46 protein-coding genes and 2 pseudogenes (1 of these 48 running past the window's edge) are annotated in these 57,671 nt (G+C 44.3%); 27 read left to right on the top strand and 21 right to left on the bottom strand.

Annotated features, from left to right (window positions below):
- The 4 genes from K5R16_RS07165 to K5R16_RS07150 all read right to left on the bottom strand — a co-directional run.
- A protein-coding gene (locus K5R16_RS07165) for a Crp/Fnr family transcriptional regulator (RefSeq protein WP_220736846.1) crosses the window boundary here: on the bottom strand, window positions 1–562 show its 5' portion. Its footprint begins 110 nt before the window's first position; only the first 562 of its 672 coding nucleotides appear in the window; its start codon is at window positions 560–562; its stop codon lies off the left edge, out of view.
- 88 nt (window positions 563–650) lie between these two features.
- Window positions 651–1,706 (bottom strand): MJ1255/VC2487 family glycosyltransferase, encoded by a 1,056-nt coding sequence (locus K5R16_RS07160; RefSeq protein WP_220736845.1) that lies wholly within the window; start codon window positions 1,704–1,706, stop codon window positions 651–653.
- 9 nt (window positions 1,707–1,715) lie between these two features.
- Complete coding sequence (locus K5R16_RS07155; protein ID WP_220736844.1) at window positions 1,716–2,228, bottom strand: phosphatase PAP2 family protein; 513 nt, start codon at window positions 2,226–2,228, stop codon at window positions 1,716–1,718.
- 592 nt (window positions 2,229–2,820) lie between these two features.
- On the bottom strand, window positions 2,821–3,072 hold the full coding sequence (locus K5R16_RS07150; protein WP_020910667.1) for a YgjV family protein: 252 nt from the start codon (window positions 3,070–3,072) through the stop codon (window positions 2,821–2,823).
- Window positions 3,073–3,407: 335 nt separating this feature from the next.
- Here K5R16_RS07150 and rraA point away from each other — a divergent pair, with 335 nt between their 5' ends.
- The 13 genes from rraA (at window position 3,408) to K5R16_RS07085 (ending at window position 15,492) form a co-directional block, all read left to right on the top strand.
- On the top strand, window positions 3,408–3,893 hold the full coding sequence (rraA, locus tag K5R16_RS07145) for a ribonuclease E activity regulator RraA (protein WP_220736842.1): 486 nt from the start codon (window positions 3,408–3,410) through the stop codon (window positions 3,891–3,893).
- 199 nt (window positions 3,894–4,092) lie between these two features.
- Complete coding sequence (locus tag K5R16_RS07140) at window positions 4,093–5,124, top strand: formimidoylglutamase (RefSeq protein WP_220736841.1); 1,032 nt, start codon at window positions 4,093–4,095, stop codon at window positions 5,122–5,124.
- A 248-nt stretch (window positions 5,125–5,372) separates the two neighbouring features.
- The gene (gene ubiE / locus K5R16_RS07135) at window positions 5,373–6,128 is read left to right on the top strand and encodes a bifunctional demethylmenaquinone methyltransferase/2-methoxy-6-polyprenyl-1,4-benzoquinol methylase UbiE (RefSeq protein WP_220736840.1); all 756 of its coding nucleotides are present in this window, start codon (window positions 5,373–5,375) and stop codon (window positions 6,126–6,128) included.
- An 11-nt stretch (window positions 6,129–6,139) separates the two neighbouring features.
- Window positions 6,140–6,763, top strand: coding sequence for an SCP2 domain-containing protein (locus K5R16_RS07130; protein WP_220736839.1), 624 nt, complete (start codon window positions 6,140–6,142; stop codon window positions 6,761–6,763).
- Window positions 6,760–8,409 carry a ubiquinone biosynthesis regulatory protein kinase UbiB gene (ubiB, locus tag K5R16_RS07125; protein WP_220736838.1) on the top strand — a complete coding sequence of 550 codons (1,650 nt, stop codon included), beginning with the start codon at window positions 6,760–6,762 and terminating at the stop codon, window positions 8,407–8,409. Before K5R16_RS07130 ends, ubiB begins: the two co-directional genes overlap by 4 nt.
- 61 nt (window positions 8,410–8,470) lie before the next feature.
- Window positions 8,471–8,710, top strand: a complete 240-nt coding sequence (gene tatA / locus K5R16_RS07120; protein WP_220736837.1) for a Sec-independent protein translocase subunit TatA — start codon at window positions 8,471–8,473, stop codon at window positions 8,708–8,710.
- Between the two features lie 6 nt (window positions 8,711–8,716).
- A complete protein-coding gene (gene tatB / locus K5R16_RS07115; RefSeq protein ID WP_220736836.1) occupies window positions 8,717–9,112 on the top strand; it encodes a Sec-independent protein translocase protein TatB in 396 nt (131 codons plus the stop codon).
- Between the two features lie 3 nt (window positions 9,113–9,115).
- The gene (tatC, locus tag K5R16_RS07110; protein WP_220736835.1) at window positions 9,116–9,883 is read left to right on the top strand and encodes a twin-arginine translocase subunit TatC; all 768 of its coding nucleotides are present in this window, start codon (window positions 9,116–9,118) and stop codon (window positions 9,881–9,883) included.
- Window positions 9,884–10,424: 541 nt separating this feature from the next.
- Entirely contained in the window at window positions 10,425–10,943 is a 519-nt protein-coding gene (locus K5R16_RS07105; protein WP_220736834.1) for a hypothetical protein, read from the top strand.
- Window positions 10,943–11,737, top strand: coding sequence for a TatD family hydrolase (locus K5R16_RS07100; protein ID WP_220736833.1), 795 nt, complete (start codon window positions 10,943–10,945; stop codon window positions 11,735–11,737). The genes K5R16_RS07105 and K5R16_RS07100 overlap by 1 nt, the downstream gene beginning before the upstream one ends.
- Window positions 11,737–13,614 (top strand): diguanylate cyclase, encoded by a 1,878-nt coding sequence (locus K5R16_RS07095; protein WP_220736832.1) that lies wholly within the window; start codon window positions 11,737–11,739, stop codon window positions 13,612–13,614. Before K5R16_RS07100 ends, K5R16_RS07095 begins: the two co-directional genes overlap by 1 nt.
- A gap of 93 nt (window positions 13,615–13,707) precedes the next feature.
- Window positions 13,708–14,718, top strand: a complete 1,011-nt coding sequence (gene hemB / locus K5R16_RS07090; RefSeq protein WP_220736831.1) for a porphobilinogen synthase — start codon at window positions 13,708–13,710, stop codon at window positions 14,716–14,718.
- 237 nt (window positions 14,719–14,955) lie between these two features.
- The gene (locus tag K5R16_RS07085; protein ID WP_220736830.1) at window positions 14,956–15,492 is read left to right on the top strand and encodes a thioredoxin family protein; all 537 of its coding nucleotides are present in this window, start codon (window positions 14,956–14,958) and stop codon (window positions 15,490–15,492) included.
- Between the two features lie 70 nt (window positions 15,493–15,562).
- Here K5R16_RS07085 and K5R16_RS07080 read toward each other — a convergent pair whose 3' ends face one another.
- The 3 genes from K5R16_RS07080 to rhlB form a co-directional block, all read right to left on the bottom strand.
- Window positions 15,563–18,544: a TonB-dependent receptor gene (locus tag K5R16_RS07080; protein WP_220736829.1), complete on the bottom strand. Its 2,982-nt coding sequence runs from the start codon at window positions 18,542–18,544 to the stop codon at window positions 15,563–15,565.
- Window positions 18,545–18,921: 377 nt separating this feature from the next.
- Entirely contained in the window at window positions 18,922–19,836 is a 915-nt protein-coding gene (locus tag K5R16_RS07075) for an exopolyphosphatase (RefSeq protein ID WP_220736828.1), read from the bottom strand.
- A gap of 16 nt (window positions 19,837–19,852) precedes the next feature.
- The gene (gene rhlB / locus K5R16_RS07070; protein WP_220736827.1) at window positions 19,853–21,166 is read right to left on the bottom strand and encodes an ATP-dependent RNA helicase RhlB; all 1,314 of its coding nucleotides are present in this window, start codon (window positions 21,164–21,166) and stop codon (window positions 19,853–19,855) included.
- A gap of 406 nt (window positions 21,167–21,572) precedes the next feature.
- Between rhlB and trxA the strand changes: the two genes are divergently transcribed.
- Complete coding sequence (gene trxA / locus K5R16_RS07065) at window positions 21,573–21,899, top strand: thioredoxin TrxA (RefSeq protein ID WP_020910647.1); 327 nt, start codon at window positions 21,573–21,575, stop codon at window positions 21,897–21,899.
- Window positions 21,900–22,402: 503 nt separating this feature from the next.
- On the top strand, window positions 22,403–23,668 hold the full coding sequence (rho, locus tag K5R16_RS07060) for a transcription termination factor Rho (protein WP_220736826.1): 1,266 nt from the start codon (window positions 22,403–22,405) through the stop codon (window positions 23,666–23,668).
- 324 nt (window positions 23,669–23,992) lie between these two features.
- On the opposite strand, the pseudogene K5R16_RS22470 reads toward rho, so the two are convergent.
- The 6 genes and pseudogenes from K5R16_RS22470 to K5R16_RS07035 form a co-directional block, all read right to left on the bottom strand.
- A pseudogene (locus K5R16_RS22470) lies at window positions 23,993–24,298 on the bottom strand (GNAT family N-acetyltransferase); the annotation flags it as partial.
- A gap of 210 nt (window positions 24,299–24,508) precedes the next feature.
- A pseudogene (locus tag K5R16_RS22465) lies at window positions 24,509–25,390 on the bottom strand (LysR family transcriptional regulator); the annotation flags it as partial.
- Window positions 25,391–25,553: 163 nt separating this feature from the next.
- Window positions 25,554–26,297, bottom strand: a complete 744-nt coding sequence (locus tag K5R16_RS07050) for a fumarate reductase iron-sulfur subunit (RefSeq protein ID WP_220736824.1) — start codon at window positions 26,295–26,297, stop codon at window positions 25,554–25,556.
- Complete coding sequence (locus tag K5R16_RS07045; RefSeq protein ID WP_220736823.1) at window positions 26,294–28,291, bottom strand: fumarate reductase flavoprotein subunit; 1,998 nt, start codon at window positions 28,289–28,291, stop codon at window positions 26,294–26,296. Before K5R16_RS07045 ends, K5R16_RS07050 begins: the two co-directional genes overlap by 4 nt.
- 96 nt (window positions 28,292–28,387) lie before the next feature.
- Window positions 28,388–29,062: a fumarate reductase cytochrome b subunit gene (locus tag K5R16_RS07040; RefSeq protein ID WP_220736822.1), complete on the bottom strand. Its 675-nt coding sequence runs from the start codon at window positions 29,060–29,062 to the stop codon at window positions 28,388–28,390.
- 147 nt (window positions 29,063–29,209) lie between these two features.
- Window positions 29,210–29,914: a fumarate reductase cytochrome b subunit gene (locus K5R16_RS07035; RefSeq protein WP_220736821.1), complete on the bottom strand. Its 705-nt coding sequence runs from the start codon at window positions 29,912–29,914 to the stop codon at window positions 29,210–29,212.
- A gap of 370 nt (window positions 29,915–30,284) precedes the next feature.
- Here K5R16_RS07035 and prmA point away from each other — a divergent pair, with 370 nt between their 5' ends.
- From prmA to fis, 3 genes are all read left to right on the top strand, one after another.
- Window positions 30,285–31,166 carry a 50S ribosomal protein L11 methyltransferase gene (gene prmA, locus K5R16_RS07030; RefSeq protein ID WP_220736820.1) on the top strand — a complete coding sequence of 294 codons (882 nt, stop codon included), beginning with the start codon at window positions 30,285–30,287 and terminating at the stop codon, window positions 31,164–31,166.
- 151 nt (window positions 31,167–31,317) lie between these two features.
- On the top strand, window positions 31,318–32,286 hold the full coding sequence (gene dusB / locus K5R16_RS07025; RefSeq protein WP_220736819.1) for a tRNA dihydrouridine synthase DusB: 969 nt from the start codon (window positions 31,318–31,320) through the stop codon (window positions 32,284–32,286).
- A 17-nt stretch (window positions 32,287–32,303) separates the two neighbouring features.
- Window positions 32,304–32,609 carry a DNA-binding transcriptional regulator Fis gene (fis, locus tag K5R16_RS07020; RefSeq protein WP_012153658.1) on the top strand — a complete coding sequence of 102 codons (306 nt, stop codon included), beginning with the start codon at window positions 32,304–32,306 and terminating at the stop codon, window positions 32,607–32,609.
- Window positions 32,610–32,989: 380 nt separating this feature from the next.
- Here fis and K5R16_RS07015 read toward each other — a convergent pair whose 3' ends face one another.
- On the bottom strand, window positions 32,990–35,116 hold the full coding sequence (locus K5R16_RS07015) for a hypothetical protein (RefSeq protein WP_220736818.1): 2,127 nt from the start codon (window positions 35,114–35,116) through the stop codon (window positions 32,990–32,992).
- Window positions 35,117–35,424: 308 nt separating this feature from the next.
- On the opposite strand from K5R16_RS07015, the gene K5R16_RS07010 reads away from it, so the two are divergent.
- Window positions 35,425–36,513 carry a galactose oxidase gene (locus tag K5R16_RS07010; protein WP_259649789.1) on the top strand — a complete coding sequence of 363 codons (1,089 nt, stop codon included), beginning with the start codon at window positions 35,425–35,427 and terminating at the stop codon, window positions 36,511–36,513.
- Between the two features lie 110 nt (window positions 36,514–36,623).
- Entirely contained in the window at window positions 36,624–37,331 is a 708-nt protein-coding gene (gene ric / locus K5R16_RS07005) for an iron-sulfur cluster repair di-iron protein (protein ID WP_259649788.1), read from the top strand.
- A 17-nt stretch (window positions 37,332–37,348) separates the two neighbouring features.
- Here the strand turns inward: ric and K5R16_RS07000 are convergent, their stop codons facing one another.
- From K5R16_RS07000 to K5R16_RS06975, 6 genes are all read right to left on the bottom strand, one after another.
- A complete protein-coding gene (locus K5R16_RS07000; RefSeq protein WP_220736816.1) occupies window positions 37,349–38,074 on the bottom strand; it encodes an HAD-IA family hydrolase in 726 nt (241 codons plus the stop codon).
- Window positions 38,071–38,985 (bottom strand): tyrosine recombinase XerC, encoded by a 915-nt coding sequence (gene xerC / locus K5R16_RS06995; protein WP_220736815.1) that lies wholly within the window; start codon window positions 38,983–38,985, stop codon window positions 38,071–38,073. Before xerC ends, K5R16_RS07000 begins: the two co-directional genes overlap by 4 nt.
- A gap of 12 nt (window positions 38,986–38,997) precedes the next feature.
- Entirely contained in the window at window positions 38,998–39,633 is a 636-nt protein-coding gene (locus K5R16_RS06990) for a DUF484 family protein (RefSeq protein WP_220736814.1), read from the bottom strand.
- Window positions 39,630–40,457 carry a diaminopimelate epimerase gene (gene dapF, locus K5R16_RS06985; RefSeq protein WP_220736813.1) on the bottom strand — a complete coding sequence of 276 codons (828 nt, stop codon included), beginning with the start codon at window positions 40,455–40,457 and terminating at the stop codon, window positions 39,630–39,632. Before dapF ends, K5R16_RS06990 begins: the two co-directional genes overlap by 4 nt.
- A 65-nt stretch (window positions 40,458–40,522) precedes the next feature.
- On the bottom strand, window positions 40,523–41,767 hold the full coding sequence (gene lysA / locus K5R16_RS06980) for a diaminopimelate decarboxylase (RefSeq protein WP_220736812.1): 1,245 nt from the start codon (window positions 41,765–41,767) through the stop codon (window positions 40,523–40,525).
- A 5-nt stretch (window positions 41,768–41,772) separates the two neighbouring features.
- Window positions 41,773–41,949, bottom strand: coding sequence for a hypothetical protein (locus K5R16_RS06975; RefSeq protein WP_220736811.1), 177 nt, complete (start codon window positions 41,947–41,949; stop codon window positions 41,773–41,775).
- Between the two features lie 444 nt (window positions 41,950–42,393).
- Between K5R16_RS06975 and cyaY the strand changes: the two genes are divergently transcribed.
- Window positions 42,394–42,726, top strand: coding sequence for an iron donor protein CyaY (cyaY, locus tag K5R16_RS06970; protein WP_220736810.1), 333 nt, complete (start codon window positions 42,394–42,396; stop codon window positions 42,724–42,726).
- Window positions 42,727–42,791: 65 nt separating this feature from the next.
- On the opposite strand, the gene K5R16_RS06965 is transcribed toward cyaY, so the two are convergent.
- Window positions 42,792–45,197 (bottom strand): class I adenylate cyclase, encoded by a 2,406-nt coding sequence (locus tag K5R16_RS06965; protein ID WP_220736940.1) that lies wholly within the window; start codon window positions 45,195–45,197, stop codon window positions 42,792–42,794.
- A 217-nt stretch (window positions 45,198–45,414) separates the two neighbouring features.
- On the opposite strand from K5R16_RS06965, the gene hemC reads away from it, so the two are divergent.
- The 6 genes from hemC to K5R16_RS06935 all read left to right on the top strand — a co-directional run.
- A complete protein-coding gene (gene hemC / locus K5R16_RS06960; protein ID WP_220736809.1) occupies window positions 45,415–46,347 on the top strand; it encodes a hydroxymethylbilane synthase in 933 nt (310 codons plus the stop codon).
- A 9-nt stretch (window positions 46,348–46,356) separates the two neighbouring features.
- Window positions 46,357–47,085 carry a uroporphyrinogen-III synthase gene (locus K5R16_RS06955; protein WP_220736808.1) on the top strand — a complete coding sequence of 243 codons (729 nt, stop codon included), beginning with the start codon at window positions 46,357–46,359 and terminating at the stop codon, window positions 47,083–47,085.
- 66 nt (window positions 47,086–47,151) lie between these two features.
- The gene (locus K5R16_RS06950; RefSeq protein ID WP_220736807.1) at window positions 47,152–48,300 is read left to right on the top strand and encodes a uroporphyrinogen-III C-methyltransferase; all 1,149 of its coding nucleotides are present in this window, start codon (window positions 47,152–47,154) and stop codon (window positions 48,298–48,300) included.
- Window positions 48,300–49,466 carry a heme biosynthesis HemY N-terminal domain-containing protein gene (locus K5R16_RS06945; RefSeq protein ID WP_220736806.1) on the top strand — a complete coding sequence of 389 codons (1,167 nt, stop codon included), beginning with the start codon at window positions 48,300–48,302 and terminating at the stop codon, window positions 49,464–49,466. The genes K5R16_RS06950 and K5R16_RS06945 overlap by 1 nt, the downstream gene beginning before the upstream one ends.
- 282 nt (window positions 49,467–49,748) lie before the next feature.
- Window positions 49,749–56,606 (top strand): retention module-containing protein, encoded by a 6,858-nt coding sequence (locus K5R16_RS06940; protein WP_220736805.1) that lies wholly within the window; start codon window positions 49,749–49,751, stop codon window positions 56,604–56,606.
- Window positions 56,607–56,861: 255 nt separating this feature from the next.
- Window positions 56,862–57,671, top strand: an 810-nt coding sequence (locus K5R16_RS06935) for a retention module-containing protein (protein ID WP_220736804.1), incomplete at its 3' end; no start/stop codon positions are given.

The raw sequence follows: 57,671 nt of genomic DNA, 5'->3' as shown, positions 1-57,671 counted from the left end.
TGTCAGTCGTAGCAAAACGCTCCGCCTCTAAATAGCACTTAGTAAAACCTTCAACAGGTTGGTCTTTCAAGTACTGATGATAGAGATCGTAAGCGATATTATAGGCGATGGGATACAGCATTCTGCGGGTAAAAATATCAACGGTATCTTGATAGTCTATTGCAATAGCACTGGCAAAAAACAGCGCGAATTGTGGCGTTTTCAGTAATGCTTGCTGTAGTTTCTCACCATTAATAACCGTCAACTCTAGCGGCTCTTCAGCAACAATGTCCAGCTGGCATAAGTAGTCGGTAAAAAATTCCATCTCACCGAACAGTTGCGAATCACAGGTCATAGTGCCCAGTTGAAAGCTACGACCGTTTCTGGCGGTATAGCCCATTGAGATCCGCCCATGTGGCACCAAGTATAGGTCGTCCACCTGCTGCCCCTGCTGCATCAACTTATATTGAGCGGGGACCATTTTTGTTTCGGTAATACACTCGCGCATGATCTGCTCAATAGCATCATGTTTTTGCTGCCATAAAGCGTGGAAACGCCCTTTCTCAAGTGGTTTTAGCTGCATAATAATATCGGTCTGGATAGTCGTTTGGCGAAAGACTTAACCAGTATACTCAAGTCACTTATCAATATCCCTTTTTTAAAGTTACTGCCTAACCACTCTTTTTTTGCCAACTTAATGGTAAATTAACTTGTGACCAAAGTGACTGGCATAAAGCCTCGGGCTCACGCCAGTCTCCGTTAAGTATCCAGCTCACCAATGCATCGCCGACCTCCGGATAACCAATTGGTTCTGGCATAGGCGCTTTTAACCAGCGGCGCAACACTTGCGGTTCTAGGCGAGACTTCATGCATTCTGCTGCGCCAAGAAGTTCAAGCGCCGCAACATTTGAAAGTTGTTCAAACTGGCCAAGCAAAGGCTTTATCAGTAACTTTTTACCTAAAGTCAGTGCTTCACTGGCGAGTTCAAAGCCCGCATTACCAATGACTCCACCACAACTTGCCATCGCAGCTTTAAAACCGTCTCTATCAAAGCCATGCCACTTAATATGCAAGGGTAAATCTTGTGGGTTTTGAGAGGCGTGGTAGACCAAAAATGTGTAGTCAGAAAATGGCGTTAGAAAATCAACAATCGACTGCGGCGACTCAAAAGGCAGATAGACCAACACCTGAGATGACAGCACCTTATCAATTTTATCTACCTCAACAAACGGCGGTAAAATAGGAAAACCAAAGTGATGCCAGTGGCAACCCAGTGCTATATCAACAGGCGCAAAATAGTTCAGCATTGTTTCGTGAAACCAGCTATCACCCGCTTTGGGAACCGCAAAATTTAGTGCTGCTTGATGACTGATTCCTATCGAGGGTATTCCCTGATTCTTGGCCGCCCAAGCAGACACAGGCTCATAATCATTCAGAACCAAATCATAACCGCTTAAATCGAGGTTTTTGACATCCTTAACAAACCCAAGCCAAGCATTCATTTTAGCGGTTTGTGCCACATTGACTCGACCATTATGAGTCGCGAACGTCAGCCCTGATTGCACCCTGTATTGACCAAAACATTGCATATCAAAGAACTGTTCAGCAGAGCGGCCTGAAAAGAAAAAATCGACATCAACGCCCTGCTTTTGCATCGCTTTGGCCATCACTCTGGCGCGGCTTAAGTGGCCATTGCCCGTGCCTTGCACTCCATAAAGGATTTTCAATGCTCTCTCCTAAAATAGCTGCTGACTTAATGCTACTGAAAACACACCAAGTGCCGCTCCAGCGACAATATCTAATGGGTAGTGAACCCCGAGAATTACCCGTGATAAACCAATCGCTATTGCCCAAAGGGCGGCCATATAGAACAGTTGTGGATAGAGGAGAGAAATACTGCTCGCCATCACAAATGCGGCTGCTGTATGGCCAGATGGCAGACTGAATTTGTCCGCGGGTTCAAAACGCGCAACACCATCAGCTAAAGCATGGCAAGGACGTTGTCTGCGGATCATATTTTTAAGGATAAAGTACAGCGGCAGTTCAACCAAATAGGCTGCTAGCAGCATGTTAAGCAAAGACTCGCCGTTACTGTCTAACAATAAAAACAGTAGCGTAACATAGAGATAAACCGGACCATTACCCGAAGAGGATAACGATAATGCTAATGGCTGCAGGCCATTGTCTTGGCCAAGGCGTACAACAAACTGATAGCCGTTTTTGTCTAACCTAGAAATTGAGGCGAACATTACAAGCTCCCAAAACATTGTTTGATAGCAAGCTATGAAATGTCCATGACGCCTAAGTGACAGAGAGTCTAAAGTTTTATGACATAGAGAAATTATACCAATCGGTATAAAGATTTGTTCGCTCAGCGAGAGTTTAGCGGTTTTGAGGCAAGGTCATTAAATGCTCCTCGGTAACTGCTCCTGCGTTACTCTACCTCCTATATCCATATCGTCGTGCATGAATGACATTCACTACATCTGACCTCCAAGGATGGAGGGAATGCCTTAAGCAATGTCAGGAACATGCTAGGCCATGTGGTTTGCAATGAGTGAAGCGCATAGATGTTCTACGTTCAAGCTCATTAACCCAGCATCAGAGCTGCTAAAGCTCGCCTGTAAGGAGTGCTTTCGGCTTCCCACTTCGGTGTTGAATAAATGCAAAAGGGAACAACCATTGTGGCAATTATTCGCCTTGAATTAGTTCGCCAAAAACACTCTGAGTAGACTAACGACTTATAACGATTGGTATCAAACAGGGAGGTTTAACGAAGAGGAGTCAATCTGCTAGCCCGATCATCGATAGACAATCAGGCTAGTATAATTTTAAACAGGCTTAATCAGCAGCAAGTTCAGCATTATTACGATTACGGTAAATCTTTAGTAGGTGGTAGATGTTGATACACGCCACGAAAGCGTTCATACCCGCTACAGGCCAAGCTTCGATTGATGCACCGTAAATGACGAACAGCGAACAACCAGTAAAGTTTAAACATCTCAACCAGATGATGTCTTTCATCATAAGTGAAATCGCGACCATCACTGACGCAGCGTAACCAATGATTTCAATAGTATTAATAGCTTCCATAAGGCACCTTTTAGGCCCTCTGCCTTCCCTAAGCTAACCGGGGGATCCGTGCCCCTAAAGCGACTCAAAATTAAGTTAAGTTAATATATCTGCATGCATGCTAACAAAATTGAACCAAATTGGTAATAAAAAAACGTTATATAATGACCTGAGTCATGTTTTTGCTGTTTTAGTAATCGAGGTGTTGAAATATTACCACAACAGCTTCAAACGTTGCCTTTATAGACAATTGCGTGATTGATAACACTTTTCTTTTCAAGAATCCCTTATATACTGGTTTAAATTACTTATTTGCTCAGATTTATGAGCTACGCCTATCCAGCAGGAGCGTTCTTATGGAATACAACACCTCAGAACTTTGTGACACTTATATCGATGTGGTTGATGTTGTCGAACCGATGTTCAGTAATTACGGTGGTTGTAACTCTTTTGGTGGCTCAATCAGCACCATAAAATGTTTCGAAGATAATGGCCTTATTATCGATGCTCTTCAAGAGGGTGGCGAAGGCAAAGTACTATTGGTTGATGGTGGTGGTTCACTGCGCCGTGCCCTGCTTGACTCCTCAATCGCTCAAGTTGCAGTCGATAATAACTGGGAAGGGATCATCATCTACGGCTCTGTACGCGATGTTGATGCATTAGAAGATTTAGATATTGGCGTACAAGCTTTGGCATCTATTCCAGTCGGCGCCGATGGTAATGCCGTTGGTGAGCCAGAAATCCCAGTCAACTTTGGCGGCGTAACCTTCTTACCTGGTGATCATGTTTATGCCGATAATACCGGTATTATTTTGTCCCCAGAGCCGCTTGATATTGATTAACAATGAGTTGTAAGGAGTTCTGCTCTTTTCCACTCAGCCTATTAAGCCAGCCTAAACCGCTGGCTTTTTTAATGGCTGCAGTTGCCGCAATAAGCCCAGTTGAAAGTGCGGGAGCAGCGATTCAGTATGCATTTTGGCAAACAACAACGATTGGTATTACACTATCGCCCATCAGGCTTTAAACCATAAGAATAATAAAATGCAGTATATCTCCCCTTTCACAAGCGCTAAGTTAGCCAACTTGCTCAGCCCAAGAGATGGTGAAACTAAACTAGGGCAACGTTTACGTATTCCAGCAAGTAATGATCTTGCGACAGAGCTGACTCAAGCTAAAGCAGCAAATTGCCGTTTCGCCATTATTGGTATTGGCGAAGACATCGGTCCCCGTGCCAATTTGGGCCGCGGCGGATCGACCGATGCTTTTGACAGTGCCATGCAACAGTTTACTAACATGCAATCCAATCGCTTCTTAGATGGCCAAGAGTGCTTACTGTTAGGGCAAATAGAAACCACTGACCTACAGCTACCTGATGGCAGCAGCGCAGCGCAACTTCGTCATAATGTGGAGCAATTGGATCAACGTGTGATTGCCGTATTATCGCAAGTGATGCAAGCAGGACTAGAACCTATTGTGATAGGTGGTGGCCATAACAATGCCTATGGATTACTCATGGCAGCGAAAGCCAGCCATAAGCGCCCTATCGCAGCCGTTAATCTTGACCCTCATTCAGATTTCAGGCCCAGAGAAGGTCGTCATAGTGGCAACGGATTTAGCTATGCAGCAGCGTCTGGCGCCTTAGGGATTTATCATGTGCTAGGCCTTCACGAACTCAAAAATAGTGAAGCGACTTTAGAGCAACTCAAGGCTTTTGGTGGTGATTGGCATACCTTTCAGCAGATCTGGGTTAGACGAGAACTCGCTTTAGATACTGCGCTGAAATCCATCACTAAAGAGCTTAACAACAGCCAGTTACCCGTTGCCATAGAGCTAGATTTAGATGCTATCACCAATATGCCTAGCAGCGCCTCGACGGCAGCTGGAGTACCGCTACTTGATGCCCTGTTCTACGTTAGCTATGTCGCTAAGCACTGCCCTTGTGCATACCTACATTTAGCAGAAGCTGCACCAAGCTGCCACGTTGCTGGTGTTGAGGCTGGTTACCGCGAAACAGGACAAAGTATCAGTGAATTGATCTATAGCTACATTCACGGACGTATTAATGCATTGTAGTGAACAGTAATAGCAAATCGTCATACACTGATTACTTAATACAATTGGAATAATAACGATTCAACATTGATTGGTATTATGGTGTAATGCGCAGTCAATTTTACGATTGCCTGCATCTTTGCTTATTTTCGCTAGATCCAGTAGCTGATTGATAGATCCATCACATAGTGATAGATGAAAGATTCAGCAATTCGGTTTGATGGCATACAATCGCCATAATTCAACAGTTAACGTATAGGAATAGATAGATGTCAGAGGAAACTCCAAAGAGCACTCACTTCGGTTACAAGACCGTTGAAGCTGAGCAAAAGGCCGACATGGTCGCTGGCGTATTCCATTCTGTTGCCGCTAAATACGACATAATGAATGACGTAATGTCTTTTGGTATCCACCGTATGTGGAAACGCTTCACCATCGAAAGTGCTGGTGCACGTCCAGGTATGAAGGTACTCGATTTAGCCGGTGGCACAGGCGATCTGACAGCTAAATTTTCGCACATTGTCGGCGAAAAAGGCCAAGTGACCTTAGCGGATATCAACGATTCAATGCTTAAAGTTGGCCGCGAGAAGCTGCGTGACAAAGGTATTGTTGGCAACGTGAACTATGTGCAAGCAAATGCTGAAGCACTGCCATTCCCAGACAACCACTTTGATATTATCACTATCGCTTTTGGCCTACGTAATGTGACCGACAAAGATGCAGCCATTGCATCAATGTTGAGAGTACTGAAGCCAGGTGGAAAACTACTGATCCTTGAGTTCTCTAAACCAAAGCATGAGATTATGCGTAAGGTCTATGACCTATATAGCTTTAAAGTGATGCCAAAAATGGGCGCACTGATCACCCAAGATGCTGACAGTTACGAATACTTAGCCGAATCTATTCGTATGCATCCTGATCAAGAGACCTTGAAGCAAATGATGGAAACCGCAGGTTTTGAGCAGGTAAACTATACCAACATGACTGACGGTATCGTGGCTTTGCATAAAGGTTACAAATTCTGATTGGACTCACTATGTCTCGTGACATGTCTCTACTCACTTGCGCGGCGATTGAGGTTGGCTTAAACAAGCTAATCGCTCAATCGCCAGAAGACTACAGCTCACTGCGTAGTCTTCACGGCAAGGTGCTTTGCATTCAACTGACTCAACTAAGTTGGCCACTTTACCTACTTTTTGCTAAACAGATCCAAGTGTTTAGCCAATATGAAGGTGATATAACCACCAAAGTAAATGCTGATATCACTACGCTATATCAACTGACAGAAGGCGCAAACCTCACTGAGCTTATTAAGCAAGACAAGCTTAGCCTTGAAGGTGACCTGAGTTTACTACAGTCCTTTAGCCACTATATGCAAAGTGTCGAGCTAGACCTAGCAGAACCGCTTTCTGAATATATAGGTGATGCTCCAACCCATTTTGTTAGCCAAGGTTTAAAGCAAGCTAAACAAGATATCTATCAAGTATTTCAAAAGACTCGCTCTCACTTGGGTCAATTAACCACCGAAGAGTATCGACTAGCACCGCATAAGCTCGAATATATTCACTTAAGTGATACTATCGAGGATATCGCACTAAACGTCGATGCTTTGGGCTCACGGATAGAGCAACTACTAAATAGGGCTAAAGCTAAACAATGACAGTAAAAAGTATCAAGCGCGCTTATCAAGTCATCCGCACCACGCTTCACTATGGTCTCGATGATTTAATCCCTTCAAAGGTAACGCCTTGGTATTTTAAGTTGTTAAGAGGCTGCCTATTTTGGCTTAGAAATAAACACAAAGATAAAGTCGGTGGTGAGCGCTTAAAACTTGCAATGCAAGAGCTTGGGCCTGTATACATTAAGTTTGGCCAAATGCTGTCGACTCGCCGCGATCTACTCAGTGATGAGTGGGCAGAAGAACTGGCGATGTTGCAAGACAGAGTGCCTCCTTTTGATTCAGCTATTGCTCGCGCGTCAATCGAACAAGCACTCAATGCCCCTATCGAAACCTATTTCGATGATTTCGAAGATACTCCACTCGCGTCAGCATCTATTTCACAAGTTCATACTGCTACACTGAAATCAAATGGTGCCAAAGTCGTACTCAAAGTATTGCGCCCTGACGTTGAGCAAAAAGTGCATGCAGATATTCAGCTCATGTCGCAAGCAGCTGACATTTTAGAAACACTACTTGGTGCCAATAACCGCCTGCGTCCAGCTGAAGTCATTGAAGATTACCGCACCACAATAGAGGGTGAGCTAAATCTTAAGCTCGAGGCATTAAACGCGATAAAGCTACGCAATAATTTCCTTGATTCTAACGCGCTTTATATTCCATATATGTATGAAGAGCTCTGTTTCACTCGGCTCATCGTGATGGAGCGTATCGACGGTGTTCCAGTCTCAGATAAAGCGGCACTGGAAGCTCAAGGCACTAACTTAAAACTACTCGCAGAGCGTGGCGTCGAACTGTTTTTCACTCAAGTATTTCGCGATAACTTTTTCCATGCTGATATGCATCCAGGCAATATTTTTGTCAGCCACGAGCACCCTAACGATCCTTTCTACATTGGTTTAGACTGCGGCATTATGGGTACACTTACCGATGAAGATAAGCGCTACTTAGCCGAAAACTTTCTGGCTTTCTTTAACCGCGATTACCGCCGTATTGCGCAGCTCTACATCGAATCAGGCTGGGTCTCTGCAGATACTGATGTCAGCGCCTTTGAACAAGCAGTTAAAGTCGTTTGTGAACCTATGTTTAACAAGCCTCTGGATGAAATATCATTCGGTCACGTACTGTTAGAGCTATTTAGAACCGCACGTCGGTTCGACATGGTAGTACAACCACAGTTAGTGCTCCTTGAGAAAACCTTACTCTACATTGAAGGTCTTGGGCGTCAGCTCTACCCTCAGCTGGATTTATGGCAAACCGCTAAACCTTTCTTAGAAGATTGGATGGCAGAGCAAGTTGGCCCTAAAGCCATGGCAGGGAAAATTAAACAGCAGCTTCCCTATTGGGCTGATCAGCTGCCAGAGTTGCCAGAACTTATCTACGACAATTTGAAAATGGGCCGTAATTTGGCTAAAACCCATAACAAATTGCTCGATCGATATCTAAAACATCAGCAAAAAGCCCATAAAAGTAACTATCTTTTGATCACATCCGCTATTTTAGTGATCTGCGGCACTATTTTGTTAAATCAAGACGCTACACTATGGGCTTCTTACGGCAGCATCGGCACTGGCCTCATTTTATGGGTGCTCGGATGGCGATCTAGGCCAAAGAATCGCAAATTTTAGCTAGACCTAAATAACCAAAGGTTCATAATAGAACCAGTATCTAAATTAAGAGGATTCGTACATGGGTGGCATTAGTATTTGGCAACTTCTTATTATTGCATTGATTGTAGTATTATTGTTTGGAACTAAGAAGTTACGCTCTCTAGGTGGTGATTTAGGTGGGGCAGTTAAAGGCTTCAAGAACGCCATGTCTTCTGAAGAAGAGAAGAAAGCTCTAGAAGACAGCGCTGCTGAAAAAACAGCTGAGAGCACTGACACAGCCGAAAAAAAGGCTGAATCTAAGGACAAAGAACAGGCGTAATCGACTATGTTCGACGGTATCGGCTTTATGGAGTTGCTGTTGATTGGAGTTTTGGGGCTAGTAGTACTTGGCCCTGAAAGACTTCCTGTCGCCGTGCGCTCAATTTCAGGCTGGATCCGCGCCATGAAGAAGATGGCTAACTCAGTGAAAGACGAATTAGAGCAAGAGCTTAAAATCGAGCAGTTGCATACTGATTTGAAAAAAGCGGAAAACCAAGGCCTTAAAAACCTTGCGCCTGAGTTACAGGATTCAATCGATCAACTTAAACAAGCAGCGGAATCTGTTAATCGTCCTTATCAAGTAGAAGATGCTCCTTCGGCAAAAGAAACACCCGCCAAAGAGACCCCGACTACCGAGACAGCTTCGACAGAGAACGCAAAGTCAGACAAACCTAACGGGTAGTCCATGTCACAACAACAGCCGTTAATAAGCCATTTGCTTGAACTGCGTAATAAGCTGCTTCGAGCAATTGGTAGTGTTCTCTTGGTGTTTATCTGTTTGGTCTATTGGGCCAATGATATTTACCATTATATGGCCATTCCATTGATGCAAGCTCTGCCCGAATCGAGCAGTATGATTGCAACCGATGTTGCTGCGCCGTTTTTTGCACCATTCAAACTAACTCTGGTATTGTCATTTTTCATCGCCATACCCTATGTTTTGTTTCAGATATGGTCGTTTGTTGCTCCAGGACTTTATAAGCATGAAAAGCGCTTAGTTGTACCGCTTCTTGCAAGCAGTACTTTACTATTTTACCTCGGTATCGCGTTTGCCTATTACGTTGTGTTTCCTGTTGTATTCGGCTTTTTCACTAGTGTTGCGCCAGATGGCGTTGAAGTTGCGACCGATATCAGCAGTTATTTAAGCTTTATTCTGAAACTGTTTTTCGCATTTGGTTTAGCCTTTGAAATACCTGTTGCAGTGGTTCTTTTATGCTGGGCTGGTGTGACAACACCGGAAGAGCTGAAGAAGAAACGCCCTTACATTGTGGTTGGCGCATTTATCGTCGGCATGTTATTAACTCCGCCGGATATTATTTCGCAAACAATGCTCGCTATTCCAATGCTAGTGTTATTTGAAGGTGGCTTAATCGCAGCACGCTTTTACAGTAAAGGTGAGTCCGAAGAGGACGACGAAGACGATAGCACTGAAGAGAGTGAAAGCAGTAAGTAGCCAAAAGATATAGATAGAAAAATATAACAAAAGGTATTGTCGTTCATCATAGATGAAGCAATACCTTTTTTGTTTTTAGTGTTAGGTCTTATGAGGGTTACGCTCTAACGCTGCAGCTCTATATAGCACGACTTTTAACAGACGCAGTGATCTTTCTCTGACCTCCAACAATGCCATTCCAAAATGATTATGCTATTACTCATATCGAAACACATTAGAAGCTGTTGCTGAATTTATTACATCTATGAAGGAATTGATATAAAATCCTTCTGTAGTCAGCTTCTATGAGTTGCTGATCTTTCGAATTCAATACTTTTGGGGTAAGGCTTGAGCGATGATGCTTAGCTCGCTAAGTGAAAAACTCGTCATTCAGTGATAAAACCCGAAGGGCCGCGCTTCTTGGCTATTTTTACTGAGTTGTAGGTGATTGGTGGAGAATGACTAAACCGCATAACCTCTACCTTATTAAAATAGCCGATAAACTGCGGCAAAAATAACTGTAAAAGATCAACACCCCCTAATAATAAAAAGGATATTTTCAATGATTAAGCCTCAGCTTTTACTGTTCACAACAGCCTCCATTTTGTTGTCAACCTTTGCACATGCCTCAGTTGAATCTCAGCTATCCAAATGCGCGACGGTGCAAGACAAGCTGGATCGTCTTATTTGTTATGATAACATCGCAAACTCATTGCCAGCTCAAGGTTCTAACAGTCAAGCTCCTACAACTGAGACTGTTACTGTCGCTTCTTCTACAGCGGTTGTAACCGCTACAGCCAACACACAAAAGAGTGCTGTCGAAGAGTTTGGTAATTTGGAGAAAAGCAAAAAAGATCAGGATATAGACACTATTCACCTTACAGTAAGCAAAGTAAAAAAAGACGCTTATGGTGCGTTAAAGATTGAGTTTACAAATGGTCAAGTCTGGAAACAAACTGACTCGCGGCGCTTTAAGTTGAAACCTGAACAAGAGATATTTATAAAAAAAGCTGCTCTAGGCTCTTTCACTCTAGGTATGGAAGATCGCAACACCACTATTCGTGTTAAACGTCTCAAGTAATGCAACAGTTTATGGACATAGCTGTCAATCTAATTGGCAGCGCCTTAGAGAAAAAGATTCAATGCGTTGTAGACAATGCCAACGAAGTCGGTGTTACTTCGATGATCGTGATAGGAAGTCACACAGAAGAAAGTGCCCAAGCGATAGAATTGTGCAGCATGCATCCCAAGCAGCTATTTAGCACCGTTGGTGTTCATCCTCACCACGCCAGCGAATGGACACCACAAAGCAGTCATCAAATTAAGCAACTAAGCTTAGCGCAATGTGTGGTTGCCATTGGCGAATGTGGCTTGGATTATAATCGTGACTTCTCACCCAGACCGAAACAAAGACAAGCTTTTGCTGAGCAGCTTGAATTAGCCGTAGAACTGCAGCTTCCGGTATTAATGCATGAGCGTGATGCCCATGAAGACTTTCTGGCTATAATGAAAGAATATCGCCCACAGTTACCAGCAGCCCTGCTACATTGCTTTACCGGAAACCGCGAAAGTTTAGCTGCTTATTTAGAGCAAGACCTGCATCTCGGTATCACGGGTTGGGTATGCGATGAGCGTCGAGGACAAGAGCTTGCAGAGCTAGTACCACTAATCCCTGACAACCGCATTTTAATTGAAACCGATAGTCCCTATTTACTGCCTAGAAGCATGCGCCCCAAGCCTAAATCAAGTAAAAATGAGCCTAAATACTTACCTTATATCGCGGAGTATGTGGCTAATCTTCGGCAGCAACCTTTTGATGATTTTGCACAGCAAACCTATCGAAATAGCCGCTCATTTTTTGGGTTACCCTATTAATGTCACTAATTACTCGCACGACTTTCATTCTGTTCCTAATATATTCAAGTGTTGTGAATGCTGAAAATGCATTAACAATCGATATTAATACTGCGGATAAACTTCCGTTAACTGACTGGGTTTACATCACATCGACAAACCAAAGCAGCAATATAAGTCAAGTAAGCCGCTTGTCTTCTACTGATTGGGACAAGCTTTCGCCAGATATCATTCGCGGGTTAGGCGACAAGCAGTTTTGGGTGAAATTTAGCTTATATAGCAATGGAGCGTTTACCACCAACAGAATTATTTCAATCGCTAATTCACATTTAGATCTCATTGAGTTATATCACTTTAACCGACAACGGCTAGTCAATAAAGTTATCATGGGCGACAGCATTCCCTTCTCTCAGCGCCCCATCATCAGCAATGACTTTTCATATCCATTTAGCAGTAAGAATGATGATTTTCATACGTTTTATATCAGAATAAGCACTACCGGCTCAGCGAATCTTCCGATGACGCTGTGGTCAGATAACGCCTACTATCAAAGTTCAGAACAAAATTCATTAATCTATGGCTTTCAAATAGGTGTACTCATTGCCATTGGTATTTTCAGTTTATTCATCGCCCTTACTTCACATTCATTTAGTTATACCTATTATGCCGGTTATGTACTCTCTTTGACTTTGTTTGTGGCAACTTTGCACGGCATCGCTTTCCGCTTTATATGGCCAAATTGGCCAGTGGTTCAAACCTTTATTTTGCCTATGCTGTTATGCATATCTATGGCGTTTGCCTATCTGTTTTCTGAAAAGGTGATGCAGCTTAAATATCATAGCCGCACTATGTTAAGGATCTGCAGAGCGGGCGCAGCAATATCTGTTTTGCTGTTATTTATAGGTTTATTTCTAAACTATAACCTCGCGCTAAAAATAGATATCTGTGCCGTCATGTTCACCTGCGTATTATTAATGTATATCTCATTGCTACAAGGATTTCGTGGCCATAAGCTAGCTAAGCTTTTTGCTATTGGCTGGGCGGGAATGATGTTAGGTGTGCTTATATCCGGTTTGATGTATTTGGGCTATGTTGAGCTTGAAGTGCAAGCCAAGACTCCTTTTATGCTCGGCCTCAGCTTCGAAATAGTATTTATGGCTGCGCTACTTGCTATTCGGTATAACGACGAGCGTCTCGCCAAAATGCAGATCCAAAAAGAAGCCTTGCTGCAAGCCGAAAATGTAAAGCAGACCCGAGAAGAGGCACTGCGCATAGAGGCTAGAAGTAGTGAGCAGCTTGGGCAGATGGTGCAAGAGCGTACATTAGAGCTAGAGATAGCACTAAGGGAGCTCAATGAGGCCAATCAAAAATTAACTGAACAAACCACCATTGACAGTTTAACTGGGGTTAAAAATAGAAATTCTTTCGACAAACGAATTGTCGCAGAGGGACGAATTAGTCGCCGCCAGCAAACACCAATGGCAATACTCATGTTAGATATTGACCACTTCAAATCGATTAATGACACCTATGGCCACCTTGCTGGCGACCAAGCTTTGCGAGTTATTGCTGAAGAATTAAAACAAAAATTAAAGCGACCAACCGATCTAGTATCACGTTTTGGTGGTGAAGAGTTTGCTATTATATTACCGAACACGAATCAAGAAGGCGCCTTGCAAGTTGCTGAGTCAATAAGGAAAGCTATTTTTGAGTTACCGATTAGTTGGGGCGGCGTTACCATCCCACTAACGGTTAGTATTGGAGTGAGCGTCGAAATCGTCTCATCTGAGCAACATACAACTTTGCTTTTGGAACTAGCTGATAAAGCACTTTATCGCGCAAAAAATGAAGGTCGTAATAGGGTCATGCTATACACGCCTGAACAGGAACAGAATTAACTCCGAAGCCCGATAAAGTATTGAGTGCAAGTAAGCTCTCAGCTAAATTAAGCCTTAAGCAAGATTGACATCACCATAAGTTTGGAGCCGAATGTGAATATTATTACCAGTGCCTACCCACAGCGTAGAATGCGCCGTATGCGTAAACATGAGTTTAGCCGTCGCCTCATGTCTGAAAACCAGCTCACCGCAAATGACTTAATTTATCCAATGTTTGTGCTTGAAGGTAATAATCGTACCGAGCAAGTTGCATCTATGCCTGGTGTTGAACGCCTTTCTATCGATCTACTTCTTAAAGAAGCTGCCGAGTTAGTAGAGCTTGGGATCCCATTGATTGCACTCTTCCCTGTTACGCCTTCAGAAAAGAAAACCTTGATGGCAGAAGAGGCATATAATGCAGACGCATTAGCACAACGTGCTGTTCGTGCGCTAAAAGAAGCTTTTCCAGATCTAGGTGTGATGACCGATGTAGCCCTTGACCCATTTACCACTCATGGGCAAGACGGCATTATTGATGAAACCGGTTATATCATGAATGATATCACCACTGAGATTTTGGTTAAGCAAGCACTTAGCCATGCTGACGCAGGTGCAGACATTGTCGCTCCGTCTGACATGATGGATGGACGTATTGGCGCTATTCGTGAAGCTCTAGAAGCTGCTGGCCATGTTAATACTCAAATTATGGCTTACTCAGCCAAGTATTCATCTAACTACTACGGTCCATTCCGCGATGCAGTGGGCTCTGCGGGGAACCTTAAAGGTGGCAATAAGCATAGCTACCAAATGGATCCAGCCAACAGCGATGAAGCATTACACGAAGTTGTACTCGATATTCAAGAAGGTGCTGACATGGTTATGGTTAAGCCAGGCATGCCTTACCTTGATATCGTCCGCCGCGTTAAAACTGAACTTGCGGTACCGACCTTTGCTTACCAAGTCAGTGGTGAGTACGCGATGCACATGGCTGCAATTCAAAATGGTTGGTTAGCGGAAAAAGCTATCGTAATGGAATCACTACTTTGCTTTAAGCGCGCTGGTGCTGATGGCATCTTAACTTACTTTGCCAAGCGCGCAGCACAGTGGTTAAAAGAAGATAAATAGCCAAAATCTGATAGAAAAATGCCACTCAACATAGAGTGGCATTTTATTTTCTGGCTAGATAAAAGTTCAATGTTGCTCTACTCATCACCCACCTTAGTCTCGATTGTGTGAGCCCTGCCACTAAATCAACAATATTGCAGTGATCGCTTTAACAGTACTCCCAGAGTATGCTTCACCCGTTAGTTAAGACATGATTGAATAAAGCAGAATTCATTTCTTCTCGCGAAAGGTATAATCATGCACAATAACGTTAAAGCATTACTTGCCACCACAGTTTTATTTTTTAGTAGCCAAAGTATGGCCAATAGTGGTTGCGGATTCGAAGAACAGCAAGAGGGCTTTATGGCCACTTGCAGCGAGGAGAAACAAGAAGTGATCTTAACCGGATTAGTAAGCAACGAACAACTGAATGTGCTTGATTGGTTCAGCCAAGAATATAGCGATTACCAAGCTGACCAAGCAACAATTGCGCAGCTGCAAACTATCACAGTGCCAACCGAAATCACGGTTATTATCGGTACTTGGTGTCCTGATTGTCACCGTGAAACACCGCGATTCATCCGTATCATGGAGCAGGTTAATAACCCAAACATTACGGTGCAGTTCATTGGCGTTGATAGAGCGAAAGAAGACCCACAAGGCTTAGCTAAGCACTATGAGTTCTCACGTATTCCAACCATTATTGTTGAGCAAGACAGTGTAGAGGTTGGCCGTATTATTGAAAGACCAGAAGTGACGTTAGAGAAAGACCTAGCGAATATACTAAAGCTCTAATCAGTTAATACCTTGGTTAATATAAAAAAACCGCTCTAATGAGCGGTTTTATTTTGCTATTACCTAATCTTTAAAAATCGTAACGCACTGACGCTCTCACGTAACGAGGCTGCTGGAAGCTATCCGTATATCCATAACGCTCGTTCTTCGCACCACTATCAAACTCATATTGCTCATCTACACCCTTCGCACCATCAAAGTTGAAGAGGTTGAACACATTAAGTTTAAAGTTAAGCAAACCTGCATCTGCCATATCAAGTGTATATGAAAGGTTCAAATCGATATTATAAACCCAATCTGTGCGACCCATGCTGCCGCGTGGTGCAGCTTCTCCATCAGCATAGAATGATGAAGCACCATACCAATCTCGACCGTAGCAACGTCCTACGATTTCAACAGCAGTGACACAATATCCTTGATCTTCAGGATGCACACCGAATGCATTAATTGGACGACCTGACTGCAAGTATGAGTTAAAACCTACGCTGAAGTCTTCAGTAATGTTGTAAACACCGTATAACTTAAAGTTATGGCGTCTATCATTTGGCAGGTAACCTTCACCATTATCCATTAACTCTGGGTAATCAAAAGAGGTAGTCCAACCTGGATCGGCCTGCTCATTATCAGAACGAACTAAACCTTCTGTATTACCTTCACTCTTAGACCAAGTATAAGAGCCGTTTAACACGAAATCTTCGGTTACATTGCCTGAGAAGTTAAGCTCAACCGCTTTATAGGTACGAGTTGCCTCAGGGAAACCCATTTGGTCAGAGTTTACGTTTACCGCTTCTTTAACGCCATCACCATCGACATCATAATAGATCTCAGTGCCAATACCTGGGTTTGTTAAAGTAGGGAACCAACCACCAACAAAATAATCTTCAGCACTTGTCTCACCGTTACCAGCATGCCATGTATTCGCATCGTAATTATCGGTGACCCATTGGTTCATACCATAGTTAAACGATACATCTTCAATAGATTGCTTTAAGTCACGGTATACACCACGAATACCAACTGCCCAATCGTCATTAACTTGCTGCTGGTAACCTAGTGCAAACTCATCAGAATACATTGAACCCGCTTTGTTGTTGAACAGCTGATCAGCGTCAGGTACTGAACCATCAGCCACAACACGACGGTCAATTTCACTACCTAGAATAGGTGAACCATCTGCATTTACACCATCAAGACGACTTACAATATGAGAATCATACGCAGACGATGCCATTCTTAAGTTTGTGTTCGGAGATACCGGCTGGAAGTAACGACCGTATGATGCATAGATCTTGCTTTCACCATCACCGAGTACATCCCAAGTTGCACCCAATCTTGGTGCATATTGACCATCTAGATCAACGTATTTGTCACCAGAACCCGTGGTATTACTAAATTCACTATAGCGAACGCCCGCATTAATCGTCACGGTATCCGTGACAGCCCAGGTATCAGAGATATAAAACGCAGTATGGACATTTTCTGTAGCACTTTGCTTACCCCAGATACGTAGGTCTGCATACTCAGTACCTTCAGTTAGGCCGTAGGAGTTATCAGCACCTGCAGCATAATACTCATACCAACCGTCGCCATGAGGAGTATAAATATCTGCAATCTCTAAACGTTCATAATCATAACCACCACGTAAAGTATGATCACCAATAACCCAATCAAGATCGATGCGGTAAGTTATACGTTTATCTTCAGTTTCCGATGAACCGTAACCAACCCAATCACCTAAACGCTCATAACTGCCTGAACGATAATCTTCATAAGTAGATTGTTCTAATGTACCTGAGTTATCTTTGGTCGACTGAGTGATCTCACCATACATCGCAGATAACGTAATATCATCAGTTAGATAGCCTGTGTATTGCGCATTCCAACCGATACCACCATAGGTAGACTCAGTAAGACCAATCGCATCACCTCTATTTCCGTCTTCATCACGGTTATATTGTGTACTTGAGTAATCACCTTCGTTACTAAATGCCATCATCCCTAATGAATGATCATCAGTAATATACCAATCCAACTTAGTAAACCAACGATTAGTGTCCCACTCTTTATCCCTGCTAGTCGTCTCACCCGCAGTCGTTTCTTGCTCTACATTTGGGTTCCATAATGCGTAGAAGAATAACTTGTCCTCAACGATCGCACCAGAAGCCCACATGTTATATTCAGTTTCTTCCCATGAACCATCTTCAACTTCTTCGATACTGCCATCATTTTTGACACGAAGATCTGGCTCAGCTAATGAATTTGGAGCATATTCCGCCTTTGCACCAAACTTCCATTCATTGTCACCGGATTTGGAAACCAAGTTAACAACGCCACCGATAAAGCGACCATATTCAGCTGATACGCCACCAGTTTGCACTTCTGTTTGTGCCATCGCTTCCCACGGAAGATCGATATCGCCCATCCCCTTTCTTAAATCGGTAATGTTCAACCCATTTAAATAGTAACCATTTTCCGCAACAGATGAGCCGCCAATAGCAACTCCGCCAAAACCATCATCTCCAGCAACAGATCCAGGAGTCAACAATGCAATTGCCGTCGAGTCGAGTTCAACTGGTAATTGGTTTAGCTCTTTAATTGAAATAACTTGGGAAGTGGTTGTGCTACTTGTGTCTACTCGACTAATTCGCGCACCATTTACTGCAATTCGTTCTACGTCTGCATTTTCAGCATCAAGTGCCACATCAAATGTCAGTGCATTACCTACTGTGATTTCAATGTGTTGTTCTTGTACTTGATAGAAACCATTTTTCATAATGGTCACTGTGTACTTACCAATCGGGAGGCCTTTTAATGAGAAGTTACCGTTAGCCCCGGTAATAGTCTCTTTTACAATCCCTTTAGATTCATGTTTGATAGTCACTGTAGCATTGCTAGCATCACCACCAACATCTGTTGTTATGTGTCCCTTTATGACACCAAAGCCGTCTGCAGCAATTACCGCAGGAGCAGTCATCATTAACACCGAACCAACAGCTAAAGCTGTCAGTGTTTTTCTTGCAGTCAATCGCTTTGAAGCGTTATTTCCGTTCATACAAAATTTCCCTTTATTCCTATAGTTTTTATGCAAATTCCATTTATTATTTGGTCGCCGTTTTGTTTCGGCATCACTTTCTAGAAAAATGCAACGGCACGTTAACATCATTCACAAGTCGTATACAATCTACTTTATCCACGCAATAGTTCGTCAATAATGATTTTTGGCTTAAGGAAGTTCAGAGAAAATAACGGAGGAACAGAGTGAATACCCAACAAAAGTAGTACTTTGAAGCTTAAAAACTAGCCAGCTGGGCTTTTAGGATCTCCAAGAGCCTAAAGAATAAATAAATATAATATACAATATTTATTTATAACCAGAATAAGAGATGATATAGGTAGTCGTTGTAATCAATGCTGAGAGGATAAGAAACCTTAATCCGTACGCTTAGCCAATTGATGCAAAACGCCTTCACGTAATGCGCCACCAGAGAGGTGTAATTTTTCAATATTAAGCAATTCAAATAGTGCCAGCAGTATCGCAACACCTGCTGCAAAGGTAGGAGCTCGCTCAGGTTTCAAGCCAATAATGTCCAGCATTGATGGAGAACCCTGACTTAGAACTTCTTGTTTTAGTGTTAACAATACATCCAAACTGATGACCGTTGACTCACTTCGAGCATTAAGCAGTTCAACAACCGATTGCACGCTACCAGAGGCTCCGACAACACAGTGCCATCCAAGATGCGTTAGCTGTTGTTCATAATCCCCTAACGCTGCTTTGACGCTATTTTTGACTTGGTCAAAATCGAGAGTCTGAAAAGGGAATTGATTAAAGAAGCGATTGTTAAAGGTGACACACCCCATCGCAAGGCTGGTTTTAAGTAGAATATTATCGCCGTCACCAATAATAAACTCGGTACTCGCACCACCAATATCAATCACTAAGCGTCGCCCTGAACCTTCAGTAGTTGCAGCCATGCCTTGATAAATTAGTTGTGCTTCTTCGATACCGGAAATGATTCTAATTGGATGAGGTAATACTGTGAGAGCTTGCTGACAGAAATCATCAGCATTGCTAATTTTTCTTAAAGTAGCGGTAGCGATGATCTCTACATTATCAGCCGATACGCCCTCTTTAATAAGCATCTCAGAGAACATTGCGAGACAATCAATACCCCGCATCATCGCTGACGGGTTCAGCGAACCATCAGCCTCTATTCCTTCAGCTAAACGCACCTTACGTTTATATTTGGCAACAATTTTAGGATGATGGCTAACGGTTTTAGCCACCATCATATTAAAACTATTTGAGCCTAACGTTATGGCTGCATAGCTAGGTGAGGTCATTTACGCAGTATCTCTGTTACGAATGTCTACGTGTCTTGTCGTGACGACGTGGTGCATTACCACGATGGCCGCCTTGAGGACGAGAACCGCTACGATCGCGAGAGTTACGGCTATGGTTACTTGGCTTGCGATGGATGCGTTTTGGCGCAGGGATATCATCAAGCAAAGCTTCACTGTCGTAGGACGTCACCGGAATGGAGTGTTGAATATAACTCTCAATAGCAGGTAGATTCAGCGCATACTCTTCACAAGCAAAGCTAACTGAGACCCCTTTTTGACCTGCTCGACCTGTACGACCTATACGGTGTACATAATCTTCACAGTCATCTGGTAGGTCATAGTTGTATACGTGAGATACATCAGCAATGTGCAATCCACGAGCTGCTACATCCGTTGCCACTAAAACGTCGATGTCACCACTGGTAAATTGCTCAAGAATACGTAAACGTTTCTTTTGTGGTACATCACCAGTCAGTAAGCCAACTCGGTGTCCATCACCCTCAAGCCATGACCATACTTTTTCACAGCTGTGTTTGGTATTTGAGAAAACAATTGCTTTTTCTGGCCAATCTTCTTCGAGCAAAGACAATAGCAACGGCATCTTCTCTTCCATCGATGGATAGAAGATCTCCTCTTTAATATTCTTAGAGGTTTTCTCATTCGGCGCAATTTCAACTTTTTCAGGTTCGTTCATGTGATCATATGCCAGCTCTTGCACTTTCATTGAAAGCGTTGCAGAGAACAACATATTCAAACGTGATTTTGCATCAGGCATGCGTCTAAACAAGAAACGAATGTCTTTGATGAAGCCTAGATCAAACATACGATCCGCTTCATCAAGCACTACTGCTTGAATCGCACTCACGTCTATAACACCTTGGCGAACGTAATCGATGATACGACCTGTTGTGCCAATCAAGATATCGATACCTTTATCAAGCACTTTTCGTTGTGCTTCATAACCTTCGCCACCATAAACGATACCGACTTTAAGGCCAGTATGCTTAGCCAGTAGGTTGGCATCTTTAGCAATCTGAATAGCAAGCTCACGTGTTGGCGCCATGATGATAGCGCGTGGTTGATTAATCTTTCGCTCAGCTGGAACAGCTTCAGTCAACAAGTGGTTAAATGTCGCGACTAAAAAGGCTAATGTTTTACCCGTACCCGTTTGTGCTTGTCCGGCGATATCTTTTTTCGCTAATAAAATCGGCAATGATAACGCTTGGATCGGCGTACAAAACTCAAAACCAACTTCGTTAAGTGCTTGTTGAACTTCTTTATGTAACGGGAAGTCGGCAAACTTTTTTGTAGATAAATGTGTTTCGCTCATAGTGCAGGCTTACCTGTAAAAGGTTGCAATAAGAAACGTGATCGTTTGAAATAACGATATTATTTTTATCGCTGAAAATTGGTACACACTCAGAGAAACGTTTTTCACGATATTTGCAGCATCGGTGACGGAATCACTATTCCCTCTATTTATGGTGATGCTATGAAATTTTAGCGTGTATTTAGCGTTCTCTTAAGGCGAATTAAATACGTTTTTAGGCGTTAGTCATCGTTGACTTAGGCTCACTATGCCTATAAATCATCGTCTTGTCTAAAGCGTTTTTCGATACCCGAGAGTAGCGACTTTATTAAATGATTAACTTTTAGCTTGAAAAGCTATTTTACCGACCCAATATACAGGTTAAGCCATTAACAAACCAGCAATGGCAACCAAACTGGAGAACAACATGAGCGACAAGATTGTATACCTAAGCGACGATAGCTTCGAAAATGACGTAATTAACTCAGAACTACCAGTTCTGGTTGATTTTTGGGCAGAATGGTGTGGTCCTTGTAAAATGATTGCCCCAATCTTAGATGACGTAGCTGAAGAGTATGCAGGTAAGATCACTGTTGCTAAGTTAAACGTTGACCAAAACAACGTATCACCTGCTAAATATGGTGTTCGTGGCATTCCAACTCTACTACTATTTAAAGCTGGTGAGCTTGCTGCGACTAAAGTTGGCGCCCTTTCAAAGACTCAACTTAAAGAGTTTATTGACGGTCAACTCTAATATACCAACCGGTATAAAGATTTGGTCGCTCAGCGAGAGTTTAGCGGTTTTGAGGCAAAAAAATGAGTGAAGTACATAGTTATACTACGTTCAAGCTCATTAACGCAGCATCGGAGCCGCTAACACTCGCCTGTAAGGAGTGTTTTTGGCTTGCTAGTTCGGTGTTGGATAAAGGCATAAGGGAGCAACCATTATGGCAATTATCCGCCTTGAATTAGTTCGCCAAAAAACACTCTGAGTAGACCCACTACTTATACCAATTGGTATAACACTTTAGTGGCTCTATAAGCCACTAAAGCAAGTTAGAGTGACTCCCGACACAGCTTCAACAAGAAAATGTGTCGGGTTTAACTAAATTTCTAGACGCCCCGTCAAGTTAGTGCTACTTTAATAACCAAAGCGATTCTAACTAACCCACTTCTCGCTATCCGATCGATATTCAAAAAGTTTTAACCTCATTGATCAAAGATGGCATCGTCACGCAAAAAACAAGACCCACCAAGATGAATTTATCAGAATTAAAAGACACATCGATTTCAGATTTAGTACAACTAGCCCAAGACATGAAGCTCGAAAATATGGCCCGTGCTCGTAAACAGGACATTATTTTCTCGATCTTGAAAGCCCACGCCAAAAGCGGTGAAGATATTTTCGGTGGCGGCGTATTAGAGATCCTACAAGACGGTTTTGGTTTCCTACGTAGCTCTGATGGGTCTTACTTAGCGGGTCCAGATGATATTTATGTATCACCAAGCCAAATTCGCCGCTTTAACATGCGTACTGGCGATAGTATCTTCGGTAAAATCCGCCCACCTAAAGATGGTGAGCGTTATTTTGCACTATTGAAGGTGACTGAGGTCAATTTCGATCGCCCAGAAAACTCTCGTAATAAGATCCTCTTTGAAAACTTAACGCCACTACATGCCGAAGAACGTTTACGCATGGAGCGCGGTAATGGTTCAACTGAAGATATTACCTCACGTATTTTGGATTTATGTTCACCAGTAGGTAAAGGTCAACGTGGTTTGATTGTTGCTCCGCCAAAAGCGGGTAAAACCCTATTACTGCAGAACATGGCGCAAAGCATTACTTACAACAACCCAGACGTTGTATTGATGGTATTGCTAATTGACGAACGTCCTGAAGAAGTTACCGAGATGCAGCGCATGGTTAAAGGTGAAGTGATTGCTTCTACCTTTGATGAGCCAGCGAGCCGTCACGTACAAGTCGCAGAGATGGTTATCGAAAAAGCTAAGCGTCTTGTTGAGCATAAGAAAGACGTAGTCATTCTTCTCGATTCGATTACTCGTCTAGCACGTGCCTATAACACTGTTATTCCTTCATCAGGTAAAGTACTTACCGGTGGTGTTGACGCTAACGCACTACACCGTCCTAAGCGCTTCTTTGGTGCAGCTCGTAACATCGAACATGGCGGTAGCTTAACCATCATCGCAACAGCACTTGTTGATACAGGTTCTAAGATGGACGAAGTCATTTACGAAGAGTTTAAAGGTACTGGTAACCAAGAATTACACCTTTCTCGTAAAGCTGCTGAAAAACGTGTATTCCCAGCGATTGATTTCAACCGCTCTGGTACTCGCCGTGAAGAGAAACTAACAACTCCAGACGAACTTCAAAAAATGTGGATCTTGCGTAAAATCTTGAACCCAATGGATGAAGTGACTGGCATGGAATTCCTTATCGATAAATTGGCAATGACCAAAACAAACGATGAGTTCTTCACTGCCATGAAGCGCGCTAAGACTTAGATTAGCCGTTACAAGCATTAAAAAAACCGCATTTATGCGGTTTTTTTATCTCTGTTTTTAGAGGTCATTGATCTTTCCAGCTTAGTTTTTGCTCAAGTTCAATAATTTTAAGGCAAGGCTTGAGCGATGATGCTTAGTTCGTAACCCACCCTGCTCTATTAGAGCTAAAAGCTATTGAAACGATAACAAAAGGCCGCGCTTCTTGGCTTTTTTACTGTTTGGTAGGCTTATTGTGAAGAATGACTAAACAGTCGTAGCCTCCACCTTGTTAAATTAGCCAATACACTGCGACAAAAACAACCGAGAAAGGTCAACAGCCCCTAATCATTCAATAATTTTTCTCATCGATACTTTGCTAAAGCCAAATGATTCATCTTGCTCTTCATTGCTAATTGACCAACCATGCTTTTGATAGAAGTTAAGCGCTTGCTGATTGCCCTTAAAGGTTTCTAGTCGCAAATGCTCATATCCCTCAGTAAATTGCATAGCTTCAATTTTTGCCAATAAATAACTGCCTAAGCCAGTACCTTGCAACAAAGGACTTATCATCTGTATCTGAATAAATCCCTCTTCTGCGGCGCAGTAACCCGCGATAACGCCATCAACCTCTAGCACCACAATGTTTGCTAGATGCTCAATGATCTCTCTATCACTACCACCCCCATTGATAAACCAATCAACGCCTTCATCACCTAAAAAAGAGCGGTAACATTTATTTATCGTCCCTTTAGCTAACGTTTGTAGCGTGGTTAAATCTGCATGCTTGGCTTGCCTAACGGTCCTCATCAATGGCTTGGATGGAGTGTCCTTTAAACATCGCCCTTTAGTCCTTGCTAACCATGCTTTTGAGCGCTCTCTAAGCATATCTCGCAGCAGTAAAACGACTGGAGTAACATGCTCACGACCAGGGCAAACCAGATACAAGTCAGCCTCTTCACCAGCATATTCAGTAAGCATTGGCACTAGTCGTCCGGTATCAATATCATCGGTCAGATCTAACCACGACTTATAAACGACACCTTGACCTGCCACCGCCCAGCGCCTGGCAACATCAGCATCGTTGCAAGTGCGGTTAGAGGTCACCCGTACTTTATGTTTCTGACCATCACGGCTGAAAAACCATTGGTCATGCGTACGCTCGTCCAACATAAAGAACAAACAGTTATGTTGCTGCAGTTGCTCTAATGAAGTCACCGCCCCCATGCGCTCAATATACTCAGGTGAAGCACATAGTACTCGGCTGGAATTACAAATTTTAAAGGCCACCAGCGATGAGTCTTTTGGTTTACCCGATCGCAATGCCACATCTATTTTATCGCGATAAAAGTCTGATAAGTTATCGCCGATATGCAGCCGAAGATTAAGCTCTGGATACTCAGAAAGAAAATCATCCAGCCATGGAAGTACCACATTACGGCCCACATCTGATGGTACCGCTAGACTGATAGAGCCGGATATTTCAGCAAGGCTGGAAGTAATTGCACGCTGTCCCATATCAAGATCAGCAAGCGCACTCCTACAATGGATCAAATAACGTTCACCTGCCGCAGTCAATCTAAGGCTGCGAGTGCTGCGGATAAATAGTGAGGTACCAAGCTCTTTCTCTAGCCTTTTAAGCCCAGCACTGGCAACTGCAGTAGAAATATCAAGCTCTACAGCCGCTGCAGTTAAGCTGCCACAATCAGCAACCCTAACAAAAAGCGTTAAATCGTTTAACTGCATTATCAATATTCCATCTATAAAACAGCGAAAATTATCATCTTATTGTAGATAATAGTGAGCTAAACGTCACCCACAAAAAAGCCTGCTCTCGCAGGCTTCATGTCTGGAACATTTATGCCCCCCCCAAGAATGACAAGGTGTGGTGCTCGCGTATATTTTATGGCTAAACCAAAGTGATGGCCATTTTGCGTCTCAGGTAGGCTATTTGCTGCATATGTGGCAAATCTTTCGGGCAATTATCCTGACAGCCTAATAACGTCATACAGCCAAATACTCCATCTTGATTACCAATGACATGGTAGAAGTCTTCAAGCTCACGGCCATCGCGACTATCGAGCTCGAATCGCGCCAACTTCATCATGCCCACGGCACCAACAAAAGTGTCACGCATCTGCGCTGTAGCACAGGCTGACACGCACACACCACACTCAACGCAGCGCTCTAGCTCATAAAGCTTGGCGGCTTCAGCTGGATCCATCGGTGCTTCTAGACGATGCACATCAATATCATCACTTACAGGATGCAGCCAAAGCTTTAAACGCTCAGCAAGTTCACGCATAAACTTACCAGTATTCACAGAAAGATCGCCAATCAGTTCAAATCCAGGCAGTGGCATCAACATGATATCGCCTTTAGGATATTTACTGGTCAGAGTGCGACAGGCTAATGTTGGAAAACCATTAATCACCATCGCGCAGCTTCCACAGATCCCCGCACGGCAGACAAAATCGAATTGCAGAGAAGTATCTTGCTCTTCACGCAAACGGTTAAGCGCAATAAATACCGTCATACCCGGTGTTTCTTCCAACTGGTATTTCACCATCTTGGGCTTATCACCTGGTTCTTGCGGGTCATAGCGGAATATGTTGAAGGTTAACATGCGGCCTTTTTTAGCTTCTTGGCTCATTTGGCCTCTCCTGCAACTTGCTGTTGTGGCATTTCACTTAAACGTTCATTTTTGGGTGCTAGCGATTCAGGGACTGCAAACGGCATTAACGCATCTTGTCGTTCATGCCGGTCAGCCTCATCGCCTAATTGGCTCAAGATCTCGGTGATCTGTTGTTCACGTTTCTCAGTGTCAGGGTGCGCAATCGCGTTATTAATACCATAACCACGGTATCCTGGTGGCAGCTCCATCTTCATTACATCAAGCTGTTCGTAATCAAGTTGTGGTGATAACGCCTCTGCGTCTGGCCAGCTTGCCAACGTGCGGCTTAGCCAGTCTTTATCGTTACGCTGCGGGAAGTCTTCACGAGCATGTGCTCCACGGCTCTCAGTTCGAGCAGCAGCGCCCACAGCAACAGTTAGTGCTACCTTGAGCATGCGCTTAACACGCAGCGCTTCAACAAGCTCAGGGTTAGCGTGACGCTTTTTACACTTAAGTCCTAATGCTTTGGCTCGCTTGAGCAACGCTTGTAGTTCATTGACCGCTTTATCTAGCTCAGGTCCATTACGAAAAATACCAACATAGTCCATCATAATCCGCTGCATCTGCTGTTTAAGCTCGAACGGACTTTCAGTGCCATCACCGTCGACTAAGTCATCAATCTCGTTTTGCACTTTGCCGACAAAGGACTCAACCAGACCGGTATCAATTTCTAAGGTGTTCTCTTGGCAGAAATCAGCAACGTATTTACCAATGATCATGCCACCCACCACGGTTTCTGCCAGCGAGTTCCCCCCAAGGCGGTTAAAACCATGCATATCCCAACAAGCTGCCTCACCAACGCTAAACAATCCCTTAAGCTGCGGGTTTTGCCCAGTAGCATCGGTGCGAATGCCGCCCATTGAATAATGCTGTGTCGGTCTAACCGGAATCCAATCTTTAGCAGGATCGATACCTAAGAAGTTCTCACAAATCTCTTTAACTTCACGCAGATTCGTCTCCACATGCTTACGACCAAGCAAAGTAATATCTAGCCATAGATGCGGCCCGTAAGGACTATCAACACCCTTGCCTTTGCGCATATGCTCGGTCATACGACGTGAAACAACATCGCGCGATGCCAGCTCTTTCTTCTCTGGCTCATAGTCCGGCATAAAGCGGTGGCCATCTTTGTCGCGCAGTAAGCCTCCATCACCTCGGCAACCTTCGGTAGTCAAAATCCCAACCGGTACAATAGCGGTTGGATGGAACTGCACTGCTTCCATGTTACCCAGTTTGGCGACACCGGTTTCAAGCGCTAACGCTTGACCAATCCCTTCACAGATAATGGCATTGGTAGAAACTTCATAAATGCGGCCATATCCTCCCGTTGCAATGGTGGTCGACTTAGCAACGTAAGCGCGTAGCTCACCGGTCACCAAACAGCGCGCTACCACGCCATGACAGCGCTTGCCATCATGAATAAGCGACAAAGCTTCCATACGCTCGTGTACGGGAATATCCATCGAGATGGCTTTATTATCGACGGCATAAAGCAAAGAGTGGCCTGTACCATCTGCGGTATAACAGGTACGCCACTTCTTAGTTCCACCGAAATCACGTGCGTTAATCAAGCCATGCGCCGCTTCCGCCTCTTCAATGGTGACTTTTTCAGCGTTAACCACCACCTGTCGTGGCCCTTTTGTGACACGAGTCCAAGGTACGCCCCAATTTGCCAACTCGCGTACGGCTTTAGGTGCACAATGGGCGAACATCCGCGCGACGTCTTGATCGCAGCCCCAATCTGACCCTTTTACCGTGTCTTGGAAATGCACATCTTCATCATCTCCCATACCTTTCACGGTATTGCCTAGGCTTGCTTGCATGCCACCTTGCGCCGCCGCCGAATGTGATCGCTTAGCAGGGATCAGTGACAACACAACGGTATCTAGCCCACGCTCTTTCGACGCGATAGCTACTCGTAATCCAGCAAGTCCAGCGCCGACCACTAACGAATCGGTATATATCAGTTTCACACGTGCTCCTTAAGCGGGTGCAGAGTCAATTTATGGTTATATATTCAATTACTACTTCTACTCAGCATGATTGCTAAGCCGTTTTATAAATTCTTTCTATAACGCATTTGCATAGGGCAAAAATGCCAATAGAGAGGCTATTCCCACCAGGATGAAAACAACGCTAATAATGCTCTTAATTTTTTTCAATCTGTTGCGGCTATTGAGATCTCGGGCGGCGCCCCACTTTACAGCAACGCGGTAAACTCCAATCGCAGCATGTAGCTCAACACATAGCAGCAATGGCAGATACAGCAGCCACACCCCTTGTTGCCAAATCCTGTCAGCACTGCCATAAGGGCCAATGGTTTCAGGTGCTGCACCTATCAGCCACAAATGGACAGGCAGGAGTAAAAATATCACTACACCTGTCGCAGCTTGCCAAACCCATAAGCGGGTATCACCGTGATTAACGACATTAAGCTGCTGCTTAAGGGCTTTTTGCTGACGCAAGTTCAGTGGCATTTTATGAGCCGCCACCAATACGTGTACCAACGCAATAACGGCGATAATCATCGCAATAATGGTGACTACCCAAGGGTAGCCGTGCCCATCAGCCGTTAAGAAACTCAGCTCCATGGTTTTAGCAACCCATGTCATTGCCTCTGCGCCAAGCAATATCGACGACACCAATATCAGGTGTGTCCACAAGAATATTGCGAGAACAACCCCACTTACACTCTGGCTAATATCAAGCCAACCACTCAATTTACCGCGATTTATTATTCCCATTCGCTTACCTATCCATGCTGTAGAAGCGTTACTGAACGACTGTACCAATGTCGCTCACAAATCACTTACCAACCGTGAGATAGATCAATAAAAAAGCATTTACTCAAGCTATCGCTAATTTATCTAAACAAGCACTACAAACTATTGTTAACTCGGACGATATGCTTCTACTGGTAAGCTCAGTTCGCTACCGATTATTAGGTAAGACACTAAGCTAAGCACACCGATAATAATCAGATAGATAATTAAGCCTTTTGCTATTTTACGGAGCCCTGTACGTTTAGTGGTTAAACCCCATTTAACCGCCACTCTATAAAGGCCAATCATGGCGTGGATCACGACAGCAGGTAGCAATAGCGCATACAGCAACCAAGCATTTTGGTGGTAAACACGTTCAGCAGAAAGATGCGGGCCAATCTCAGGATTAGCAATCATGGTAAAAAGGTGCACTGGAACTAAGAAGAATAGAACGAAGCCCGTCGCTAACTGCCAGAACCACGCATGACTATCTTTGTGATTAATCACCGACATATGCCGCCTAAGTGCTCGCCACTGTCCAAGTTGTGCAGGAAAGCGACGTAAGGCTACCGCAGCATGCGCCATCACCACCAGCAGCATAAACACAGAAAACACCTTAGTCACAATTGGGAAGCCGTGCCCTGTTGAGCTAAACATGCCGCCTTCTAGAAACTGCACCACGGTATAAAATGCGTCTTTACCGAGTAAGATGCTAGATTCAAAATGCAGATGAGCTAATAGGAAGCACCCCATCAACACGCCGGTGATGCTTTGTATTTTGTCCGCTTTTGCTGATGCGGGGTGTCCATTTGCGCTTATGTAGGATGCTAACATGGTGGTTGTCTTGTTTATCTTATGCCTAGTCGTGGGATTTACACTGTAGCAAGATGTTTATCTCCTAGTTGCATCACCATTTTTAATCGTGACCTTGCTCACTCTCTTTCAGGTCACTATTAGAGTAAGATCACAAACAAAGGGGTAAAACAGAAACAGTGGTAATACCATTTAGCCAATATTTTTCAGCAACTTGAGCAGCCATTTCAAACAAAACAAACGCTATCAATCTTTTGCGACTACAACAGCATCACCCTGTTATTGAACCAATAAATAGCTAAGTCATAACATGAATATTACCTTCATCTCCTGCACCTAATAGCGGTTTGGGTATACAATACGCCGATATATGTAGCAAACGAGAATTCTCATGCCTTGGATCCAACTAAGAATTGATACAGATGGTCCTCATGCAGACGCACTTAGCGATCAGCTGATGGAAGAAGGGTCAATTTCAATTACCTTCGAAGATGGTAAAGACACCCCTATATACGAACCAACTTTAGGTGAAACGCCGCTGTGGAACCACACCGTGATCATTGCGTTGTTTGAAGCTGACCACGATTTAGCACCTGTGGTCGAACGCCTGAGGTTATTGCCTTATCTTGGTGAGAACTTCAGCCATAAGATTGAACAAGTTGAAGACAAAGATTGGGAACGCGAATGGATGGATAATTTCCACCCAATAAAGTTCGGCGATCGCTTGTGGATCTGCCCAAGCTGGCGTGAGATCCCTGATCCTAGCGCTGTTAACGTGATCCTTGATCCTGGCTTAGCATTTGGTACCGGCACGCACCCAACCACGGCACTATGTTTAGAGTGGCTAGATGGTCTTGATTACCACAATAAAGACGTTATCGACTTTGGTTGCGGCTCAGGCATTTTAGCGGTTGCAGCGCTGAAACTCGGCGCAGAGAAGGTCACTGGCGTTGATATCGATTACCAAGCCATTGAAGCTTCTAAAGCTAATGCTGAGCGTAACGGCGTTGAAGATCAACTTGCCTTATACCTACCAGAAGATCAGCCAGAAGGTTTAATCGCCGACATCCTAGTCGCAAATATTCTTGCAGGTCCACTGCGTGAATTGGCACCGTTGATTGCAGAAAAAGTAAAATCTGGTGGCCAACTGGCACTATCAGGTCTGCTAAAAGAGCAAGCTGACGAAGTTTCAACCTTTTACAGCAAGTGGTTCGACATGGACGCGCCTGCTCACAAAGACGACTGGAGTCGCTTGACAGGGATACGTAAATAACGGTATTGCGCGGCGCGCTCTGCGCCGCGACAGACTTCTCACCTAGCAAAAGTCAAGCAAAAAAGTTGCCCTCAGGTCATTTATTGACCTTTTCACAGGCTTGAAAAAGGCGTACTATAGCGCCCCTTTGACGAGCAAGGTGATTTGATAAATGCAGATTGGACCCTATCGACTGAAAAATCAGCTGATCGTGGCACCAATGGCAGGCGTCACAGACCAGCCCTTTAGAAATCTATGTATTCGTTATGGCGCAGCCATGGCGGTTTCAGAGATGCTTTCATCTAATCCTGATGTTTGGGATACCGATAAAAGCCGCTTGCGCATGACACACGCAGGTGAAGACGGGATACGTTCAGTTCAAATAGCAGGCTCAGACCCTGAGTTAATGGCGAATGCCGCCGCTGTGAATGTACAGCAAGGCGCTCAGATCATTGATATCAATATGGGCTGTCCGGCGAAAAAAGTGAATAAGAAGCTAGCAGGCTCCGCCTTGCTGCAAGATCCACAGCTAGTAGAAGAGATTCTAAAAGCCGTAGTAGCAGCAGTCGATGTGCCGGTTACGCTAAAAATTCGAACGGGTTGGGTTCCAGAGCACAGGAATGGTGTTCATATCGCCCAGATTGCGGAAGATTGTGGCATTGCCTCGTTAGCCGTTCACGGTAGAACGCGACAGTGCATGTACAAAGGCGAAGCCGAGTACGACACCATTAAAGCAATTAAAAAACAGATCTCGATACCTGTTGTCGCTAATGGAGACATTTTAACGCCAGAGAAAGCGCGGTTTGTGCTGGATTATACTGGTGTGGATGCTTTGATGATAGGACGGGGCGCTCAAGGACGGCCTTGGATATTTAGGGAAATTCAACATTATCTGGAGACAGGTAATAAGCTAGCGCCCGTTGAAATGGATGAAAAGCGTCAATTGATGCTTGAACACCTTAAAATGCTGTACTCATTGTATGGTGATTATAAGGGCATTCGTTTCGCAAGAAAGCATGTTGGATGGTATCTAAACCAAGAATCACAACGCGCTTTTCGAGCTGAGTTTAATCAGCTTGTGACCGTTGAAGAACAATGTTCCATGGTGGAACACTATTTTGATGAATTTGCAGCAAATTAATAAAGAGCAGAATACGAATGTTTGATCAAACAACTCACACTGAAGTTCACCCACTGACTGTTGGCAAAATTGAAACTGCAAGTGGCGCAATCAAGCCACAGCTATTACGCGATGCCGTAAAACGTGCAGTAACAAACTTTTTCGCTCAAATGGACGGGCAAGAAGCAGAAGAAGTCTATGAAATGGTGTTAAGCGAAGTTGAAGCACCTCTGCTAGATATCATCATGCAACACACTCGCGGTAACCAGACTCGTGCTGCAAACATGCTAGGTATCAACCGTGGTACTTTGCGTAAAAAATTAAAAAAATACGGCATGAACTAAGACTAACGTCTTAAGCTGTTGTATTGAAACGGGCTTTCCAGAAATGGAAAGCCCGTTTTTGTTTATATGTCCCCGTATATACCCAGATTTTCTGCTTCCCTAATCCTTAGTTCCTTGCAGCTCCCAACAAAAAATATCATGATTGAATAATCAGCTTCTTACTATGGTTAGAAAGTCTCTATATCAACCGATATACAGGTTGAACTATTCATCACTTTGGTGGCGAACTCCTTTAAGCCGAGTTGGTTTGATAATGCTTGCTACCTATGAATCCATTCGGCCTAAAAGTCTCGAAGGAAAAGTACCAACTAAAAAGCCGCTATCTATTGATAGCGGCAAGTCTCAATTGCAGGGAGACAGTTAAGGGTGCTACGACGAGTTTACAGTTTGTGAGACTCTGCAAGTTTAGCTTCAGAGTGACACACTGAACACGACTCTAGATTGTTGTGCTCAACAATAATCTCACCTTCAATTTCAGCGCCATCAATCGGCGCATTAAAGATTGCTCCATTACTAATCATGTGTGATTTAAGCGGTTCTCCGCCACTGCTATGGCAAGACCAACAAGTAGCTGCTGCTGGCGAGGTTAGCGAGAACTCAGCATCTTCTGCGTAGGCATCGCGTGTAACGAACATGCCGGATTTCTGAATATCATCCAGCTTCACCGAACCACTAACGTGACACGCTGTGCAGTCTTTAATGTTTGCAGGGTATTTCCAGTCACGAACCGCACCATCTTCTAGATTTTGCTCTTGTCTATCTCCAGCATGCAGTGCATGGACATATACAGACCAACCAAGATGATTTAGCACAGTGTCATCTGGCGCGACTTTAAGAGCATTAAATGTTTTGTCCCAAACAGCAATATTAGGGTTATGACACGTTGAACACTGCTGCTCTAGATCATTACGACGAGAGTGCATGCCGTAGGCCATATCGCCATGACAAGCTGCACAAGCCTCATTGCTAACCACTTGGCGGCGACTATCTGCTAACCCTTGCATATCAAAAAACGCTGTGACTGAACGTAAGCGGTTTTGAATTGCATCATCGCTTGTTGAAGGTTGTAATTCACCAGCCTTATTGATCATGATTGTTGACTCAATCGATACTGCACCTTTAGCATTCTCAGTTCCTGCAGGAATGATTAAGCCTGTATCGTTCTTACTTTGATCTGGATTAAGAGCACCTGAAATCACGAATGCAAATTGACCAGCACCAACCGACACAACTTCCATCTCATTCAATTTAGCATTAACGCTATGGTCTGCCATACGACCCAGCTTACCGCCCTCTAACGTTTCCATAGTCAGCATGCGATAGTTAGTAGATGCATCCCATGCAAGGGTTGCTCGCAATGCTTTAAAATCTGGCATTTCTGTAACAGGCGATCCGCTTGCATCACGGATCTCCAACACTAATGCAATCTCTGCAGTGTTATAGTCATTGCCACCTCGAGTACCGGTACTAGGCGTCGCTTCAGCACTAATGACTTCAATGCTGAACATATCTCGCGCCGTTGCGAGCGCTTCAACGGGTGCAACATGAATTTCACTAACGTCGTGACAAACTCCACCACAAGTCATTGGCATATCAAAGCCATGACTTGGTGCATAATCACCAGAGTGACAAGTCGCACAAGCTTTAGCGTCATAACCAACTAACCAATCAGCAGCATTTGGTAGCTCGGTGCTATTTTCATTTTCATGACAGCTTAAGCAGTTCTTCGTTGACTCGACGTTAGTTAGATAACTTTCGAAGTGCCAGCGATGTGCACGTTCATTAAGCGTGCCTTTTCCATCTTTCTCACCAGTAGCGTGACAAGTAGCACAAGCCTTTAAGTCATTGGCGTAATGCGGAGAGCGATCGTAATCATCGTAACGAGCGTAGGCAATATCAGTATGACACCCTAAACAAGATTCAGTTGATACTATTTCACGCGTCGATACCACGGCTTCACCGGACAGCATGAAATCAATTTCAGGCATAATATCTTGGACACTACCAATGACGGGTAAACCAGCATAACTTTGAACACGCACCATAAAGCGCTGAGGTAATGCGCTATCATATTCATAGCCCTTAGCTGTGGTATCAAGATCTAATATAGATGTAGGGTTAAAGACTGAGTAGGTGCCGTCTTCATTATCAGTTAAACAGGCATCAACCTCGCCTGTTGCAGAACAAGTTACGTAACCAAACCCTTGACGTTGAGAGCCACCTTTTTCCAATGTGGCAAGTTGGCTATGTAGAAAGCGTACTGAAGGCAGGCCTTTAACAAGCTCATCTTTCTCATTGGTCAGCTTGAATGAGGCGGAACGAATACCTTGCTCATCAATGCCATAAGCTATGTACTCAAGCTTAAGTGTTTCTGCAGTGTTTGCGTACACTGGAGGCGTAACGCCATCGGCTCCATCAGATCCATCTTTACCATCAGATCCACAGGCAGCAATACCAAATGTCATCAATACCGCTAGCGGCATTCTGAATTGTTTGAGGTTCATCATCATTATCTCTTTTATGATACCTAATATTAGGTATGGGCATTTTTAACCCCAACTCTGAACCACAACTTAATAAAACATTAATCATTACATTTTGTACGCACTTTGTGACCTAGGGTTAACTAAATTCAAGCAATTGATTATCAATACTATTTCATTATTTAGTTATAAATGAACAACTAAATAACTAGCACCATTACAAGTGATGACTCATTGACCGTTAATACCAACACAATGCTTAAGTTCAGTAAGTATTGAACCTTAGTGGCGTTTTGCTACATTAGACCTCCCCTTCAAATTGGTCATAAACGATGCACTACACATTAATTATTCTACTATTGAGCTGCTACTCATTTAGTCTTCTCGCAAAACCGCAGCCCAATATGCCAGAAGCGGTAACAAACAATGCCGTGGCACTTGTTAATGACGGTAGTAACGATTACCTGCTGAGCTTTATGGGAATGGGGCAAAACAAGGATTATAAGGCGATTCATAACAAAGCATGGTCACTAGAGATAAGCCATGTAGCCCCTCAATGGCAACCGTTACCAGCCGTACCACACATTAATAAAATAAGCGGTCGATTAGCCGCTATAGCTGTTGGCATTAACAGTGATGCTTACTTATTTGGCGGCTTTACTGTTTCTAGTGATCATCAAGAGCTATCGACTGCCGATAACTACCGCTTCTCAATTAAGGATAAAAGCTATACTCGCATCGCCGATATGCCGGTAGCTGTTGATGACACCAGCGCACTGGTTTATCAAAACCGATATATCTATCTACTGAGTGGCTGGCATCAACATGGCAATGTCAATTTAGTGCAGGTGTATGACACCCAAACTGATACTTGGGCCCAAGCCAGCCCCTTACCTATTCCTGCTGTATTTGGCCAAGCAGCAGGCATAGTCGATGATGAAATAATCATGTGTGATGGCGTAACAGTTACTCCTCAAATCAACCAGCCGAGAACATTCACAGCATCACCAGTTTGTTTATACGGAAAAATAAAAGCTGATAATCACTTACGTATCGACTGGCAGTTATTACCGCACTACTCTCAACAGGTTGCAGGCAAGCTACCACAACCAACGGCAGTGGCGCACTATCGAATGGCAGCAGCGGGAAATGAGCTTACCAAGCAAATCATTTTCATAGGTGGCAGCAATAACCCATACAACTATGATGGTATCGGCTATAACGGCCAGCCAAGTTCAGCATCCGATCTGATGCACCGCTTTGACTTGACCTCACATCAATGGCTTCCAGCAGAGATTGTGAAAACCTCATCTATGGATCATCGCGGCCTTATTATTTATAAAAACCAAGCACTTCGCATTGGCGGCATGCTTAAACAACAACAGGTAAGTAAAAGCGTATTGAGCGTACCTCTAAAGTAAGGTTTTGACCGCTAAAGTGTGATTACCCGAGCATTTTACTCAAGTAATGATTGAGAACACATTAAGATGTAAATAATATGCTTGTTATATTAATTTGTTGGAGTGCCACCATGTCTCAATCAAAAGAAGTGCTACTTAATACTCGTGTCGGCGAGTTGGTCGCTAATGACTTTCGTACAGCTCATATTTTCAGTCAACATGGTATCGACTTTTGTTGTGGCGGCGGTATTACGCTAGAACGCGCTATTTCGCGTTTTAATGCCGATGAGGATGCATTACTCAATGCACTACTCGCACTCGATGAAAACACAGTCACCGACCAAGGGCTTACCGAACTGCCACTGCCTGATCTGCTTAATTATATCGAGGCTACCCACCATACTTTTGTCAGAGAAAAAGCGCCGCTTTTAGTCGAATACAGCCAGAAAATGGTACGTGCTCACGGTGAAAATCACAGTGAGATAAAGCCGTTAGCAGGTTGGATTACAGCACTGGTTGATGATTTGATGCCACACCTGATGAAAGAGGAACAGATCCTGTTTCCAGCGATTTTGGGACTACATAATCAAGTTGAAAGCCAAACTTGTTTTGGTCACATCAGCAACCCAATCAATGCGATGCAATATGAGCATGATGATGCTTTGCAGATTATGGAGAAGATTAGCGAGCTTACTAACGGCTTTCAGCCGCCAGAGCATGCTTGCACCACTTGGCGCGTTTGTTATGCCAGCCTCGCTGAATTCGATGCAGATCTAAAACAACATATCTACATTGAGAACAACGTATTGTTTCCAAAAGCTATAGCGTTAACGGCTTAGACATAGCCAAATCACTATTACGAAAACATCTTAAACTTCAGTAATTCTTGGATGTTACCAATCTCAATATGAGGCAGCTGCAGAGTTAACGCTGCCTCTTCTGTTACGCCAAAGCCTGGATTGAGCCACACAGCCTGACAACCTGCTTGCCTTGCGCCAACCACATCGCTCATAGCACTATCACCAATGTGCAGTATTTGCCTTAGTGGAATATTGAGTTGCTTGGCAGCTTGCACAAACATATCTGCTGCGGGCTTTTGCTTAAAGCCCTGTCCTGGGTGCAAAACAAATTCAAGCAGATCCCCTAAACCAATGCGCTGATAATCGACATTGCCGTTAGTAATGCCAATCAAACGATAGTTTTGCTTCAGTTTCGCGAGTAGCTCAAGCACCGGATCTGATACTGAAAAGTGACTTCGATGTATAACAAAGTGGTCAAACACCGCTGTCGCACCGGCTTTGGCCGTACGTGCATCGTAACCCAATTGAACCAAGCCACATTCAAGCATGGCTTGGCGAGCTAAGCTGGGGTCATGGCGTAGTTGCGGGCGCTGCTTTATCAACGTTAACTTTAATCGATGCCAGTCACCTACTTGCCACGCTTGAGATTTAGGATATTGCTGATTGAGAAACTGTTGTGATGCCGCCTCTGCTTGTCGAATAATAGGGCGATTATCATATAAGGTGTCATCTAGATCGAAACTGATGACGCTAAAGGCTTCTGGCCGAATAAACAGCTTCATGATTTACTGCCTCGCTTTTTTGCTCTGGGGTGTGCGCCGTCATATACCTTAGCCAAATGTTGAAAATCTAAACTGGTATAGACTTGGGTTGTCGACAGGTTTGCGTGACCCAATAGCTCTTGTACGGCGCGTAGATCTGCACTTGATTCAAGCATATGGGTCGCGAATGAGTGCCGCAGTTTATGAGGGTGCACCTTCACACTCAGCGCCTGCTCCTGCCCCCATTTAGCCAGCCGGGCTTGAATGCTGCGGTGCGCCAAACGTCGGCCTTTGCCGGTGACGAACAGTGCATCATCTTCACAAGGGATATCTCGTTTGATATCGAGCCACTGAGAGATTGCGGTCAGTGCTAGCTTACCAATCGGCACGATACGCTCTTTACTGCCCTTACCCATCACTTTTACTTGCGCCTGGGAAAATTTAATATCGCTGACATTCAAGGCTGCCAGCTCTGCCAATCGTAACCCTGAAGAGTAAAACAGCTCCATTATCGCTTTGTCTCGGTAACTTAACGGATCGTTAGCATCGATTTCTAACAGATGGGTTACCGAGTCCACATCCATATTTTTAGGCAAAGGCTTAGCTTGTTTAGGTGCGCTGAGATTAAGTGCTGGATTAACTGAGACTTGCTCTTCTCTGAGTAAAAAATCAAAGAACTGTTTAATTGACGACAAGGTAAGGGATAATGAGCGTGGACTCAGCCCCTTACGGTGTAGTTTAGCGATAATGGCTTGCAGTGATTCGTGTTTTAGCGCAAGCCAATCATCATCAGGCGAGAAAACGGCTTCTACCCGCTTTAATTCAAACAGGTAGTTTCTTACGGTATAAGCTGAAACTTGCCTTTCGGTTGTTAAGTATCGTTCAAAATTGATAAGCCAGGGTGACGTGCCCGAAGATACATTGTCAGCCATAAAGCCTCGCTATTAAATTTTGGGCAACTGATGATCCAGTAACTGTTTGAGCTGCGAAAGTAACAGGTGATCCATATCAGGATGAAAATGCATCGGATCTGAGCTTGCGATAGCAAAGATCACTTGGCCGCACTCTTGCGATAACCGAGATAATGCTACTGAGCCGACTTCTGACCCAAATAAGCGTTTTGACTCTTCATTGGTTAAACGGCCAAAATAGTAACCTGAATCTAAGCGTTTTTTCCAGATCTGCGACAGTTCGCTGTCGATATCATGCACTGTGATTAACCGTACATGGCTGAACTGAAACTGCTCTTTTAGACCACTTGATAATACTTGGCGTAACTCACCCATATCTTCACATTTTAGCATCTGCATCGACAGTGCACTGTTAAACATGTAGATCTGCTCATTACGAGATGCCATAGACAGTAAAGAGGTGATCTCCTCTTCAAGCTGAGACACCCGCTGACGCAGCGACTCTTGCTGCCGTTCAACTAACGAAACTGCGCCTCGCTCTGCATGAGGGATCCGCATGGCGAGCAGTAACTCTGGGTAGCGACTAAAAAAATCGGGGTTATCGAGCAGGTACTCTCTAATCAATATTTCATCAAAAGGAGGCTGCTGTTTCATGCTGCTATCTGTCATTGGGGAATTTGTCCATCATAAACGTGTTCAGCAGGTCCGGTCATCCACAGTGGCTTACCTTCACCATCCCAATTGATCATCAAGGTACCGCCAGGTAAATCCACTCGCACATTTCTTTCCAGTTTGCCCTGCAATATGCCCACAACAACAGCTGCGCAAGCACCAGTGCCACAGGCTAATGTCTCAGCCGCGCCGCGCTCATAAACACGCAGTTTAATATAACCAGGGTTAACTACCTGCATAAAGCCAACATTCACACCTTTGGGAAAACGCTCATGTTGAGTCAATTCACTACCGATAGCATCGACGTCCGTGTTTGCCACATCGTCGACATCAATCACACAGTGTGGGTTCCCCATAGATACCGCGCCACAAAGGTATGTCCCGCTAGATGCCATCAGTAAGTAGGTTTTCTCTACTTTCTTAGCATTAAAAGGGATTTTCGATGGCTCGAGCATCGGTACGCCCATGTTGACCGTCACCTTGCCATCACGCTCTAGCCTTAGCGTTATCTTGCCTGATGAAGTACTGACTCGGATCTTATGTTTTTGAGTCAGCCCTTTATTACGCACAAAGCGCGCAAAACAGCGTGCGCCATTACCGCACTGCTCAACTTCGCTGCCGTCAGCATTAAAAATACGGTAGTGAAAATCAAGATCAGGATCGTACGGAGGTTCCACCAACAACAATTGATCGAACCCAATGCCAAAATTTCTATCGGCTAAGCGCTTGATCTGATCAGGTGAGAAAAACACATTCTGTGTAACCCCATCAACAACCATGAAGTCATTGCCTAAACCGTGCATCTTCGTGAATTGAATCAAGATGGACTTCCTTAAAGGTAACTGTAGCGGACAGTGCTTATCACGCTACATTCTATATATTGAGTTTACGGCAGTAACTGCTCACCTTGCCACAATTGTGCAAGTTTTTCTCTTTCACGGATAACGAAAGCTTTATCACCATCAACCATTAGCTCGGCAGCACGTGGACGCGAATTGTAATTCGAAGCCATAGTAAACCCATAAGCGCCCGATGAACGAATAGCCAAATAGTCACCAGCCGCTATATTCAGCTGACGGTCTTTGCCTAAGAAGTCGCCCGTTTCACAAACTGGGCCAACAACGTCATAGCTCAGGGTTTCACCACCACGATCAATCGCAGGGATAATTTTTTGCCATGCACTGTAAAGAGAAGGTCTAATCAAGTCATTCATCGCGCCATCGACTAAAGCAAAACGCTTATCGCTATTCTCTTTAAGGTACAGCACTTGAGTGACAAAGATACCTGCATTGGCGGCAATCGCTCTGCCTGGTTCAAAAATCAACTTAAGATCTCGACCGCCTAAACGCTCCAGTAGAGCAGCAGCATAAACATCTGGTTGTGGCGGTAACTCATCATCATAAGTCACGCCTAGACCACCACCGACATCAAAATGTTTAACTTCAATACCTTGTTCTGCGAGTCGGTCAATCAGCGCTAACATTCGGTCCATGGCGTCTAAAAAGGGCTTTATCTCGGTAAGCTGAGAGCCAATATGACAATCTACGCCTTTTATTTCTATACCTGGTAACTCTTTAGCACGCAGGAAGATAGTTTCAGCTTCTTCCATTGCAATACCAAACTTATTCTCTTTAAGGCCAGTAGAAATGTAGGGGTGTGTGCCAGCATCAACATCAGGATTGATCCGCAACGACACCGGAGCCACTTTGCCCATTCGCTGTGCAACAATACTCAATTGCTCCAGTTCTGCAGCAGATTCGACGTTAAAGCAGTAAATACCTATCTCTAACGCCATCTCCATTTCGGCCACTGTTTTACCAACGCCTGAAAATACCACTTTAGCAGGATCACCACCGGCTTCAATCACTCTAGCAAGCTCGCCGCCAGAGACAATATCAAAACCACTACCCAAGCGTGCCAGCACATTTAATACTGCGATATTAGAATTGGCTTTAACCGCATAACAGATAAGGTGTGGATGATTAGCGACTGCATTATCAAAAGCATGCCAATGGCGTTCTAATGTTGCTCGCGAATAGATATAAAGAGGCGTGCCATGTTGCTTAGCTAATTCGGCAACTTGGCATTGTTCGGCGTAGAGTTCTTCTGCTTGATATATAAAATGATCCAACGTCTTTAATCCTTTTTACTTTCTTCGCTTTGCTTTGGCTCTGCGTCAGGCGACTTTGTATCGGTCGCGGCTTGATTAACGTCTTGTGGTGGTGCTCTAAAGAGTGCACTTTTTTGCCCACAACCTAAAAGTACTAGGCTACCAAGCCCGAGTAATAAAAACAGTCTCATTTTTTTCAACATCGATGACCCTTTAGCGCAATAACGAGAACAGAGATAACACCAGTCAACGTCTTGCTGTGTGGCAAAAAATAGATATGCTTGATGTTTGCAGACTAGGCTATTCACAGTCAACCCTCTAGCGCATTTATATCAGTAGTTTTTAGTCATTACTTGCCGCCATTTAGCTGTGACAAATAACAATAAAATACAAATTTGAGCGCTATATTGGTTTGAATGTGACTATTGTCTATTTTTAGCGCTACAGTTCACATCAATATCACAGCCACAACCACTATACCCAAAACCAACTAATTAAATATTAAACAACAACTTAACCACAACTTGCTACTGCGATTTTGAAGAATGAAGAATAACCCCAAAATTAATGTGATTGGTAATCGTAGATTGGATTGGTAGTATTAGCCTAATCAAGGCTACACCTTTAAAAACTGAGGAAGATTTCGCATGGCTATGACAGATTTCGAATTTCATCAACTAGCAGATGAAATGTTTCAAGCAATTGATAGTGCGATAGAGGTACTCATTGACGAAGAAGATGCCGACGTCGATGTTGATGGTTCAGGTAATGTATTGCAGTTAGAGTTCAACGGTAATTCTAAAATTGTAATCAATAAGCAAGAGCCGATGCATGAGATTTGGTTAGCAACTCAATTCGGCGGCTACCATTTCGCATACATTGACGGTAAATGGTTAGATCAACGCAATGACAACGAATTTATGCCATTTGTCATTGAATCTATTTTTAAGCAAAGTGGCCTGAAACTAGATATTAAGTAACGATTGATTCAATTATTTGATAAAAAGAGGAGTATAAAGACTCCTCTTTTTTGCCTGAACACCCCTTAAAACTCTACTTCATAAGCCTCTTTCGAGACACCAAAGGGTAGCGCTACCAGTTTGCCATTCAAGCGTTCCAATTTAAAAAACTGCGGCATATTAAATTGCTCTCGATCCAATATCGAATCATTAAAAGCATGATGGTGGCTGACCTGACTCACTAGTCCTTCAATATCGACCTCTTCTTGGACATAATGATTAAGAGCATTATTTTCATCTAAGATAAACACATCTAACCCTTCACTTCTTTGACGCAAGAAATACTGAATAGCCCCTCTCGCGGCATAATCTTGGATCACCGATGGGATCTTTGAAAACGGCTCATTACCAAGTTCTGGTCTTGGTATTTCAACTAGCTTTCTCTTTGATAGCTGCTGATAAAAGGACTTAGCATCACTCAAATTTTCGAAATGCATGCCTCTATTGTTAAAGAAAATACCGTAACGCGTCTTCCCCACCTTAAGCGGGTAAACCAATGTTGACGACTCTTGCGCATCACGACCTAAACGTACCGTTCTATCGAGTAAATTTTTAACGCTACGCTCAGTTTGCGAACGTAACTTACTCGCACAGCTAATAACTTCCATCGCCACATCTTGTGACGCTCTTCTCATGCCTGGCGTCACAAACATCAATGTATCTAATAGTGCTTTTTGCCCTTCAAAATGATGACAATGCCACTCGCCCCAGCTGTTTAGGCTAATAACATCGATGGAGCCCAACATGTTGCTGCAGCTTTTTCCCATAGAGAATACATTGCTGTTTAGATAATCAGCCATTATCTCTTGGCCAACCCATTGCTCTGTTGGATCGCTATTGAAGTTAAGCAGGAACACCAGCTTCTTAAAGTGCCAAGGCTGGCAGAGTGCTAACTTTGAGACTTTCATCGAACCAATATCAATTAAACCCACTAACCGATCCGCTGCCGTTGTTAAAAAAGCCGCTCTGCGCTTACTTTTCTTAACTTCATACCAACGCGTCCCCTCAACAGATACGCCATTCAGTGAGGCCCATACCAATAGTTTAGCCTTACTTTTTGAGTGATAAACCGCACTATGTTGTAGAAAATTTCTTGGATGGGGGGCGCAGCGATACAGATAATAGTTTCTATCTTGTTCACTATAAATAATCGACAAGTGAGATTCTGTTAGCGAGCGACTCCAGAGTTGGTTGAGCGTCATAATCTGATGCTCATCTTCACTAAAGTAAGTATGTAATTTGCGGGTCAGTAAACCCAACTCTGATATTCTAAGGCTCTCACTCAATCGATGTGCCGAAGCAAAATGCAGCAAGGTTTGATAGCTACCTAACATTAGCTCATTAAGCTGTTCATTAAACCATTGCAACTGTCCACAATGCCAATGTTCACAATTATCGAGGGTTTCAACTAAGCTCGGTGCCCAGCCCCAATCTTCGACCAACTGATGGATCTTATAATAGCGCCAGTCTTTCGCTTGCTCAGGCAAACTCAACCTAACACCACATTTGAGGTAAAAGCAGCGTCTCGTGATCTCTAATCTTCTTGCATCACCAAGCTTTAATAAATAGCTTTCGATTGACTCATACAGCAAGTAATAGGCGTCATTGCCTGCAGAAAAATCCCCTTCTAAGGTACGCTGCCAGATACGTTCGCTCACCAGTTGCGTATTAGGGTATTCGCTTGCGTACGCTTCTAGAAGTAACACTTTCAATAGCGCTTTATGAGGTTTTTCAACACCTTTATAGAGTTGCCATAATGACGCACCAAAATACTCACTAGCAGGCAGTGTTTGTGCATCACCTAGCGAAAGTAAATGGGGTTTGCTGCTGGCTTTAGGCCACCAAGCAATGACTTTGCCCGCAAGCTTAAAATGGCTACGATAAAACTCTTCTAATAATAGCCAATGCTGGGCGCTACCACTGTGCTCATGGCCCATGCAGTTATAGAGATGCGCTTGCTCGTCCTGAGCCATAATGAACTGCTCAGGATGAACCAAATAAATATTCACTTCAAAATCATACAGGGCAAACCACTCGGTCAATAAAATGGCTTTTTGGGACAATAGCTCACACTGATTCTGACTCATTAATTTACTATGGATCAGCCAAACATCAATATCACTCTGCGAATTCTGTCCAAAGCTCGCGGTGCTCCCCATGCTATAAACCCCCTCAATCATAGGGTTAGCTTTACTAATATTGGCTGGAACATTGAGGTTTAGCGTGTCACAAGCCTCGAAATCTTCAGTGCTTAAATGAAAATCAAATATGCCATTGGGGGTAAACGGACCATTGTAGCCAGGTAGTTTTTCAGAATGATGATGCAATAAAACGGGGATTAAACGGAGCAGATAGCGTTTAAGAGGCGACAGTAAAGCGCTCGCTCTGGCATATCGAATACTATCCAATCTTTCAGCCGCACATTCATGCATATCGAGCTTTTCTACCAAATTAGGCTAACTCCTTAGTCTATATCGCTATGTCTAATGTATACGGCAAAGTGTTTTGCAGCAAGCAAATGTGACGCTGATCACACTTTTGACCGAGATATAATTGGGTATACTTCAAAGAATCAGCAGCAGAATGTTACATCTGCTTTCGGGCAATGTTAGCATTGGCGCAACTAAGTTCTAAGATGGAATATTCTGCATGTCTCAAAATGTAATCCGTATCGCAACACGTAAGAGCCCTCTTGCCATGTGGCAAGCTGAATTTGTGAAAGCTGAACTGGAAAAAATCCATGAAGGCCTCACTGTTGAATTACTGCCGATGAGCACTAAAGGTGACATCATCTTAGACACACCTCTTGCAAAAGTAGGTGGTAAAGGCTTATTCGTAAAAGAACTCGAAGTTGCCATGCTAGAAGACAGAGCCGATATTGCTGTTCATTCAATGAAAGACGTACCGGTTGATTTTCCAGAAGGGCTAGGTCTAGAAGTTATTTGTGAGCGTGAAGATCCACGTGATGCATTTGTTTCAAATAATTTCAGCAGCATCAATGAACTACCGCAAGGTGCTGTAGTTGGAACTTCAAGTTTACGTCGCCAATGCCAAATTCGTGCGGCTCGTCCAGATCTTCAAATAAAAGATCTTCGCGGCAATGTTGGTACCCGTTTAGCTAAGCTTGATGCTGGTAACTATGATGCAATCATCCTTGCAGCAGCAGGTCTAAAGCGTCTAAAGCTTGAAGAAAGAATTACTAGCTTTATCTCAGCAGAAGACTCACTACCTGCAAATGGCCAAGGCGCTGTAGGTATCGAATGTCGCACTGATGATACACGTGTAAAAGCACTGCTCGCACCACTTGAGCATTTGGAAACACGCCTTCGCGTTATCGCTGAGCGCGCAATGAATACCCGTCTAGAAGGTGGTTGTCAGGTGCCTATCGGCGCTTACGCTGAAATCGAAGGCGACACATTAAGCCTACGCGGTTTAGTCGGCAATCCAGATGGAACTCAAGTGATTGAAGCCTCAACTTCTGGCCATAAAAACGATGCAGAGCAACTTGGTGAGGCACTCGCTGAGGAGCTATTATCAAAAGGCGCAAAGACTATTCTTGATGCCGTATATGCGAAAGCATAAGCTGTTTCGATGAAGGTATTACTGACGCGCCCACAAGGGCGTAATCAGTTAATGGAAGAGGCGTTATCTTATAGAAACGTCTCTTACCTTACTACGCCTTTATTACAGGTGAAACCCGCTTCAAATCTACAATCTAAGCAGATCAGCAGTACACTTTCTCAAGCTGATATCATCATTTTCATTAGCACTAATGCCGTCAAGTTTGCATCCAATGCTATTGCTAGCAAATGGCCAATCGCAGCTCAGTACTACGCTGTCGGCGAAGCGACTTATTTAGCCTTAAAAGCCCTTGGAATTAACGCCGAGAAAGCTCCCGATGATTGTCAGCAGACTGAAGGTTTACTTAGTTTACCCGCGCTTAAGAATGTCAGCGATAAGAATATAGTCATTGTTCGTGGCGTCGGTGGCCGAGAAGATTTAGCCATTGAGCTGAGCAAGCGCAATGCAAATTTAGCTTACTGGGAAGTCTATCAAAGGGGATGTCCCGAGTTAGATATGAGCAATATTTGTCAGCAATGGCAATCATTCGGTATAGACACTATCATCATTACCAGTGGCGAGATACTCGATAACCTTGTCAAAACTGTTCCAAATGAACTATTTGCATGGCTGCAAACTTGTCATATTATAGTCCCTAGCTCCCGAGTATATGATAAAGCTACTGCGTACGGTCTAATGACCGTAACCAATGCAAAGGCAGCCAATACCAATGCGATGCTGACTGCACTATCCTTATAGTTTAGTCACTTAAGCATTCGTAAATACTCGTTTTACTGCAGCATCATCGCTTTCAAGGACTGTTTAATGGAAAACAAGCACACTGACGTCAGCTCCACAGCGCCCACTCCAGAAGAAACTATTGCGTCACAGCCCGTTATTGACGCTCAGTCTGAACCGCAGAGCAGTCCTGTACAACCAGCTGTCAATGAAACCTCTGCAGCAAATAAAACTACCCCATGGGGCGTTATTATTACGCTGTTTTTACTATTAATGGTTACTTTTGCTGCCGCTGCAGGCGGATACTACCTGTATCAACAGCTTGAAACGCAAAAAGCGCAATCACTCGCATTAGAGCAAAAAATGCAGGCTGAACTTGTTAAACCAAATCAGCGTATCGCCTTTTTAGAGCAACAGCAGAACCAATTTAAATCAGCCGTAGATTTAGCACTATCAACCGCGCAAAGCGAACAAACACAGTTGCAAGAACGCGTGTCGATTATTGCTCAGCGCAACCCTAACCATTGGCGAGCCGAGGAAGCGAAATACCTAGTACGCCTTGCAGGGCAAAAATTGTGGTTAGAGAAAGATCCTAGCACCGCAACTAGCCTACTAAAAGCGGCTGACGAACGGATAAAGTCGATGCGTGATCCCTCATTAATGCCACTTCGAAAAGCACTCGCTAATGATATCGCCGCTACAGCCTCGATTAAGAATACCGATATTTCTGGCACAGTATTAACCCTTGATACCTTAATTGATGGTATAGAAACCCTGCCATTAAACCGTGCAGAAACTCATTTCTCTGCTGAAGAGTTAAAAGATACCCAGGTGAGTGATTCATTAGACGATTGGCAGTCAAACCTTGCTAAATCTTGGCAAGCACTGATTGATGACTTCGTTATTATAAGAAAGCGCACTACTGATGCTGCGCCGTTACTAGAGCCCGATCAACAATGGTACCTTGTCGAAAATACTCGTAACAAACTGCTGCAAGCTCAATTAGCCCTGTATCGACAAGATCAAGTTAATTACCGCAACTCAGTTAAGCTGGCTAGAAAATGGATTTATCAGTATTTCGATCTTAAAGATCAACAGGTCACCGATGCTCTAGCCACTTTAGATGCATTAGAAACCTTGAAGATCCAAACAACATCCATTGAACGATTTGATTCGTCCAACCTTTTAAACCAATTAGTAACCTACGGTAATTTAATGACTGAGGGGGCGCAATAATGGTTCGCGTTCTGGTCTATCTAGGTATTATTTTACTGGGCTTCTTCATCAGCCCGTTTCTAGCTGGTAATAAAGGCTACCTTTATATTGCCATTGGTGACTATCAAGTAGAGACCAGTATCGTCTTTGCAGTTATTGCACTGGTTATTTTTTACAGCCTGCTACAACTGGCTGAGTTTGTTATTGTTTGGGTGTTGAACCTCATTTTAGGAAGTCGACTACTTCCAGAAAAATGGCGTAAGAAGGCGGCAAGAAAGCACACCCTAATGGGCGCTTTAGCACTAGCAGAAGAGGATTGGGCCGCAGCTGAAAAAGCCATGGTTAAAGGCGCAGATAAAGGTGAGATCCCCGCACTTAATCTACTCGCAGCCGCGCGAGCTGCACAACACCAAAATAATATTATTGCTCGTGATGAGTACCTTGCTAAAGCAGAGCTTGAGCCTTTAGCCACAAAAGCAGTCAGTACTACCCGTACCCGTTATCTGCTGCAACAAGGTGAATTAGCGCTAGCACGAGAAGAGTTAGATAAGTTAAATCCAACCAGTAAAAGCAAAGCGCCTGTATTAAAGCTCGCCGTGGATTTGTACCAAGCGCAGCAGGATTGGCAAGCTCTTAAGCTTATTTTGCCTATCGCCAGTAAAAAACAGATTATGACCGATGATGCGTTTAAAAAGCTCACTTTTGAAACCAATATCGCTTTACTAAAGTATGCCGCAAGTACAAATGAACAAGAGCTAGAAAAATGCTGGCATTGGCTATCGCGTAGCGAACGAAAACAAGCAGAATATATTGCAGAATATGCAATCGGCTTAAATCGCTATGACCACAAAGAGCACGCTATAAAGCTGCTGCAAAAGCAACTTAAAGCAGCTCCTTCAAAAGCCATTTTTGAAGCATTATCTCAAGTACTCACCCCGTCGGATGTTGAAGCTAAAAAGCAGCTATTAGCGCTCGAAGCTAACTTTGAAGACAATGTTGATTATCAGATCTGTTTAGCTAAGTTGTATCACCAGAATCATGATTATCACAATGCTAAAATATGGTGGCAAAAAGCTTGTTACCTCCAGGATGACATCAATAACTTACACGCTCTCGCTGATGCACAGGAACACCAAGGCGAATTAAACAGAGCACTGCAAACCAGAAGGAATGCCGCCAAGCTGTAAGTTTTTTTATATTAATTTTGTATATAGAAGCCACTGTATAGTGGCTTTTTGTCTTTTAAAGCACACTATTTTTTATTCCCTATAAGCTAGCCCACTGAAAAAACTCGCCTTTAAAATCTTACAAAAAACCCCAAAAACATATTATTGCCTCACCTTGACTTTCCCCGATTTGACAACATTTGAACCACGTACAAACTTTGTACTATTGGTACAACAATTAAAATGACTAAGTACTAATGTTCCTTTATTTCGCTCACGGATGAGATGGTCGAGTATTTTATAATGGGTACATATATTTCAAAACAGGATGCCACCATTGTGGAGCTTTCTGGCGTCATCAACAGTCAAAATAATCAGGGTGAAATGGTTCCTCTTAAGGTGGGCGATACTTTACGCCAAAACACCTCATTTAATGTTGCAGCAGATGCAACGTTTAAACTTGAATATAGCGACGGTACCATAGTCACCCAAGCTGATTTCCAAGACACAGCTGAAGTCACCAGTGCTGGGTTTGAAGCCACTGAAACAATCATCGAGGCTATCGTTCCAGAAATTGCTGCCTTACAAGCACAAATTCTAAGCGGTGAAGATCCGACATTAAACTTGCCTGATACAGCAGCAGGGGAAACTAGCCCTGCTGGTAATGAAGGTGGTGGTTTTATATCGGTAGGCCGTGCAGGTGACGAAACAATTGCGGCAGCAGGACATAGCACCGATGGCTTTATTCAGCCACAAACCTCTCGCCTAGATGAACAACCTAACTTTTTAGAACAGTTTGCTAAGCCTACAATTACTACTAGCTCTGTGACACTGTATGAAGAAAACTTGGCTGAAGGCTCTGCGCCTCAAGTTGCTGCACTGTCACAAGCTGAGAGTGTTTCTGTTGCCGTACAAGCGGGAATTCAAGCCCTTACAATCAATGGTGCACAAGTATTTGTTGACGGTAACTTCATCGGCCCAGTTACTATCCCCAGTGAATATGGCACTTTAGTGATAACCGCTTATGATCCTACAAACTCCATTCTTACCTATAGCTACACCCTTAATAGCGCATTAGATCACAGTGAATCTGACATTTTATCAGAACTATTTGTAGTGCAACTTACTGACAATCAGGGAGATAGTACCACTGCGGTAGTCACAGCGAATATTGTCGATGATGCTCCTACGGGCCTCGACGATGTAAATGCTATCACTGAAGACAACCTTGAAGGCGTGTTTGGCAATGTATTAGCTAACGATACTCTAGGTGCTGATTTAGCCCAAGTGACGCAAATATCTTCAGGTTCAGGCACAGCAGAGATAGGCGCTGAAAGCACTATTGCTGGTGTTTATGGCTCTTTAGTTATCGCCGCCGACGGAAGTTACAATTACATCCTTAATAACCAGACAGAAGAAGTTCAATCGTTAGCTCTAGGTGAACAAATAACAGATACTTTTGATTATCTATTAGTGGATGCAGATGGTGATGAAGTCTCTCTGACTTTAGTGATAACCATTACAGGTGAAAATGATGCTCCCGTTATCACCTCTTCATTTGAAGATGCACAAGGTAACGTAGTCGAAGCTGGCGTGCTAGTCGGCGGTAACGAAGCTACAGCAGGTATAACTGAAACAGGCGGCGTATTAGCAGCGACAGATATTGATGACGGAGCTGTTCTTACATGGAGCTTAAATGATGCAGCAGAAACACCTTACGGAATATTTAGCCTCGATGAGTCGACGGGCAGTTGGACATTCATCCTAAGCAATGAACTAGCCGATAGTTTGGCTGTTGGTGACCAAGTTTCGGAAACATTCAACATAACAGTGACCGACGAATACGGTCTTTCAGCAAATCAAGTTGTTACAGTAACGATTAACGGCACCAACGATATTCCGCTTATCACTTCCACTATCCAAGATGCAACCGGTGATGTGCTTGAAGCCGGGGTGATGGATGGCGGTAACGATCCCGAGCCGGGAAACCTAATGACCAGCGGCACTTTAACCGCCGATGATGTCGATAATGGCGCCAGCTGGAGCTGGAGTTTTGTCGCCCAAGTCAACGACTACGGCACCTTTGATATTGACGCTGACAGCGGCGTGTGGAGTTACACCTTAGCCGATAACGCGCTGGTCAACGCCCTCGCCCAAGGCGAGATGCACGATGAGACCTTCTTGGTCACCGTCACTGACGAGCATGGCGCTTACAGTCAGCAGCTGGTTACTGTGACAGTCACCGGGACTAATGACATTCCGCTTATCACTTCCACCATTCAAGATGCTACCGGTGATGTACTTGAAGCTGGGGTGATGGACGGCGGTAACGATCCCGAGCCAGGCAACTTAATGACCGGCGGCACTTTAACCGCCGATGATGTCGATAATGGCGCCAGCTGGAGCTGGAGTTTTGTCGCCCAGGTCAACGACTACGGCACCTTTGGTATTGATACTGACACTGGTGTGTGGAGTTACACCTTAGCCGATAACGCGCTGGTCAACGCCCTTGCCCAAGGCGAAATGCACGATGAGACCTTCTTGGTCACCGTCACTGATGAACATGGCGCTTACAGTCAGCAACTGGTCACTGTGACAGTCACCGGCACCAACGACATTCCGCTTATTACCTCAAGCATCGACGATGCCACCGGTGATGTACTTGAAGCCGGGGTGATGGATGGCGGTAACGATCCTGAGCCGGGAAACCTAATGACCGGCGGCACTTTAACCGCCGATGATGTCGATAATGGCGCCAGCTGGAGCTGGAGTTTTGTCGCCCAAGTCAACGACTATGGCACCTTTGATATTGACGCTGACACTGGCGTGTGGAGTTACACCTTAGCCGACAACGCGCTGGTTAACGCCCTCGCCCAAGGCGAGATGCACGATGAGACCTTCTTGGTCACTGTGACCGATGAACATGGCGCTTACAGTCAGCAACTGGTTACTGTGACCGTCACCGGCACCAACGACATTCCGCTTATCACCTCAAGCATCGACGATGCCACCGGTGATGTACTTGAAGCCGGGGTGATGGATGGCGGTAACGATCCTGAGCCGGGAAACCTAATGACCAGCGGCACTTTAACCGCCGATGATGTCGATAATGGCGCCAGCTGGAGCTGGAGTTTTGTCGCCCAGGTCAACGACTACGGTACCTTCGATATTGATGCTGACAGCGGCGTGTGGAGCTACACCTTAGCCGATAACGCGCTGGTCAACGCCCTCGCCCAAGACGAGATGCACGATGAGACCTTCTTGGTGACTGTGACCGACGAGCATGGCGCTTACAGTCAGCAATTGGTTACCGTGACAGTCACTGGTACCAATGACATACCGCTTATCACTTCCACTATTCAAGATGCTACCGGTGATGTACTTGAAGCTGGGGTGATGGATGGCGGTAACGATCCTGAGCCAGGCAACCTAATGACGGGCGGCACTTTAACCGCCGATGATGTTGATAACGGCGCCAGCTGGAGCTGGAGTTTTGTCGCCCAAGTCAACGACTACGGCACCTTTGATATTGATACTGACACTGGTGTGTGGAGTTACACCTTAGCCGATAACGCGCTGGTCAACGCCCTCGCCCAAGGCGAGATGCACGATGAGACCTTCTTGGTCACCGTCACTGACGAGCATGGCGCTTACAGTCAGCAACTGGTTACCGTGACAGTCACTGGTACCAATGACATTCCGCTTATCACTTCCACCATTCAAGATGCCACCGGTGATGTATTAGAGGCTGGGGTGATGGATGGCGGTAACGATCCCGAGCCGGGCAACCTAATGACGGGCGGCACTTTAACCGCCGATGATGTTGATAACGGCGCCAGCTGGAGCTGGAGTTTTGTCGCCCAAGTCAACGACTACGGCACCTTTGATATTGATACTGACACTGGTGTGTGGAGTTACACCTTAGCCGATAACGCGCTGGTCAACGCCCTCGCCCAAGGCGAGATGCACGATGAGACCTTCTTGGTCACTGTGACCGACGAGCATGGCGCCTACAGTCAGCAACTGGTTACTGTGACCGTCACCGGCACCAATGATATTCCGCTTATCACCTCGACCATCGACGATGCTACCGGTGATGTACTTGAAGCCGGGGTGATGGACGGCGGTAACGATCCCGAGCCGGGCAATCTAATGACGGGCGGCACTTTAACCGCCGATGATGTCGATAATGGCGCCAGCTGGAGCTGGAGTTTTGTCGCCCAAGTCAACGACTACGGTACCTTCGATATAGATCCTGACACTGGTGTGTGGAGCTACACCTTAGCCGACAACGCACTGGTCAACGCCCTCGCCCAAGGCGAGATGCACGATGAGACCTTCTTGGTCACTGTGACCGATGAACATGGCGCCTACAGTCAGCAACTGGTCACTGTGACCGTCACCGGCACCAATGACATTCCGCTTATCACCTCAAGCATCGACGATGCAACCGGTGATGTACTTGAAGCCGGGGTGATGGACGGCGGTAACGATCCCGAGCCGGGCAGCTTAATGACCGGTGGCACTTTAACCGCCGATGATGTCGATAATGGCGCCAGCTGGAGCTGGAGTTTTGTCGCCCAGGTCAACGACTACGGCACCTTTGATATTGATGCTGACAGCGGCGTGTGGAGCTACACCTTAGCCGATAACGCGCTGGTCAACGCCCTCGCCCAAGGCGAGATGCACGATGAGACCTTCTTGGTCACCGTCACTGATGAACATGGCGCCTACAGTCAGCAACTGGTCACAGTGACGGTCACTGGTACCAATGATATTCCACTTATCACCTCGACCATCGACGATGCAACCGGTGATGTATTAGAGGCTGGGGTGATGGATGGCGGTAACGATCCCGAGCCAGGCAACTTAATGACCGGCGGCACTTTAACCGCCGATGATGTCGATAACGGCGCCAGCTGGAGCTGGAGTTTTGTCGCCCAAGTCAACGACTACGGTACCTTCGATATAGATGCTGATACTGGTGTGTGGAGTTACACCTTAGCCGACAACGCGCTAGTCAACGCCCTCGCCCAAGGCGAGATGCACGATGAGACCTTCTTGGTCACCGTCACCGATGAACATGGCGCCTACAGTCAGCAACTGGTCACTGTGACAGTCACTGGCACCAACGATATTCCAGTACTGACTGTAGATACATCCGGAGGAGTAACTGAAGATCTAGACGTCGTAAATCAATTAATAAGTGATACCGGAGCATTGAGTTTCACTGATGTGGATACTGGTGACACAGCAAGTGTTTCCTCGCTCTACAATAGTGATATAACCTGGAGTGGTGGCACACTAACAGATGTACTAACCCAAGATCAGATCGATCAGTTGATTGCTGGATTCAGCGCCGATCAAGATAGTTGGGACTTTAGCATCTCAAATGAGTTGATCCAATTTTTGGGAGAAACGGAATCAATTACACTCAGCTTTAACGTTACTGTCACTGATAATAATGGTGCATATGATACCGAAGTCGTCACAATAACCATCGATGGTGTAAATGATGTTATTGAAGGTGAATTCGCTAAAGAGATCTGGGTTCCTGCCGCTGTTGGGGAAATTACCGATCCATACTTGAGCGGATATCCTTTACTCGTCACTAAGCCCTCTGATATAGACGTAAACGACACGATCACCATCACAAATTTGGCACTAGTACTGCTCACGCCTGACTTAGATCCTACAGTCGAATTAGGTAGTGTCTATTACATGATAGATGGCGGAAACACACTTACATTAATAGACTTTGATAATCCACCAGAACTAAGTGCAACTGAGCTGGAAACACTAGTATACGTTCCAGGGGACAATGGTGAAGTTGACTACCAGTTGGATCTGTCTTTCACCTTCACAGTAAATTCAGGCAGTGACTCGATTGATGGTGAATTTATCATTCACTCCGTTCCAGCAAACAGCTTAGCGGGTCAAACAGTTCAAATTGGTGACGGCTCGAGTCCACTCACATCTGGTAATGATCAAGATGCAGACTTGGTTATCAGTGAGCAGTTTGCTAACGCGATGAACTCAGATCCTGAGAGTGGTTCATTGCAGCTATTTACTGACTACCAAAGAGCTCCTTTCGATATACCGGTTCCGCTTGGTGAACAAGATGAAAATACTGCAGCAGGTGCAGCGAGAGAGTCAGAGGTATCAGTCAGATTAACGATAGGTAGTGCCATGTTTGAAGTCATAGCTGAAAATGATGGTGACGGCATTATTACTTGGTCTTTCGATGCAGACTCTGGCTTGATGAAAGCGGAAATTGATTACAGCGCTATATTCCTATTAGATGGAAATGGTGATCCTACCGCAACATCTTTAGCTGACTATATTATGGCTAATCCTTTAGCTGCCAATGATATTTGGCGAATTACTTATTTGGATGATAATGGCGGTAACTTCCAAGCTCGATTTGTTGAAGCGGTCTTTACTCATGATCAGATTGCCGATGATTCGATCACTGTTGTTGGTACCGATAATATCAATAACCTCATATTCGGTAGCACAAGTTCTGACTCACTAACAGGTGCTAACTTGGATGATCGTATTTTTGGTCGTGAAGGAAATGACATCTTAAAAGGCCTTGCTGGGAATGATGAGCTTATTGGTGGTGCAGGCAATGACGATATGGAAGGTGGTGAAGGCAATGATATTCTTATAGGCGGTACAGGTACTGACACTATAGAGGGTGGAATTGGCAGAGATTATCTATCTGGAGGACAAGGCAGCGATAGTTTAGATGGAGGGGCACTTAATGGCGCCGATGACGGAGAAAGAGACTTCTTTGTTTGGGAACAGGACAGTGCAGATAACAGCACCGATACTGTTTACAATTTTAACAACGACGTCGATGTACTCGATTTAACAGGGCTGTTAGTCGGTGAAGAAAACGGTAATCTAGAAGACTTCTTCTCTTTTGACTTTACTGGAGGCAACACTACCATATTCATTGATGCTGATGGACTAGGTATTGGTACCGACGGTGTAACAATTGTTCTGGATGGCATCGACCTGTCATTAGTTTATGGCAGTAATGCTGAGTCAGATATCATTGCAGGCCTAATAGCTGATGAAGCGTTAATCGTTGATCCAAATGGCACCTTCATCCCTCCTTATGAGCAAATAGATCAGGGAAATATTATTCCATAAAAAGTCAGTCTAAAGTATGAGTCAGACAACTCATTCAATATTAATCACGACAAAAGCCACTCTATTTAGTGGCTTTTTTTTGAGCTAACACTAACGACTTAATATAATTAAGCCAATTCGCAAAAAATTCTTAAACAGTAAAGTGTCAAAAAATTGACCGTTGTTACCTGATCCTTTAATATCTGTTGATGATAAGTTGAAAAAAATGTGCATGCGCTACACGTTATAAAGGTGAGTCGCAGCAAGGAGCAGACGATGAAATCGATAGTTATAACGCAAGCGGGCCAAATTCAAAAAGTAACAGGTTCAGTTACCGCTAAAGTTAACGGTGATGTAAAAAGTTTTGTAAACGGTGAGTTCGTTCCCGCTAATACTAACTTATCGATTGATGAAGCCAGCTTTGTTGAGCTTCTCCTTGAAGACGGTAGCATTATTTCATCAAGCGGAGGAGACAGTTTTTCCGTAGAACAAAGCACAGAAGATAGTATCGCTGACTTAGAAGTTTTAAGCGAAATAGAGCAGATACAATCACTTATAGCAGCTGGAGAAGACCCAACTGAAGGTCCAGATACAGCAGCAGGGACTCCGTCAGGAAGCGAGGGGTCTTCAGGCCATGTATCAATATCCCGCTCAGGAGCTGAGACCCTAGCCGATGCCAGTTACACAACTTCAGGCCTAAACGAATCAGTTTCCGATACAACCCCATTTTTCGATAGCCAAAGCAATGCCACCTATGATGACCCAAGCCAGCTGGAAAATGACAGTAATAGCATCGCAGAAGATGAAGTGGCGACCGGTAATGTGCTCGATAACGATAGCGATATCGACAGCGATCTAACCGTGGTGAGTTTTGAAGTGAACGGTCAAACCGTCACTGCGGGCACCACCGTTCAGCTTGATAACGGCACTATCGTCATCAATGAAGATGGCAGCTATACCTTTACCCCAGATGAAAACTGGAACGGCAATGTCCCAGTCATTACTTACACCACCAACACAGGCTTAACAGCCACATTAACAATTGAAGTCACCCCAGTTGATGACCCAAGCCAGCTGGTGAATGAC

Source organism: Shewanella sp. c952 (assembly GCF_019654975.1).
Lineage (GTDB): Bacteria > Pseudomonadota > Gammaproteobacteria > Enterobacterales > Shewanellaceae > Shewanella.
The sequence above is the reverse complement of the archived record's forward strand: the minus strand, read 5'-3'. Positions and strand labels throughout refer to the sequence as shown.

Bases quoted from the DNA above. Each gene is read 5' to 3' on its own strand.
- K5R16_RS06965 (WP_220736940.1), bottom strand. From the start codon at position 45,197: ATGCATGAATGTGCGGCTGAAAGATTGGATAGTATTCGATATGCCAGA.
- K5R16_RS07075 (WP_220736828.1), bottom strand. From the start codon at position 19,836: ATGACCTCACCTAGCTATGCAGCCATAACGTTAGGCTCAAATAGTTTT.
- K5R16_RS06950 (WP_220736807.1), top strand. From the start codon at position 47,152: ATGGAAAACAAGCACACTGACGTCAGCTCCACAGCGCCCACTCCAGAA.
- ric (WP_259649788.1), top strand. From the start codon at position 36,624: ATGTCTCAATCAAAAGAAGTGCTACTTAATACTCGTGTCGGCGAGTTG.
- K5R16_RS07095 (WP_220736832.1), top strand. From the start codon at position 11,737: ATGTCACTAATTACTCGCACGACTTTCATTCTGTTCCTAATATATTCA.
- cyaY (WP_220736810.1), top strand. From the start codon at position 42,394: ATGGCTATGACAGATTTCGAATTTCATCAACTAGCAGATGAAATGTTT.
- xerC (WP_220736815.1), bottom strand. From the start codon at position 38,985: ATGGCTGACAATGTATCTTCGGGCACGTCACCCTGGCTTATCAATTTT.
- K5R16_RS07140 (WP_220736841.1), top strand. From the start codon at position 4,093: ATGCAGTATATCTCCCCTTTCACAAGCGCTAAGTTAGCCAACTTGCTC.
- K5R16_RS07050 (WP_220736824.1), bottom strand. From the start codon at position 26,297: ATGAGCCAAGAAGCTAAAAAAGGCCGCATGTTAACCTTCAACATATTC.
- K5R16_RS07155 (WP_220736844.1), bottom strand. From the start codon at position 2,228: ATGTTCGCCTCAATTTCTAGGTTAGACAAAAACGGCTATCAGTTTGTT.
- K5R16_RS07040 (WP_220736822.1), bottom strand. From the start codon at position 29,062: ATGGGAATAATAAATCGCGGTAAATTGAGTGGTTGGCTTGATATTAGC.
- K5R16_RS06990 (WP_220736814.1), bottom strand. From the start codon at position 39,633: ATGACAGATAGCAGCATGAAACAGCAGCCTCCTTTTGATGAAATATTG.
- ubiB (WP_220736838.1), top strand. From the start codon at position 6,760: ATGACAGTAAAAAGTATCAAGCGCGCTTATCAAGTCATCCGCACCACG.
- rhlB (WP_220736827.1), bottom strand. From the start codon at position 21,166: ATGAGCGAAACACATTTATCTACAAAAAAGTTTGCCGACTTCCCGTTA.
- K5R16_RS07130 (WP_220736839.1), top strand. From the start codon at position 6,140: ATGTCTCGTGACATGTCTCTACTCACTTGCGCGGCGATTGAGGTTGGC.
- hemC (WP_220736809.1), top strand. From the start codon at position 45,415: ATGTCTCAAAATGTAATCCGTATCGCAACACGTAAGAGCCCTCTTGCC.
- K5R16_RS07010 (WP_259649789.1), top strand. From the start codon at position 35,425: ATGCACTACACATTAATTATTCTACTATTGAGCTGCTACTCATTTAGT.
- K5R16_RS07100 (WP_220736833.1), top strand. From the start codon at position 10,943: ATGCAACAGTTTATGGACATAGCTGTCAATCTAATTGGCAGCGCCTTA.
- K5R16_RS06975 (WP_220736811.1), bottom strand. From the start codon at position 41,949: ATGTTGAAAAAAATGAGACTGTTTTTATTACTCGGGCTTGGTAGCCTA.
- K5R16_RS07080 (WP_220736829.1), bottom strand. From the start codon at position 18,544: ATGAACGGAAATAACGCTTCAAAGCGATTGACTGCAAGAAAAACACTG.
- trxA (WP_020910647.1), top strand. From the start codon at position 21,573: ATGAGCGACAAGATTGTATACCTAAGCGACGATAGCTTCGAAAATGAC.
- K5R16_RS07105 (WP_220736834.1), top strand. From the start codon at position 10,425: ATGATTAAGCCTCAGCTTTTACTGTTCACAACAGCCTCCATTTTGTTG.
- K5R16_RS07035 (WP_220736821.1), bottom strand. From the start codon at position 29,914: ATGTTAGCATCCTACATAAGCGCAAATGGACACCCCGCATCAGCAAAA.
- fis (WP_012153658.1), top strand. From the start codon at position 32,304: ATGTTTGATCAAACAACTCACACTGAAGTTCACCCACTGACTGTTGGC.
- prmA (WP_220736820.1), top strand. From the start codon at position 30,285: ATGCCTTGGATCCAACTAAGAATTGATACAGATGGTCCTCATGCAGAC.
- K5R16_RS07150 (WP_020910667.1), bottom strand. From the start codon at position 3,072: ATGGAAGCTATTAATACTATTGAAATCATTGGTTACGCTGCGTCAGTG.
- K5R16_RS06945 (WP_220736806.1), top strand. From the start codon at position 48,300: ATGGTTCGCGTTCTGGTCTATCTAGGTATTATTTTACTGGGCTTCTTC.
- K5R16_RS06940 (WP_220736805.1), top strand. From the start codon at position 49,749: ATGGGTACATATATTTCAAAACAGGATGCCACCATTGTGGAGCTTTCT.
- tatA (WP_220736837.1), top strand. From the start codon at position 8,471: ATGGGTGGCATTAGTATTTGGCAACTTCTTATTATTGCATTGATTGTA.
- dusB (WP_220736819.1), top strand. From the start codon at position 31,318: ATGCAGATTGGACCCTATCGACTGAAAAATCAGCTGATCGTGGCACCA.
- K5R16_RS07000 (WP_220736816.1), bottom strand. From the start codon at position 38,074: ATGAAGCTGTTTATTCGGCCAGAAGCCTTTAGCGTCATCAGTTTCGAT.
- K5R16_RS07015 (WP_220736818.1), bottom strand. From the start codon at position 35,116: ATGATGAACCTCAAACAATTCAGAATGCCGCTAGCGGTATTGATGACA.
- rho (WP_220736826.1), top strand. From the start codon at position 22,403: ATGAATTTATCAGAATTAAAAGACACATCGATTTCAGATTTAGTACAA.
- rraA (WP_220736842.1), top strand. From the start codon at position 3,408: ATGGAATACAACACCTCAGAACTTTGTGACACTTATATCGATGTGGTT.
- tatB (WP_220736836.1), top strand. From the start codon at position 8,717: ATGTTCGACGGTATCGGCTTTATGGAGTTGCTGTTGATTGGAGTTTTG.
- K5R16_RS06955 (WP_220736808.1), top strand. From the start codon at position 46,357: ATGAAGGTATTACTGACGCGCCCACAAGGGCGTAATCAGTTAATGGAA.
- ubiE (WP_220736840.1), top strand. From the start codon at position 5,373: ATGTCAGAGGAAACTCCAAAGAGCACTCACTTCGGTTACAAGACCGTT.
- K5R16_RS07085 (WP_220736830.1), top strand. From the start codon at position 14,956: ATGCACAATAACGTTAAAGCATTACTTGCCACCACAGTTTTATTTTTT.
- tatC (WP_220736835.1), top strand. From the start codon at position 9,116: ATGTCACAACAACAGCCGTTAATAAGCCATTTGCTTGAACTGCGTAAT.